Below are 46420 nucleotides of genomic sequence, written 5' to 3'. Positions count from 1 at the left end.
CAGTGGTGATCGCCGCTGTCAATGTTGTCTTACCGTGGTCAACGTGACCAATCGTACCAACGTTTACGTGTGGCTTGGTACGTTCAAATTTGCCTTTTGCCATGATGTTTTCCTTTATTGATACTGAATAATGCCAATAATGTTATTCACAAATGATGTGGCGCGGATGACTACACCCTGCACGCCACTACTTACCAAGCCCCATAATACTCACAGAGCAAAACTGGTGCCCATGGCGGGAATCGGACCCGCGACCTCTCCCTTACCAAGGGAGTGCTCTACCACTGAGCCACATGGGCGCTTTATGCCATTGTTATTGCTGGAGCGGGCGACGAGGTTCGAACTCGCGACATCTTGCTTGGAAGGCAAGTGCTCTACCAACTGAGCTACACCCGCACTATGCAGAACACCCAAGGAAGGCTCTCACCGTCCCGCTTTACACAACGCCTACAGGCAACTTAACTGGTGGAGGGGGCTGGATTCGAACCAGCGTACTCAGAGAGAACGGATTTACAGTCCGTCGCCTTTAACCACTCGGCCACCCCTCCAAAAAATCGACCGCGATTATGGCGGTAAATGCAGGTAGCGTCAATGCCAACTACATTTTAAATCGATGGTGCCGGGTATCGGAATCGAACTGATGACCTTCGCATTACAAGTGCGCTGCTCTACCAACTGAGCTAACCCGGCAATTCGGAAAGGCGCAACTATATCACTTTTTTTATGGATTTATCCAGTGCTTTTTAAGAATTTTTTTAATTTTCTGCAAAAAAGCAAGTGAGTCGAGTATCAAACTTTGAAGACGGGCAAACTCGCCCGATGCCAACCATTACTTAACCACTTTAAGATGTGATTTTTTGGCACCATCCACTACAGGTGCAGCAGTATCGATCTTGGGTTGCGAAATTTCAGGAGGTGCAGTGCCCTCGCTCACTTCAAAAAACATGCCTTGCCCGTTTTCTCTGGAAAAAATACCAGCCACTCGCCAGATCGGTACATATACATGCTGGGCAACGCCGTTAAACCTAGCTGAAAACACCACAGCATCATTATCGATGTGCAAGTCTTTAACTGCCGTGTAGTTAATATTAAGGACAATTTCCCCGTCCTTCACATATGCCATCGGCACACGCGTTGAGCCATCAACCTTAACAAGCAGATGCGGCGTCAACCCATTATCGACGCACCATTCATTAATTGCGCGTATCAAATACCCTGTTGTTGGAATTAACTGTGTCATATTGAGCCTTCCTAAAAAAACAGCGCGGTAATCAATTACCGCGCTGCATATTCAAGCCGTGATTTATTTACGCATCGCTTTTTCTGATGGCGTCATGGCCTCTGCATACATAGGCCGCGAAAACAGGCGCTCCGCATATTTGAGTAAAGGAGACGCCTGGTTAGGCAATTCAATGCCGTAATGTCCTAAACGCCAAAGCAGTGGTGCAATAGCCACATCCAGCATGGAGTACTCATCCCCCATCAAGTAGTTTTGCTTGCCAAAAATAGGCACCAGCTGCGTTAAATTATCACGAATGATTTTGCGTGACTGATCTGCTTGCACATCATCACCCGATTCAACACCTTTGATATGACTAAACAAGTCTTTTTCAAAATTGTATAAAAACAGGCGGGCACGGGCGCGCATCACTGGGTCAGCCGGCATCAATTGCGGATGGGGAAAGCGCTCATCAATATATTCATTGATAATATTGGCTTCTGACAATACCAAATCACGCTCAACCAGCACTGGCACTTCACCATAAGGATTCAGAATTGCCAGGTCCTCAGTCTTGTTGGTTAAGTCTACATCTATCACTTCAAAGTCCATGCCTTTTTCAAACAGCACGATACGGCAGCGGTGACTGTAAGGATCAACGGTACCCGAATACAATCTCATCATAATTAAGTTTCCCTATAAAAAAAGACACCAAGGCCGCAGGCCTTGGTGTCGGACCTGATTGCTGGTTAGTGAATATCTTTCCAGTATTCCGCTTTAATTTTCTTCACCAGAACAAACAGCACGGACAGGAACAGCAACACAGCCAAACCAATCCACATACGTGACTGCTTTGCAGGTTCCGCCATAAAAGCTAGATAGTTAGTCAAATCGCCTACAAACTGGTCGTATTCTTGCGGATTTAACTTACCCGCTTTTTCCACCTTGAGTGTATGCGTTTCATGATCCAGCACCTGAACACCTTGCAACTCATACAGCACATGCGGCATCGCAACTTTATCAAATACCAGGTTGTTCCAGCCGGTTGGACGGGTGTCATCCTTGTAGAAGCTACGCAGGTAGGCATACACCCAATCCGCGCCACGTGCACGCACCTCAACGCTCAAATCGGGTGGAGCAGCGCCAAACCATTTTTTAGCCTCTTTAGGATTCATGCTGATACGCATGGTCTCACCGACTTTTGCGCCTGCAAACAGCAAGTTATCCTTGATCTGCTTATCGGTAAGGCCAATGTCCTGCAAGCGGTTGTAGCGCATGTAGTTAGCACTATGACAGTTGAGGCAATAGTTAACGAATATCTTGGCACCGCGTTGCAATGAAGCCTTGTCACTCATGCTAATTGGCGCTTTTACGTCAATATGCACTTCATTGGCCAACACCGCACCTGAGACCAGCAATGTCAGGCTTGTAAACGCCTGAATAAACATTTTCTTAATCATTAGTGAGTCACCCTTTCTGGCACTGGCTTGGTTTGATCTTTTTTGGTATACCAAGGCATTAATGCAAAGAATGCAAAGTACACCACACTACAAATACGGGCAACGACTGTTGCGCGGTCTGCACGCCCCAACCATGAACCAAACTGCCCCCAGGCATCACCTGGGATTGTTCCCAGATAACCAAGCAGCACCCAGCTGATCACAAACGCTGCCAACCAGCGCTTATACAAAGCACCACGATAGCGAATCGACTTCACCGGACTCTTGTCCAGCCATGGCAGGAAAGCAAAAGCGACGACCGACAGACCCATGGCCACCACGCCTGGAAACTGTGAAATACCAATTGGCGGCACCGCACGCAGAATCGAGTAGTACGGCGTGAAATACCAGACTGGCGCAATATGTGCCGGCGTTTTCAATGGATCAGCCGGAACAAAGTTGTTGGCCTCCAGAAAGTACCCACCCATCTCAGGCATGAAAAACACAATGGCAAAAAACACCATTAAGAAAGCCACGACCCCCACCAAATCCTTCACACTGTAGTAAGGGTGAAAAGGTATGCCATCCAAAGGAATACCCGTCGATTTGTCCTTTTTCGCTTTAATCTCCACACCATCGGGATTATTAGATCCCACTTCGTGCAACGCCACAATATGCACTGCAACCAAGCCCAGCAGAACAAGGGGCAATGCAATCACATGGAAAGCAAAAAAGCGGTTTAATGTTGCATCAGAAACCAGGTAATCACCCCGCAACCACTCAGAAAGATCAGGTCCAATAAACGGCACGGTGGAGAACAGGTTAACAATGACTTGCGCACCCCAGTAAGACATCTGCCCCCATGGCAACAGATAGCCAAAAAAGGCCTCTCCCATCAGGACAAGAAAAATGCCTACACCAAACAACCAAATCAGCTCGCGCGGTGTGCGGTATGAGCCGTAGATGATGCCACGAAACATATGCAGGTAAACCACCACAAAAAACATGGAAGCGCCAGTAGAGTGCATATAGCGAATGATGTTGCCACCAAATACATCACGCATGATGTACTCAACAGATGCAAACGCCAGCTCGGCATCCGGCTTGTAGTTCATGGTCAAAAAGATGCCGGTCACAATTTGCAACACAAGCACCAATAACGCCAATGAACCGAAGAAATACCAGAAATTAAAATTTTTGGGCGCGTAATACTCTGTCAAATGCCCTTTGATTGTACTGGTGAGCGGAAATCTTGTATCAATCCACCCTAACAACCCTGTTGTTTCTACTTTTTTTGGAGCAGCCATGGATTACGCCTCCGCCTTTTTGTCATCACCAATCAAAATGGTTGTTTCTGTTAAATACTGATGCGGAGGAACCACCAGATTGGTCGGCGCTGGTGAGCCCTTTAGCACTCTTCCTGACAAATCAAATTTGGAGCCGTGACACGGACAGACAAAACCACCATCCCAATCCGCAGTGATTGCAAAATTATCGTTTGGTGAACAGCCCAGATGCGTACAAGTACCGAGCATGACAGCATATTCAGGCTTAATCGCACGCGCCTTGTTTTTGCAATATTCAGGCTGCTGAGGCACTTCAAGATTAGGATCAGACAATACATCATCGTGCTTTGCCAGCTTATCCAGCATTTCAGGAGTGCGACGCACAATCCAAACCGGCTGACCACGCCACTCCGCCGTCATTTTCTCACCCGGCTTCAGTTTGCTGATATCAACCTCTACCGGCGCACCTGCAGCTTTTGCACGTTCACTTGGCAACATGCTGCCAATAAATGGCACTGCAACCGCGGCTGCACCAACAGCCCCAGTTGCAGCTGTCGCTTTCACCAGAAAGTCGCGCTTTTGCAGATCCACTTCCGACGGCTGGCTGAACGACAGGCCGTTGTTGTCAATTTTGTTTTCTGACATTGGCTTCCTTAATCTGCCCTTGTGGGGCAACAGTTAGATCAAAACTTGAATCGCGATTATACATTTTTTGTATGAACAATCCAAATTATATTCGTTAAGTTATTGATAATATTGAATTAAATAGGGTTTTTTATCTCGAAATATTGATGCGAAATTCCATGCTTTTCAGCCAACCATCGCCCCAGAGCCTGCACTCCATAACGCTCTGTCGCATGATGTCCGGCGGCTATATATGCGGTGTTCGACTCGGTGACGGCATGATAGGTTTGCTCGGAGACCTCTCCACTGATAAATAAATCCACGCCAGCATCAATGGCCTGCTGTATATATTGTTGGGCGGCGCCCGTGCACCAGGCGACAGTGCGCACAGGCCGCGACAAATCACCCAGCACCAGTGGCTGGCGCTGCAAACATTGCGCAAGATGCTCCGAGACCACCTCCAAAGAATTGACTTGCGCCAGCTCCGTGACCGGCAACATATTCCGCTCATCCAGATAGTGGCTGACGGTCCAGCCCATTTGCAGCCCAAGTTGCACATTATTACCCACTACCGGATGTGCATCCAATGGTAAATGATAAGCCAGCAAGCTGATGTCGTAATTTAGCAGACTTTTCAACCGCTGCTTTTTCATCCCGGTTATTTCTGCCACTTCACCTCGCCAAAAATAACCGTGATGCACCAAAATAGCATCCACATTCATCTCAATAGCAGCATCAATCAAAGACTGGCTTGCAGTCACGCCAGATAAAATATGCTGTACATGTGGACGCCCTTCGACCTGCAAGCCATTCGGGCAATAGTCCTGAAATTTGCCAACTTGTAAAAAATTAGCCAATTCAGAGACAAGAAGCTTTAATTCCATAGGTCATATCCCATATACTAATCAATTGTTAAGATATTCTTTTTACTGGCTAAACATGCGACAACTCTGGTCTATATTTTCACAAGCAGTCACTGCCTGTTTAGGCATTTTGTTTGTAGTGAAGCTATTCTATCCCAACCTACTGACACAACCCAGCAATCAAACACTGGTAATCAAGGAATCAACCGCCAATGCAACTGCTATTGCAAAGTCAGGCTATCGATCTGCCGCCAGTAAAGCCATGCCATCAGTTGTCAACATTTTCACAACCGCCAAACTCAGCCAAGACCCGCATCGTGCATTAAAGAATGACCCTCTTTTCCGCCACTTCTTTGGGGAAGAGATGGAGGAAGAGGAAGATCAGCCCGAAAACAGCCTTGGCAGCGGTGTCATTGTCAGTGATGACGGGTTGATTCTTACAAATAACCATGTAATCAGCTCGGCTGACCGGATTGAAGTCGCATTGAGCGACGGCAGAAAGCTTTCTGCAACCGTTGTCGGCACAGATCCTGACACTGATTTAGCCGTGCTTAAAATCAATCAAAAAAAGCTACCAGCGATTACTTTTGCCAGCAGTGAGCAAATGAAAGTTGGTGATGTGGTATTGGCAATTGGCAACCCTTTCGGGGTTGGCCAAACTGTGACCCAGGGAATCATCAGTGCACTCGGTCGCAATCACCTTGGTATCAACACTTTTGAAAACTTCATTCAGACGGATGCTTCGATCAACCCCGGCAACTCTGGCGGTGCACTGATCGACAGTAACGGCAACCTGATTGGCATCAACAGCGCGATTTATTCTCGCAATGGTGGCAGCATGGGGATTGGCTTTGCTATTCCAGTCAGCATTGCTAAACAAGTGATGGAGCAGATCACTTTTAGCGGTTCGGTAACACGTGGCTGGATTGGCATTGAAGCCCAAGATGTCACCCCGGAACTTGCTGAGTCATTCAGCCTGAAAAGCAATAGCGGCTCCTTAATCGCGGGAGTCTTGCTCAACAGCCCGGCGGACCGTGCCGGCTTGCGCCCCGGCGACATATTGGTGGGCATTAACGACAAACCTGTGACAGACAGCCAATCCATGCTCAATATCATTGCTATGCTCAAACCTCAAGACAAAGCCATTTTATCAATCGTGCGCTCGGGTAAAACATCAGAAATTGAACTGACCGTTGGTAAACGACCACTTCCGGCAAAACCTCAGATTGCAGCTGACGACTAGCCTCTGGCAGTTGCTTGCTGTGGCATCCATCGCACCACTAGCAAGCCTGCCTCATACAATAACCATAAAGGCAGTGCGAGCATAAACTGAGAAACGATATCAGGGGGTGTAAAGATGGCCCCTAACACAAATGCCCCCACAACCACATAAGCCCTCGCCTCTCTCAACTGTGTCAAGTTAACCCACCCCATCAAAGCGATCAGCACCACTGCCACAGGCACCTCAAAGGCTAATCCAAACGCCATAAACATACCCATGACAAAATCCAGATATTCGGCAATATCAGTCATGACAGCAACGCCTTCCGGTGTACTGGCAACGATAAAACCAAATACAACAGGAAACACAGCAAAGTACGCAAAAGCCATTCCAATAAAAAACAAAACCAGCGCCGATATAAGTAAAGGCATTAACAACCGTTTTTCATGTGCATACAACCCAGGAGCAACAAATGCCCAACATTGATAAAGAATCCACGGCAAGGTAATTAAAAATGCAGCCAGCATGGTGACCTTCATCGGCACAAAAAATGGCGTAGTGACGGCAGTAGCAATCATCTGCGCACCTTGAGGCAACTTTGCCAGCAAAGGTGCGGCAAGCAGGCTGTACATTTTGTCGGCAAATGGGAATAGCGCAATAAATACCACTAGCAAACCGGCCACTGCTCGCAGCAAACGGTTTCTTAACTCAATCAGGTGGACGACAAAACTTTCAGTAGGGGTCATCGTGCGCAGTTTTTTATCTATGACTTTGTAGACGAAGTATTCATTGAAGTTTTTTTACGCCGAGGTAGCTTGCGTGTCACAACGCTTTCATCTACCGATTGTTCAGCCGCATGCCCTTCAAACAAATCCGGACTATTGGCGTGAGCGGCTGTTTTGGCTATAGCGGACTTATGAATACGCGCAGGTTTGGCTGTTGCACTACTATCGACACCAATATCACTGATCAACTGTCCACCAGCGCTCTTGGCCTCACGACGCTTGCGAGGCTTGCGCGCAACAACTTCAGTATCCGCAAAAGTAGATCCTTCCAGCAATGTCGGCGGCGCAATACTGCGACTGATAGCATCAACTTCTTGCTGCAAACTGGATTTCACCTCATCCTGTAAATTTTGCAGTTCCTCAAAACGCGCCTCACGATTCACTTCATCTTTAACTTGAGCAACAAAGCGTTGCATACGCCCAAAAAAAGCGCCCGCAGTGCGGGCAACTTTTGGCAGCTTTTCCGGACCGATCACAATCAGCGCGACTACGGCAATCACCATCAGTTCGGAAAATGAAATATCAAACACGGCGTAACAATTTAGTGTTTATTTTGGTCGGACAGTTCTTCAGGCTTGCTGCCATCTTTGCCTTCGTTCATGGCTTTTTTAAATTCGTTAACCGCGCCACCCACGTCCCCGCCAATATTGCGTAATTTTTTGGTACCAAACACCAGTACCACAATCAGCAATACAACCAACCAGTGCCACAAACTAAATGAACCCATGATGATGCTCCTTTAAATGTAAACTGCAGCGATCAGACAACAGGGCCGCCGCCAAACACATGCAAATGCAGGTGAAACACCTCTTGCCCACCTTCACGGCCGACATTGATTTGTGTTTTATATCCCACCAGGCCTTGCTCACTGGCCAATTGGGCTGCGAGCAACAGCATTTTACCGAGCAGCGCCTGATGTTCAGTCTGGCAGTCTTTCAAGGTTTCAATATGCTGCTTGGGCACGATTAAAAAATGCACTCTTGCCAGGGGACGAATGTCATGGAAAGCCATGACTTCATCATCCTCATAGAACTTCTTGGCAGGCACCGCATCAGTGGCAATTTTACAAAAAATGCACTCTGCGCTCATGATGTTCTGCTCGCCTTCTCTTCAATGCCAGACAGCCCTTCGCGTCTGGCCAACTCGTTCAGCACGTCTTGCGCACTTAATCCAGCATGACTCAGCATGACGAGCGTGTGAAACCATAAATCGGCAGTTTCATAAATAATTTCATCGTGATTGCCGCCCTTTGCTGCAATCACGGTCTCGGTGGCTTCTTCGCCAATTTTTTTCAGGATGCTGTCCATGCCTTTGGCATAGAGTTTAGCCACATAAGAACTGGCTGGATCCGCCGCTTTACGCTGCTCCAGCAGTTCGGACAAACGGGTTAATACATCACTCATGATAAATCGCTTTCGGGTCTTTGATCACGGGCTCTACAATCACCCAGTCATCCGCTTGCAGTTGCTGGAAAAAGCAGTTGTGCCGACCAGTATGACAAGCAATGCCGCCTTGTTGCTCGACAGTCACCAGTACTACATCGTTGTCGCAATCCAGTCGAATATCATGCACGATTTGCGAGTGCCCAGACTCTTCGCCCTTGTGCCAGAGCTTGTTGCGCGAGCGTGAAAAATACACGGCATGTCCTGTGTCACGCGTCAGTTGCAATGCCTCACGGTTCATCCATGCAAACATCAAAATTTTACCGGTGTCTTTTTCTTGGGCGATGACTGGCACCAGGCCATCCGCTGTCCACGCAACCTGATCGAGCCAGTTCATCGCACTTCTATCCCATGTTGACGCATATACGCTTTAGCCTGTTGCACGGTGAATTCACCATAATGAAAAATGCTTGCGGCAAGCACTGCATCCGCACCACCCAAGGTAACCCCTTCAACCAGGTGCTGCAGATTGCCTACACCGCCGGAAGCAATCAGTGGCACAGCGACGGCATCACTGATCGCCTTGTTCAGCGGATTATTAAATCCGATTTTAGTGCCATCCCGGTCCATGCTGGTGACCAGTAGTTCACCCGCTCCCAGACTCACCATTTTTTCTGCCCATTTAACGGCATCCAGCCCGGTAGGATTGCGACCACCATGCGTAAACACTTCCCACTCAAATGGCTGATTATCTACTTTTTTGGCATCAATGGCCACGACGATACATTGTGAGCCGAACCGGCTAGCGGCATCTTCAACCACTTGCGGATTAAGCACTGCGGTCGTATTGATACTGATTTTATCTGCGCCGGCATTGAGCAGACGACGGACATCCTCTACCTTGCGCACACCACCACCCACCGTGAGTGGTATGAACACCTGTTCGGCAACGCGCTCAATAATATGCAAAATCAGATCGCGGTTATCCGAACTGGCTGTAATATCAAGAAAGGTGAGCTCATCCGCGCCCTGCTCGTTATAACGCTGCGCAATTTCTACCGGATCACCGGCATCACGCAACTCCAGAAAGTTAACCCCTTTAACGACACGTCCATCAGTCACATCCAGGCACGGAATAATTCGTTTAGCGCAACCCATTATTGCCATCCGGTCATGATGTACTCAGTGCGTCCGCCAGTTGTTGTGCCGCTGAAAAATCGAGCGACCCCTCATAAATAGCGCGTCCGGTGATTGTGCCAATGATCCCTTCGGAAGCGACTGCACACAATCTGCGCACATCATCCAGATTGGTCACGCCACCACTGGCAATCACTGGGATGGTCAATGCCTGCGCAAGCGCTACGGTGGCTTCAATATTCACACCGGTCAACATGCCATCACGACCGATATCCGTATAGACAATACTTTCCACGCCATAATCTTCAAACTTTTTTGCCAAATCGATCACATCATGTCCTGTCAGTTTGGACCAGCCATCTACAGCCACTTTGCCGTCCTTGGCATCCAGCCCCACCATGATCTGTCCAGGAAACGCATAACAGGCCTCATGCAGAAAACCGGGGTTTTTGACTGCGGCTGTACCGATGATTACATAACTGATACCGTCATCAAGGTAACGCTCAATCGTATCCAGATCGCGAATACCTCCGCCCAACTGGATGGGGATATCTCCGCCCACTGCAGCGACGATCGATTTGATCGCGGCTTCATTCACAGGCTTGCCCGCAAAGGCTCCATTCAGGTCGACCAAATGCAAGCGCTTGCCGCCCTGATCGACCCAATGCCTGGCCATTGCGCCAGGATCCTCTGAGAATACGGTGGACTCTTCCATCAGCCCCTGCTTTAAACGTACACAGTGACCATCTTTTAAATCAATTGCAGGGATAATTAACATGCTGTTGTAGTATGAAAAATAACAAGTTTTGATAAAAAAACTGGCTACCCCGAGATCAGGGCTTCCAGTTTACAAAATTGCGTAAAAGTTGCAATCCGGCTTCGGCGCTCTTTTCCGGGTGAAACTGCACCGCAAACACATTATCGCGTGCAATCGCACAAGTATAGTCAAATGGATAGGCAGTTGTCGCAGCCGTAAGTGCGCCTTCAGTCGGAGCCACATAATAACTGTGCACATAATAAAATCGTGACTGATCAGGAATACCCGCCCACATCTCATGCGCGTGCGTTTGATGTACCTGACTCCAGCCCATGTGCGGCACCTTCATCTTGCCTCCCTGCGCATCAATCATACGATCAACGGGGAAACGCTTGACCTCTCCGGGATACACGCCCAACCCAGATACATCACCTTCTTCAGAATGCTCAAACAACATTTGCAAACCAATACAAATGCCTAAAAAAGGCTTGGTGCTGGTCGCAGCCATGACTGCCTGACGTAAATTGCGGGCATCCAGCTCGCGAATACAATCCGGCATGGCGCCTTGACCAGGAAACACGACACGCTCAGCATCAGCAATCACTGCCGGATCACTGGTCACGGCGATGGCAATGTCAGGCGCCACCGCTTTGAATGCGTTGGCAACCGACCTTAAATTACCCATGCCGTAATCAATGACGGCCACTTGGAGACGACTCATGCGCAGTCCATCAACCCTTATAAAGAGCCCTTGGTTGAAGGCATCATCCCTGCCATTCGGGGATCAAGCGTGGTCGCCATGCGTAACGCACGACCAAACGCCTTGAATATGGTTTCAGCCTGATGGTGCGCGTTATGCCCTTTAAGGTTATCGATATGCAAGGTCACCAGTGCATGATTCACAAATCCCTGAAAGAATTCATACGTCAAATCGACGTCGAACTCACCGATCATGGCACGTGTGAACCGACAATCAAAGGCCAGTCCCGGGCGGCCGGACAAATCCAGCACCACGCGACTCAACGCTTCATCAAGCGGCACATAGCTATGCCCATAGCGCGTTAAGCCCTTTTTATCACCCAGTGCTTTGGCAAATGCCTGGCCCAAGGTAATGCCGATATCTTCAACCGTGTGATGCCCATCGATATGCAAGTCACCTTTGGCATGCACAGTCAAATCCATCATACCATGACGTGCAATCTGATCGAGCATATGGTCCAGAAACCCAATGCCAGTGTTTAGATCTGAATGGCCTTGACCATCGAGATCAATCCTGACGGTGATTTGTGTTTCCAGTGTGTTGCGCGTGACTTCTGCTTGACGTGACATAAACGAGAAAGGAATTGCCGAGATTTATCGATAATGGATGCATTCTACCTTAAAGCCATCAACAGTAGCAAAAGCAAACGGTAAAAAACAAAAAAGCAGCCCACTCGGGGCTGCTTTTGCAAATCACAGCTGACGCTGAAATTTGATACTGATTATTGAGCCGCTGGTTCTGCTGGTGCAGCTTCTTCAGTCGCGGCTGGCGCTTCAGCAGCAGGTGCATCTTCAGCTGGTACAACTTCAGTTGCAGCAGGTGCTTCAGCGGCTGGCGCGGCAGCTTCTTCAGGCTTTTTACCCAACAGTGAGAACACCAAAACAGCAGCAACAGCAGCAATAATCCAGGGCAATAATTTGTTACCACCTTTAGATGCGGCAGCTGAACCGTGTGCAATTTTAGTAATTTCAGCAGCAGAAGCAGCAGGGTCAGCAGCACCGTAAATAGCAGCACCGGCCACAACAATGTCAGCACCTGCATCCACTACTTGTTTGGTGGTCGCTGCTTTAACGCCGCCAGCAACGGACACTTTAGCACCTGTTTTCAAGCCGGATACCAGACCCAGGTCTGCAAATGGTGTTTGACCAGCAGCTTGCTGATCTAAACCTGTGTGCACACCAATGATGTGCGCGCCCAATTTAACCACTTCAAGTGTACGTGCTTTTTTATCGTTTACGTTAATCAGGTCGATTTGCGCTTCTTTACCGTATTTGTTAGCTGCGTCAATCACACCTTTGATTGTACCAATGTCAGCAGTACCCAATACTGTACAAATGTCTGCACCTGCTTTGTAGAACGGCTCAGCTTCGTAGAAGCCAGCGTCCATGGTTTTCAGGTCAACCAAAATCTTGTTATTAGGGAATTTTGCGCGCAATGCTTTCAGCAATTCAATACCGTTGTGCTTGATACAAGGTGTACCAATTTCCAAGATATCTACGTGTGGCGCCACTTTGGCTGCCAATGCGATCGTTGCGTCAAAATCCAATGAATCCAATGCCATCTGGGTTTGTGCCATTTTTCTTCCTCCGAGTTTGCTCTATTTTAAATCCAAAAAAATGAACTTTTCACGCAGCAATGATACAAATGCACCCATTACTGCACAAAACGTACAATATGTCGCATCATAACCGCATTTCGAACAAAATGACAACATTGATGCATATTTTTTTGTAGCTTAAGCTGTCAAATTGAGAGTCATTAGCAGTCTAATTAAGACAATTGGCCGATTTTAGCAACATCCGGCTTAGATAATGCTCCGTATCGCTGTGATTAAGGCCTGATTTTGCATTTCATCACCTACGGTGATGCGCAAAAAGTCAGCAATTCGCGCTGGCTTTTTAAAGTGCCGGACGATGATGGCCTGTTCACGCAATCCTGAGGCCAATTGCTCACCGGCATGCGCCGGGTGCCGAGCGAAAATAAAGTTGGCGCCCGATGGCAGCACTTCAAACCCCATATCCTGCAACTCTGCAACCAGTATTGATCGCGTCGCGATGACTTGCTGGCGGGTTTGCTGAAAGTAGGCTTCATCTTCTAAAGCCGCAATCGCGCCCGCTTCGGCAAAACGGTCGATAGGATAAGAGTTGAAACTATCCTTCACACGCATCAGGGCTTCAATCAGAAGAGCATTACCTACCGCATACCCCACACGCAAACCAGCCAATGAGCGAGATTTAGAGTAAGTATGCGTAACCAGCAAGTGCGGGTACTGCGCAATCAAGGATACCGCCGATTCAGTCCCGAAGTCGACATAGGCCTCATCCACCACCACCACCGATTGTGTGTTGGCTTGCAACAAACGCTCAATCTCAGACAACGCTAACGGAATGCCGGTGGGTGCGTTCGGATTAGGGAAAATAATGCCGCCATTGGGTCGCAGGTAATCATCGATAGCGATTTCAAAGCTGGCATTGAGCGGCACTGTTTGATACTGAATACCGTACAAGCCGCAGTAAACCGGGTAGAAACTATACGTAATATCTGGGTAAAGCAATGGTAACTCATGCTTGAGCAAGGCTTGAAATACATGCGCAAGCACCTCATCGGAACCATTGCCAACAAATACCTGATTGGCCTGCAAGCCGTGATATTCAGCAATCGCGGCTTTCAGGTGACTGGAATTGGGGTCAGGGTACAGGCGCAGAGTGTCTGCCGCTTCACGCTGCAGGGCAGCAATCACTTTAGGGCTCGGCCCATAAGGATTTTCATTGGTATTTAACTTGACCAAGTTTTGCAACTTAGGCTGCTCGCCCGGTACGTAGGGTGTCAGCGTGTGAACCACCTGGCTCCAGAATTGACTCATGATCAAACCTTTATTTCAAGCGATATTCGGCACTGCGCGCATGTGCCTGCAAGCCTTCACCATAAGCAAGTGTCGCCGCAATTTTTCCCAGCGTTTGTGCCCCGGCTGACGACACCATAATCAAACTGGAGCGCTTCTGGAAGTCATACACACCCAGCGGCGAACTGAAGCGTGCCGTACGTGAAGTCGGTAGGACGTGGTTGGGGCCCGCACAATAATCTCCCAACGCTTCACAGGTATCACGACCCATGAATATGGCGCCAGCATGTTTGACTTTCTTGCTAAAAGCCAGGGCATCATCCATGGAGAGCTCCAAATGCTCGGGCGCAATGTAGTTGCAAATTGCTGCAGCCTCCTCCAGATCTTTCACCTGAATCAATGCACCCCGATTTTGCAGTGAAGTGCGGATAATTTCCTGGCGCGGCATTTCCACCACTTGTCGTGCAATACTGGCTTCAACCTGATCCAGAAATTCAGCACTTGGTGAAAGTAGAATCGCTTGTGCCAACTCATCATGCTCGGCCTGACTGAACAAGTCCATCGCCGTCCAGTCAGGATTGCTTTTGCCGTCGCTAATCACCAGAATTTCAGAAGGGCCTGCCACCATATCGATACCTACCACGCCAAACACACGACGCTTGGCGGCTGCGACGTAGGCGTTGCCCGGGCCAACGATCTTATCCACTTGTGGCACGGTCTCGGTACCATAAGCCAACGCACCCACCGCTTGCGCACCACCGATACAAAATACACGATCCACGCCACAAACAGCGGCAGCAGCCAGCACCAATGCATTTTTCTCACCATTGGGCGTCGGTACTACCATGATCAGCTCCTGCACACCGGCCACTTTAGCGGGAATTGCATTCATGAGCACTGAAGATGGATACGCTGCTTTGCCGCCCGGCACATACAAGCCGACCCTGTCCAGCGAAGTCACCTGCTGCCCTAACAGCGTGCCATCTGGTTCGGTATATTGCCAGGACTGCATGATCTGTTTTTCATGATAGCTACGCACACGGGCTGCTGCAGCTTGCAAAGCCTCGCGCTGCGCCACGGGCAAGCCTTCGAGCGCAGCTATTAAATCCGCCTGAGGAATTTCCAGGTCAGGCAACCGGCTAGCGTTGGTTTTATCGAAGCGATTGGTATATTCCAGCACGGCAGCATCACCACGGGTTTTGACATCTTTAAGGATATTGGCAACCACCAGATCAATATTGTCATCCTGCGCAGTCTCAAAAGCCAACAGTGCTTTTAACTGCTGATTGAAGTCTTTAGATTGGGTATTTAAACGTTTTATATTCATGCACTTATCAGTCCGGGTGAACAAAACACCCATTAATCATTACGGTGGATTAGTCGTGACGAATCGCACCCGCAAAACTGTCAATAATCGGCTGCAACAAGGGACGATTCACTTTATAAGAAGCTTGATTGACCACCAGTCGCGAACTGATGGCACCAATCTCTTCTACTGCTTTGAGCTTGTTGGCGCGTAAAGTTCCACCGGTGCTGACCAAATCAACAATGGCATCGGCCAGACCGACCAATGGCCCAAGCTCCATCGAACCATACAACTTAATTAAATCCACGTGCATGCCTTTGGCAGCAAAGTGTTCACGCGCTGTTTTGACATACTTGGTCACCACCTTGAGGCGCGCACCCTGACGGATACTGGCTTCATAGTCAAAATCCTCACGGACTGCCACCATCATCTTACAGCGTGCAATGTTTAAATCCAGCGGCTGATACAAGCCTTCACCGCCATGCTCATCCAGCACATCCTTACCGGCAATGCCGAGATCTGCTGCGCCATATTGAACATATGTCGGCACATCGGTAGCGCGCACAATAATAAGACGTACATCCTCACGGTTGGTCGGTAAAATCAGCTTACGCGATGCTTCTGGGTCTTCCAGCGCATGGATACCGGCAGCGCTTAACAACGGCGTAGTTTCGTCAAAAATCCGCCCCTTGCTCAATGCGATTGTGATCATGATTTCAGTGTGCTCTGCGCACTTTTGCGCCTAATTGATTAAGTTTTTCTTCGAGTCGTTCATAGCCACGATCAAGATGGTAGATGCGGTCGATCACCGTCTCACCTTCTGCGACCAGACCCGCCAACACCAACCCTGCCGATGCACGCAAGTCGGTGGCCATCACATTGGCGCCTTCAAGTGCGGCAACGCCTTTGACCAGCGCCGTATTGCCTTGCACTTCGATATTGGCGCCCATGCGCTGGAGCTCCTGCACATGCATGAACCGGTTTTCGAAGATGGTTTCAACCACTGTCGATACACCCTCTGCCATGGTATTCATCGCCATAAACTGTGCCTGCATATCCGTAGGAAATGCAGGATGTGGCGCGGTACGTACATTGACCGCTTTCAGTTTCCCCGAGCTTTTCACGGTGATACTGTGTGCCGTTGTACTGATCTGTGCCCCTGCTTCGCGCAGCTTTTCAATCACAGCCTCCAGCAAATCAGGGCGGGCATTTTTAAGGGTCACTTCGCCACCAGTCATAGCGACGGCAACCATATAGGTACCCGCTTCGATTCGGTCACATACAATAGGATGCTCCGCACCCGTCAGCCGCTCCACGCCTTCAATGGTGATAGTGTCAGTACCAGCCCCTTTGATTTTCGCGCCCATCTTATTCAGACATTCGGCCAAATCAACCACTTCGGGTTCTTTTGCTGCATTTTCCAACACCGTGATGCCTTGCGCCAGCGCAGCAGCCATCATCAGGTTTTCGGTGCCGGTAACGGTCACGATATCCATATAATACTTAGCGCCTTGCAATCGACGATTGGGCAAATGCAAGGTACTGGCCTGGATATAACCATGCGTAATGTGCATGGCTGCACCCATCGCTTGCAAACCTTTAATATGCAAATCTACCGGGCGCGAGCCAATCGCACAACCACCGGGCAATGAAACGCGTGCAGTCCCAAAGCGCGCAAGCAAAGGACCAAGCACCAAAATAGATGCACGCATGGTTTTCACCATTTCATACGTCGCTTCAAATGAAGCCACATCGCTGGCATCCAGCGTGACCATATCCCCTTGCTTGTTAACCTTGACGCCCATGGTGTCGAGCAGCTTGAGTGTAGAAGCAACATCGCGCAACTCAGGTACACGGGTCAGCTTCAATGGCGTTTCTGCCAGCAAACCTGCACATAAAATCGGCAAAGCCGCATTTTTGGCACCCGAGACAAGCACTTCGCCGTGTAATGAAACGCCGCCTTCAATAATCAGTTTATCCAAAATTACGCTTTCGCCAACAGGGTTTGAAGCTCCCCGCTTTGATACATGCTACGCATAATATCAGCGCCGCCAATAAACTCCCCGTCCACGTATAACTGCGGGATAGTCGGCCAATTGGCGTATTGCTTAATGCCCTCGCGGATGTCCATGTCTTGCAACACATCAATCGCTACAAATTTGGCACCACAGGCATCCAGTATTTGTGTCGCCACATTAGAAAACTTACACTGCGGAAACTTGGGGCTGCCTTTCATAAACAACACCACTCTGTTTGCGCTCACTGTTTCTTTAATTTTTGCTTGTACGTCCATATTTACTCCAGAAGAATCCTAAAAACTGCCTGTCAAGACTGCAATTGCTGCCATTGCGCCGGGGTGTATGTTTGCATAGAGAGGGCATGTATCTCCGCATGCATCCGGTCGCCAAGTGCGGCATAGACCAGTTGGTGCTGTTGCACCATGCGCTTGCCATCAAAAGCAGGGCTTACAATGACAGCATCAAAATGTGTACCATCATCTCCATTGACCTTGATATAGTCGCATTCCAGACCACTTTGGATATACGCTTCAACTTGTGCGGCTGTTAACACTCTATTGCTACCTTCTTTGAATTGATCGTATGCCATGTACTGAAAGCGCACATAGCCCTAACCACGTAATTTATAACCGGATTTTATCATCTTTAGGCAACCCCACGCCAATGCAAGCATAAAGGTCGCGACCACCGACAGACTCAGCCAGGGCGACACATCGCCTTGCCCAAAGAATCCGTATCTAAACCCGTCTATCATGTAGAAAAAAGGATTGAGCTGCGAGACAGCCTGCCAGAAGGGAGGCAATGAATGGATGGAATAAAACACACCGGACAAAAAGGTCAGCGGCATAATCACAAAATTCTGAAAAGCTGCCATCTGGTCAAACTTGTCTGCCCAGATGCCGGCAATGATGCCAAAGGTGCCGAGTAAAGCGCTACCAAGCACGGCAAAAGTAATAATCCACCAGGGGTGCACGGTAGGCACATCCACAAAGCACAAGGCCACCAGATAAATACTTAAACCCACCATTAATCCTCGGATCATGGAAGCAGCCAGAAATGCACAGAAAAACTCCAGTGTGTTCAGCGGTGTCAGCAATAAAAATACGATATTCCCCATAACTTTAGACTGGATCAGACTGGATGAACTGTTGGCGAACGCATTTTGCAAAAGCGACATCATCATCAATCCTGGCACCAGAAAAGCTGTGTAACTAACCTGATCATACACTTTGACATGCGCTTCCAGCACGTGTGAAAAAATCAGTAAATACAGGAGTGCAGTCAGAATAGGCGACGCAATTGTCTGAAACGCCACCCGCCAGAAGCGCATCAGTTCTTTTTTAAACAGGGTGTACATCCCGCGCCAACGTGCCGGGACAATGTCATCCAGCCAGTAAAACGGATTCAACCACTGCATCAGCACTTTCATCATCGCACTGACCCTCCGTGACTGCCAACCAGATTCATGAATACATCTTCCAGATCCATCTCTTGCAACTGCATATCCAGCACAGAGACCTGCGCCGCACGTAAACGGGCCAATACAGTTTCCACTTGCCATAAATCTGTGACATTCAGCACCACTTCATCACCTTGTTGCTGTTTCACCCAGGCCTGCAAGTCAATTGGCAAAGCGCCTGATAAACGCAAAGTAAGCTGCTTACCCGCGTGGTTTTTCAGCAGCGCGCGCGTGGTGTCCAGTGCCACAATTTTTCCGCTTTTCATCATCGCAACGCGTTCACATAAAGTCTCCGCCTCTTCGAGATAATGTGTGGTGAGAATAATTGTATGCCCCTGCTGGTTCAGTTTCTGAATAAAGCGCCACAACATCTGCCGCAACTCGACATCCACGCCAGCCGTTGGCTCATCAAGCACAATCACGTCCGGCTTGTGTGCCAACGCCTGCGCAATCAACGCCCGCCGCTTCATGCCGCCAGACAGTTTACGCATATTGCTATGCGCTTTGTCAGTTAATCCAAGCCCTTCAATGACCTCATCCACCCATGCATCATTTTCAGGACCACGACCAAAATAACCAGCCTGAAAGCGCAACATTTCGCGCACATTAAAAAAGGGATCAAACACCAGCTCCTGCGGGACAACGCCTAGTGCCATCCGCGCCTGTTGATAGTCGGACTGCACATCATGGCCCATGATACGAATACTGCCCGAGCTTGGCCGAAGCAACCCGGCAATCAGGTTAATCAGTGTTGATTTTCCTGCACCGTTGGGGCCCAGTAGCGCAAAAAACTCGCCTTGCGCAATCTGCAAATCTACCCCTCTCAGCGCTTCAAACTGACCAAATTTTTTGGTAATGCCTTGTATATCGACGGCTGCTACCACTGGGAACCTTTCACTATGCTTGAAAAAACGAAACCCCACCTCCGTTGAGAGCTGGGGTTGCCACACTAGATTGCCTGTTTAATTCAACAGGAAGCTGTCTACGCCGTATAACTTCATCAAACTATGCAGATTATCCGGCACCCCAACGATTTTAACGATAGGTGCGTCAGGATGCTGATGATGTATCTCTCGCTGAATTTCAAGTACCAAGCTGATTGCGGCGGTGTCTACCGACTGCACATGCGAAAAATCGAGCGTCAATGGAACACTCACCGTAAACGCACGCATATGTGCCAGCGTCTCACTGATATTTCCTATCAGCAAATTTCCACTAAAGTGCAATGTTCCATCTTGTTGCGTAACCTTGGCCACATCAGTTCCTTGTATATAAGCGATAGCAGACAAATACTACTTGCCAGTGGCTGCCTTGTTTTTTTCCGCAAGCTTTTTGTTCAGACTGTCCAGGCCATTCTGACGAATTTCCTGCGCAAACTGACTGCGATAGTTAGTCACCAGACTGACGCCCTCGATCACAATATCATACACTTTCCAGTCATCTGCTTTCTTACTCAAGGTGTAATCCACTGAGATAGGATCACCCCCAGATTGCTGAATAGCAGTTTTAACTGTTGCACTATCAGCATCGCTTTCCATTCGAAACGGCTTATATTCAATTGTCTGATTTTTGTATTTGGACAATGCAGTTGCATAGGTGCGCAACAGCAGTGTTTTAAACTCGGCCTGAAATGCTGACTTTTGTTCAGGGGTCGCTTTGGTCCAGTTTTTACCTAACACCATACGTGACACTTTTTCAAAATCAAAGTTAGGCAGAATCTTTTCTTCTGCAAGTGTGAAAATCTTTTGCTGGTTACCCGCCTGAATATCTTTGTCTGACTTAATCACTTCAATCACGTCATCCGCGGTTTTCTTTACCAACTGATCAGGCGCCATACCCGCCATCGCTAATCCGCTGAACAACCACATAGCACTCGCTAACCACCAATTTCTCATCACTTTCCCTTTAATTTATTCGGTTTCAAACTCTTACTTATGACTAATCTTGTCCAAAGGACTGGCATCTAACGAATCAGCATCTGTTTCGGTTGATGCTGATTTTTTCTCAGGCTGGTCATCACTCTCCGTTGCCTTGCTATACAAAAACTGACTAATCAGCTTTTCAAGTACCACAGCATCCTGAGTTTGTGTAATCTTGTCCCCATTTTTAAGTGGCTGCTCGTCGCCACCGGCTTCCAAACCAATATACTGCTCTCCCAACAAACCAGCAGTATAAATATTAGCAAAGGTGTCTTGGGGGAAACCGTAACGCTTGTCTATATTCAGACTCACAACCGCTTCATAAGTTTTCGGGTCAAAGCTAATTTCGCCAACACGCCCCACCACCACCCCTGCACTTTTGACCGGTGCACGCGGTTTCAAACCGCCAATATTTTCAAAATTCGCCGTCACATAATAGGTTTCACCAATGCTACTGGTGGTCAAGTTTCCGACTTTCATCGCCAAGCCCAGCAGCGCCGCCAGACCCAAGGCCACAAAAATACCAACCCATAAATCAATTGTTGTTCTATCCATTGCTTCTCCCAGCCTTTACTTTTTTGCGCTGACGTCATTCAGCGACTATTGACGTATCACACACTAATCATGAACGAAGTTAATATAAAATCGAGACCCAACACCGCCAATGAGGAAGTCACGACGGTTCTGGTCGTTGCACGACTGACGCCTTCAGCAGTGGGCGGCGCATCATAGCCTTCAAACAAGGCAATCATCGTACATGCCACACCGAACACTACGCTCTTGAATACACCGTTAAGAATGTCATGGCGCCAGTCCACATTCGCTTGCATTTGCGACCAAAAAGCTCCGGCGTCTACGCCAATCAAGGGTACAGCGACAAGATATCCACCCAGTATACCCACCATTGAGAACAGGGTTGCCAATATTGGCATCGCGATCACCCCTGCCCAAAACCGTGGTGCAATCACGCGGGCGATGGGGCTGACTGCCATCATCTCCATGGCTGATAGCTGCTCTGTTGCTTTCATCAGCCCGATTTCGGCGGTGATTGCCGTTCCCGCACGGCCGGCAAACAGCAATGCAGTGACTACTGGCCCCAACTCGCGCACCAGCGCCAATGCAACCAGTACGCCAATCGCTTCTGAGGAGCCATATTTCTGCAACGTTTGATAGCCTTGCAAGGCCAGTACCATTCCAACAAAAAATGCAGATACCAGAATAATGATGAGTGACATGACGCCAGTGAAGTACACTTCACGCACCGTCAACCTAAAGCGCCTAAAGCTCTCGCCTGACGAGATCAGGGTGAGCCAGAACAGGCGTGCACCGGCACCCAATCGCCAGACCTTGTTGACAAATCCAGCACCCAGACGTGACAACATACGTTTAATTTTATGCATCAACGGGCTCCTCGTAACAGGCTATGCTGATAATCCGGCGCAGCATAATGGAACGGGACGGGGCCATCTTTTTCTCCATAGACAAACTGGTGAACGAACGGCAACGATGACTGGCGCAAATCATCTGGCGTACCTTCGGCAGCAACCACACCATTTGCCACAAAATAGATGTAGTCGGCAAACTGGAATGTTTCTTCTACGTCATGCGTCACAATGATAGATGTTGCACCCAAGGCATCATTCAAACTGCGAATCAAATCGCAAATCACCGCCATTGAAATAGGGTCAAGTCCGGCAAAGGGTTCGTCGTACATAATGATGCTGGGGTCGAGCGCAATGGCACGCGCAAGCGACACACGGCGGGCCATGCCGCCTGACAATTCGGTAGGCATTAAGGCATGTGCGCCGCGCAGCCCGACTGCATTGAGTTTCATCAACACCAGATCGCGAATCATGCTTTCGGTCAAATCGGTGTGCTCGCGCATCGGGAAGGCGACATTTTCATATACAGATAAATCGGTAAATAGCGCCCCTTGCTGAAACAGCATGCCCATTTTCCGACGCAAGCGATAGATGCCATCACGGTTCTGTGTATGCACCACTTCACCGTCCACCAGCACACTGCCCTTGCTCGGCTTTAACTGGCCACCGATCAGTCGCAGTAAAGTTGTCTTTCCACTGCCACTGCCCCCCATAATCGCCACGACCTTACCTCTTGGAAAAGTCATGTTGATGCCTTGGTGCAGCAATCTGCCTTTATATCCAAAGGATAGATCTTTGATTTCTACTATTGCGTTTGCCATATATGGGTAAGGGTCGTAAAACGGCTACCATTCTAAAACAGATTGGACCCGGGAATGTCATGCGCCGGGCACATAAAACAAAAAGCCTGAAATAGCAGGCTTTTTGCGTCTTTTCTCTGTTGTATTTTACACTAAAAACTCATGCATACTAAATATGAACTTGCTGCCTGCGGACTGGCAATACCTCCACTCACCGTACCTTTTGTCAATAATCGCATCGCTCCCGTATTACCGACACCATCGTCCAGCATCGTATCAAGCTGAAGTGCATAACGTCCCGAAATACCGTCCGAGCACATGGCATGAACATTGTTAAAAGTACCAGCAGTTACCACTGCCGTATCTAGTGCCGAAACACTTGTCAATCCAATCTGTCCACCTTCACTATTCCTTGGCACATATTGCTGAGCATTTGTTATATCTGTGCTTCCCGTTGAAAAACCCGCCAAACGTAGATGTTGCCAGATAACATAAGACTCATCATTAGCATTTGTCGAACTCCAAGCGCCTTGAATCAAACCATCCTGCTCTTGACTCGTGCTTGCTGCATTTACCCCGCCAACATGCGCTAGAGCAGCATGATCATCCCCCGGCAACACCCTGAACCGATCCTGATAGCCATACAGATAAGTCGGGATATTTCTAAAATCTGCCGCCAATCCCTTCACTTTGGCGTTGGCAATCAATTCCTGCCCACGCATCACACCCGCCAGTAATAATCCGGCGATGACCAGTACAATCGCCAGTTCAATCAAACTAAACCCCTGTTGCTTGTTCATTTCAATCCTCCTCGTTGTTCATTCATTGAAAAAACACTGCATCACTTGTTTACGTTGTGCTCATAATCTGTGCCCAACAACAAAATATTAACATTAATTAATAAATACAAATATAAATTAATAATATATACGGGAGCAGAAAGATGAAAAACAAAGGGAGAAGCATGTGCTTCTCCCCAGTGAGATTGGAGTATCAAAAAACTTGTCAGGTTGATCAATACATGGTCACGGTTAAAAATCTATATCCATCAAGTTTACAAAGTCCCGTAAGAGTGCAACCCACTCAGGAACATATTGACGCCGAGAAATGCAAAGGTGGTGACCAGCAAACCAACCAGTGCCCACCAGGCAAGCATGGCGCCGCGCAACCCTTTCATGAGGCGCAAATGCAGCCATGCCGCATAATTCAACCAGACGATCAAAGCCCAGGTTTCTTTAGGATCCCAGGACCAGTACCCCCCCCAGGCTTCGGCTGCCCACATGGCGCCCAGAATAGTTGCGATGGTAAAAAAGGCAAATCCGACTGCGATCGCCTTGTACATTAAATCATCCAGCACATGCATCGCTGGTAAACGGCTGCTCAATATGCCGCGCTGCACCAGCAAATAAGCACCGGCCACCATGGCCGCCAATGAAAAAGCACCGTAGCCGATAAAATTGGCGGGTACATGAATCTTCATCCAGTAGCTTTGCAAGGCAGGCACCAGAGGCTGAATTTCATTCGCATGACGATCAAAGGTGTACCACAAAATAAAGCCGACTGCTGCGTTGATCACGATCAGCACAAAGCCACCCAACTGGCGGGTTTTAAACGTTTGCTCATAGTGCAAATAAAGCAGCGAAGTAATCAGGCAGAACAAAATAAACACTTCATACAGATTACTGATAGGAATATGGCCGATATCCGGGGCAATCAGATAGGATTCGTACCAGCGTACCATTAACCCGACAAAACCAAACAGGGTGGCCGCCCAGGTCAGTGCAGAAGCCACTTTGGCAGTAAACTCGGAGCGTTGAAACAGCGCCAGCCAATAAGTCAGCATCGCCAGCACAAACAGCACATTCATCCACATAATGGCCGACTGGCTGGCCAGTAAAAATTTAAGCAGGAATTGCTGGCTACTGCTTGCAAGATCACCGTGATAGCTCACCACCCCGAGCAAGCTCAGTACAGCCACTCCAAGCACCAGCCTGGCAATGGCATTCCATCGCCAGCCCAGATAACTGAACAAGGCAACCGCGCCAAACAGGAAGCTCACTTCATACACATCCATATAGCCCGCATACTGGTGATAGGAAAATACCCCTCCCGCCAGCAACAGTAGTGCATACACCCAGTCAAATTTGGTCAAGGTCTGCCAAAACGGTGTAGGTGCCATCATAGAAGTATTCATCATTTCCCTCGCTCTCAACGCGTAGACTACTCGGTATTATTGCAATAGCACGGCTATGTGTTGCCGCTTACTTTCAAAATCTGCGTCCAGGTCCATATTTTTACGATTGGAGGACATTGCCAGCACCACTTCCTGCTGTTGTGGTTTGATCAACAACCACAGCCTGCGTTCCCTGATATAAAACATGGCAAAAATACCTACAACCAGCATCACCGATCCCAGGTAGACCCAATTCTGACCTGGCGAACGGGTGAGCTGGAAACCACTGGCCTGTTTAAGCTCGTAATTGGTCAACTCAAAGTAGTAAGGCGTGCCATAAAAAAACAAATCGTTCATGGCATTCAGGCTATCCTGAATAAAAACAGCCGTCACCTGACCGTCATCGGCTTTACCTAAATGCCGCGCCTCCCGGCTCAGATTATAGGCTTCCAGCGCTGCCGCGTTGAGCAGTTTGAGGTACATTTGTGCAGCTTGTTCGCGCTGGTTTTTCGGCACAGCCGTTTCTATCACCTGCGACAAGGCGCTGTAGCCACCTTTTTTAAACGTGCGCAATAGTTGCAGCAGGCTTTGTTCAAACTGCGCCTTAAGGGCGGGCTTATCGCCTGGCGCCTGTTGCGCCAACCGACTGGCAACCTGCTGCATCATCTGCTCATCGCGCATGGCCTGACGCAAGGCCATGAAGCCAGTAATTTCCAGCGCATCATCCGCAGGAATACGCAAATACTTGAATTCTTCCTGCACTGTTTCGCGCATGCCTGAGACAAAGTAGCTGCGACCATCCAACTGCAAAGGCTGCATGTAATTGACATACTCCCGCGCCTGACCGCTGGCATTTCGCAACTTGTAAGTGGTATTGGGCCCGACATTGCGTGGCTTGCCTTTTCCGTCCGATGACAGATTAAGGATATTAAACTGGCGGAACTCGTTAAATTCAACAGTTAGCTTGGCATCGCCCTCGCCCAGGAAACCCTTGCGCAGTACAACCCCGTCAATATCGTTGCTATTCAGGTTATTGGCTGCAAGGTTCCATAATCGGAAACGCAACTTGGAGCCACCATCCTGAAAGTCTGACTGATAAATCGCAATACCCTTGTAAATGAAAGGGTGGTTGACACGTATGGTAGTTTCAATCGGTTTTGCCAGATCCGAATCAGTGATGACAATGTCACTCTCAAACGATTTGGGCATGCCCGTGGGATAATGCTCAATGCGAAAGTCCTTGAGGGTGACAGTAAACGGCAAATCCTGCACCAGATAGCCATCCCGCACGCGCACAAACGCAATGTTATCGCGCTCACCTTCAGGCAAAGTCATATTCGCCCTAAAGGACAGGTTATTCACACCCAGACGGCTGACTTCCGGCACTTTACTGGCCGGAATATCCAGCGTTTCCACCTTCTTCAAACCCAGCAGCTCCTGTACCTTGAACGGCAGATTACCATCCAGCAAACCACCAAAACAGATTACGACAATGGCGGCGTGCGTAAAAATATACCCCAGGCGCTGATGGGTTCCTGACTTGGCGGCCACCAACACATCGCCACTTTCCAATGGCTTGCGCTTGTAAGTATAGCCTTGGCCAGTGAGGTATTCGGTCAGGTGGGCCTCAACCTGCGCCAACGGTTGGGGGGTATTGAAACTGCGATAGTGACTAAACAGGCGTAATGATTTCTCGGTAGCATGCTCTTTGTAGGCTTTCCACTCTTTAATCATGACTGGCGTATTGCGCAGCACGCACAGAGAAGTTGAAATCACCAGAAACAGCAGAATCATCAAAAACCATGCCGCATGGTACACATCCAGCAAGCCGAGCAACTCAAACAACTCAAACCAGAACTGCCCAAACTTAATGATATAGTTTTGATAAGGCTCGTTTTGCTTGAGCACAGTACCAATAATCGAAGCGATACCTAGTAAGGTCAGCAAGCTCACCGCAAAACGCATGGAGCTGAGCAATTCGTAAACACGCTGTTGTAATGAAGCAGGGGATTTCAAAATACTCTCTTAAAATGGACAGTGATCAGCAAACAGTCAATCGACGATGCAATAACGCAACTTGCGGAATATGGACGACACATGTGCGCAAAAGGTTGCACTCACAAGGGACACCCATAGCAAAAAAGGTGGCCGCAGCCACCTTTGCCATCACGTGCAGAATTAACGCAGCCCTTGAATATAATCAGCAACCGCCTGCATTTCGGCGTCACTCATTTTGGCAGCAATGGTCATCATCATTGGTGCATTGGCGCGCTCACCTGTTCGGAATGTGCGCAACTGTTGCACAGTGTAATCGCTGTGTTGTCCAGCCAGACGTGGAAACTGTTTAGGCAATCCTGCACCTGTTGCACCATGACAGGCTGCACAGGCAGGCACCTGAGTTGCCGCGATGCCACCGCGGTAAATTTTTTCACCCAGCGATCCTTTACCGTTGCTCTTGGCTTTAGCCAGCTTGATACTTTGGCTGGAGAAGTACTTGGCCAGCCCTTCCATATCTTCTGCACTCAGGGCAGCCGCCATGCCAGACATCACAGCATTGGCTCGAGTGCCTTCTTTAAAGTTGGTTAACTGCTTCACCAGGTATTCCGGGTGCTGGCCAGCCAGCTTGGGGTTTGTCGTAATTACGCTGTTACCATCCGCACCGTGACAGGCCGCACAGACATTCTGTACAATTTTTTCCGGACCATTGACGGCGGGCACAGCCTCCGCTGGCGTAGCCTCTTCCGCCCATACGGGTTGCAAACTCAGGGCCAACCCCAGAAACAATCCTGCTTTCAAGCTTTTCAACATATCTCAATAGTCCTAACGTTTTTGTTCATCGACATTTTATCAAACAAACCCTGTTCGTGATAGCATGCAAGGCTGATAGTCAATCATCTTTTGTACGTTCAAGCCATCATGCCCATTTTTCAGAATGCCCGTTTTCACGTATCGGCACATCATTTACGCGATTTACCCCCTGCAAGCGGGGTAGAAGTTGCATTTGCCGGACGCTCGAATGCGGGCAAATCCAGCGCACTCAATACACTGGCAAACCATAACCGGCTCGCTTTTGTCAGCAAACAGCCAGGCCGTACCCAGCTCATCAATTTTTTCACGCTGGGCGATGACAAACACCTGGTAGACTTACCCGGCTACGGCTATGCCAAAGTGCCGGAAGCCCTGCGTGCGCACTGGCAAAACGTACTCTCCCGCTACCTGAGTGAACGCACCAGCCTCGCTGGCCTAGTGCTGGTGATGGACAGCCGCCACCCGCTCACCCCTCTAGACCGCCAAATGCTGGATTGGTTTACGCCCAGCGGCAATCCCGTACATGTGTTACTGACCAAAAGCGATAAACTGTCTCGCAGCGAGTCTACCATTACCCTCAATAAAGTGCGCAAAGAACTGCAAACACAGTGGGGCAAGCATATTTCCGTGCAATTGTTTTCAAGCCTGAAAAAACAAGGCGTGGAAGAAGCTGAAAAAGTACTGGCGCAATGGCTGTTCACTGAACCAGAAGAAACGCCCACCGAGCAGCCACAGGCAGAATAAGCTGCCAAACAACGTCCGCACCCAAATAATCCCCTAGACCCGCCGAAACACCAGGTCCCATACACCGTGGCCTAACTTCAAGCCGCGATTTTCAAACTTGGTGAGCGGTCGGTATGCAGGCTTCTCGGCATAGTCAGCCGCCGTATTTTCCAGCTCCGGCTCTGCACGCAATACTTCCAACACCCACTCGGCATATTCCTGCCAGTCTGTGGCCACATGGATGTAAGCGCCTGCTTTCAGTTTAGCGCACAACAGCTTTACAAATTCCGCCTGAATTAACCGGCGTTTGTGGTGCCGCTTTTTATGCCAGGGATCAGGAAAGAAAATATGCACGCCATCCAGTGACGCATCCGCCAGCATATCCTGCAACACCTCGACAGCATCGTGCTGGATAATCCGGATATTCTGAACATCCTCTTCCTGCATCAGCTTGAGCAAACTGCCTACACCCGGCGTATGCACTTCCACGGCCAGAAAGTCACACGCAGGCAAGGTCTGTGCAATTTTGGCCGTGGCATCGCCCATACCAAAGCCGATTTCAAGAATTTTCTTACCCTCTGTGCGACCAAATGCCCGATTCAAATCCAGCGGTTGCGCGGCATATTCAATCCCGAATTGCGGCCAACCAGTCTGCAAGGCGCGCTCCTGACCTTTGGTCAGGCGTCCCTGCCGCAGTACAAAACTGCGGATACGGCGCTGGTATGGGGCTTCATCGGCTGGGAGATTTTGGTCTATTTCATTCATGGGGCGCATTATACTAGAGCGGGATGGTTTTGATTGATACGTGCGTACATCAGCCCAAAAAGAGTGTCATCAATAGTCTTTAATTAAAACTGGTCAAAATTGGACTGTTATTTAAGATGATTGAGCAATCAGACTCTTGGGGTTGTTTGAGGCGTTGCTTTTCGCCTTTCGGCGCCCCTTCTTTCTTATGCTTGTCCTGTATAGACCGGGGACATGGTTGACAGGTGTACGAGGACATAGTTGACACTTTCGCATTGCATTAAATGCGGAGAACACTATGCCTTGGGAGACAAAAGACATCATGAGTCTGCGTGAAGAATTCATACACCTCGCCACACAAGAAGGAGCAAATCGACGTGAGCTATGCAGGCGATTTGGTATCAGCCCGCAAACGGCCTATAAATGGTTGCGTAGATTTCATACACATGGGCTGGCGGGTTTAATTGACCAAAGTCGAAGGCCGCTACACAGCCCTACACTCACATCAGAGGCGCTGCAGTCAGAGATTGTTCAGCTGAGGCAGCGGCATCCAGCGTGGGGTGGCCGCAAGATCAGCCGCCGGTTAGATGACTTAGGCTTAGGCGCTGTGGCACCAAGCACTGTGAGTAAGGTCTTGCATCGGCACGGCCTGATTGAGGTGGGCGTGGAATACCGGCAAGCTTGGCAGCGATTTGAGCATGAGCTGCCCAATGCATTATGGCAGGCCGACTTCAAAGGTCACTTTGAAACGCTCTCAGGACGTTGCATGCCACTGACGGTGATTGATGACCACTCCCGGTTTAACCTGGTTCTGCATGCTTGTGACAATGCCAGGGCTGAGACCGTCAGGGATTGTTTGGAGACCGCATTCAGGCGGTATGGCTTGCCGGTTCGCATGAACTTTGATAATGGTGCGCCCTGGGGCTGCCCTAACCAGCCGGGGCAAGTGACTAGCCTTGAGCTATGGCTGGTCCGCTTAGGCATACGCATTAGCCATAGCCGCCCCTATCACCCACAGACCAATGGCAAAGATGAACGCTTCCATCGCACCCTCAAAGCAGAAGTACTCAATGGCCGCAGCTTTAACTCACTCAATCAGGTTCAAACCGCATTTGATGATTGGCGTGGCGTATATAACCACGAGGGCCCCCATGAGGCGATTGCACTGGATACCCCCATCAGTCGTTATCGCCCCAGCCCGAGAGCGTTTCCGTCCAGGCTACCTGAGATTGAATATGGGCCCGATGATGAGGTGGTCACAGTGAAATGGAATGGTGAGTTGAGATACAACGGAAAGAGATTCAAGGTATCCAGTGCCTTACACAGGCATGAAGTGGCGATTCGACCGCGTCATGACGAGGATGGCGTTTATGATGTCTTTTATGCGCACCATCATTGCGAAACTATCCGCTTTGCACAAACATGAAAATCACAGTAATGTGTCAACCATGTCTTCGTACATGTGTCACCTATGTCTCCGGTCTATACAGCTTGTCCATAAGAAAGAATGCAAAGAACAAGACACCCCAGCATCCGCCTTTTCTCTGCCTTGCTCGGATCAGGACTTCCGTCCGTTGCTTTGCCGGACTTGGGCATAAGCGCTCGCGAAATTGGCTACACCACTACCCTTAACATCGCTACGCGAGTTAGCCTAACACCGCAACACTACGTTAGTTGACATCCTAGCGGGCTGCACACACCGCAGCCCATCGCGGGATAAAAGAGGAAGCTGGAGTGCACTTTCTTTTGGTAACTTGTTCTGTGTGCAAGCAAAGAACAAGTGGCTCGCCTAGGGGCGAAAAGGGAAATTTCCTTAAGTACACTAAAACACCAAAGCGCACCAAGCTAATTACACCAAGCTAATTTAAGTAACGATCTACAAAAATAGCCAAGAATCTGATTCTTCCGCATCCCCCCAAAAACAACCACGTGGGATATATACCCACCCAACGACCAACTTAAAGCTGATGCCGCTTATCGCCCTGCACAAACCCCAGCAACGGCAACTGCACGCCTTTGCTCAATGCCAGCACTTTAAACAACTCCCCCATCTCGGCCGGAGACAGCAATTTTTGCACTGCGGCCACCTGCGGCAGATAGCGTGCACTGTCTTCAGGATTAATCTGTTGCAACAATTGCAGGATACCGCAGTTGATTAAAAACTGCGCCTGACTAGCATAACCCGCACAATCCAGCCCATGGGCGACGGCCACTTCAGCCATGGCAGTAAAATCTACATGCGCGGTGATGTCTTGCAGGCCGGGATAGAGTAACGGGTTGTCGTGGGCGTAATGCTGGTAATGGCACATCAGTGTGCCTTGCGTGCGTTGCGGGTGGTAATACTCACGGAAACTAAAGCCGTAATCCGGCAGCAGAATCAGGCCTCGTTGCAGCATGACTGCGAGACTGGCAATCAATCCTTGAGCGGCAGGATTGACTTCGGTGATGTAGCCCTCGGGCAAGGCGCTGACCTCGATATGTGCGGCTATCGCTGGATCGCTCAGCGGACGGGATTGCCAAACCAGGCCATCTTCATCGGCAATCCCGCGCTCGAGCCATGTACCATTTTGCCATTGCAGGACATGCAGCGGAATCGCGTCCAGCACTTCGTTGCCGATTACCACACCTTGAAATGATTCTGGCAGCGTATCCAGCCATTCGATGCGCGCAAACACTTCTGCAGGCAGTTTGGATTGCAAGGTTTCTTGCTGGCGGGCGCGCAAGTTGGCGCTCACCTCCAGAATGCGGTAATGCGCGGGTAAATGCCCGATTTCGTACAAGCGCGTGAGCAAGCCCAAAGCCAGCTTGCCGGTCCCGGCCCCGAGCTCCAGCACATCCCCCTGCGTTTCAGCCAATACTGGCAGCACCTGATGAGCGAGCGCCTGTGCAAACAGCGGTGAAATTTCCGGGGCAGTGACAAAATCGCCGCCTAGGCCGAACTTATTGGCGCCACCGCTGTAATACCCAAGGTGCGGAAAATATAAGGCCATCTGCATGTAAGCCGAAAATGAAATCCAGCCACCCTGCGCGTGTATTGCCTGCTGTATTTTTTCGAGCAATCCATGGCTGTGGGCCTGTGCCGCAGCATTCGGCAGCGGCAATGGTGAAGAAATCCGTTGATCAGTCATTCAACCATTATAATGTGAGCAGTCAAGAAAAGAGTACACCGTGCATTCCACTCCATCCAGCAAAGTCATCCTGATCACCGGCGGTGCCAAACGTGTTGGTGCTGCCATCACGCGCGCGCTGCATCGCCAGCATGCGCAAGTGATGATTCACTATCACACTAGCAAGGCCGAGGCCCTCGCATTGGTCGCAGAGCTGAATGCACTGCGCGCTGACAGTGCGGCACCGGTACAAGCCGACCTGCTGCACACTGCGGAACTGCCAAAACTGGTTGAAGCAACCTTACAACGCTTTGGCAGACTGGATGCATTGATCAACAATGCCTCAGCTTATTACTCGACAGAGCTCGGTCATATTGACGAGCAACAATGGCAGGATCTCATGGGCAGCAACCTCAAAGCACCGCTCTTTTTAAGTCAGGCAGCGGCCCCCGCATTAATCGACACTCAGGGCTGCATCGTCAACATCACCGACATGCATATCGAGCGCCCGAAAAAGCATTACATTGTTTACAGCATTGCCAAAGCGGGGCTGGCCACACTGACAAAATCACTCGCGCAGGAACTCAGCCCGCACGTACGGGTGAATGCCGTTGCACCGGGGCCAGTGTTATGGCCTGATGAAAACCTCGAGTTTGATGCTGTTTATCGACAACAAGTGATTGCACAAACCCTGCTCAAACGCAGCGGCGAACCGGATGACATTGCCAAAGCAGTGAAGTTTTTAGTCTATGACGCGCCGTTTGTCACTGGCCATGTGCTGGCGGTCGATGGTGGACGCCATTTAAGTCTCTAGCCCATGAAAGAAGGCTGGCAAACCATCACTATCCACGCACAGGCGCCAGCCAAGCCGCCCACTGGAGAGGTATGCAATGGCTGCGGCGTATGCTGTGCTGCAGAACCCTGTCCGGTGAGCCTTGCACTGCTCTGGCCTCACCAAATGCCCTGCCGTGCATTAATCTGGAGCGATACTGAGCTGCGCTATTTTTGTGGCATGGTCACCCGTCCGGCTCAGTTTTTACGCTGGCTACCCCAAGGCTGGAATGCAGTGGCCAGCCGTCTGTTTAAAAGATGGATTGCTGCGGATACACGGTGTGACGCAGACGTTGAGGCGGCATGATTGCAATTCAATTAGCATAATCAAACACTTAGCGTGACAACAGCGCTCTTTCCGCTATAATGCGCGCCTATGAAGATCAAACATTACCCAGACGACGTTAGCCAAAACTTTTTAAAATTGCGCAACCAGTTGATTAGCGCCACGGGCAAAGCCATTGGCGATTACAACATGATTGAAGAGGGTGACACCGTGCTGGTATGCATGAGCGGCGGCAAAGACAGCCATGCCATGCTGATGATTTTGCTGGCCTTGCAGGAACGCGCACCCATCAACTTCAAGTTGATTGCGATGAATCTGGACCAGAAGCAGCCTGGTTTTCCGGCAGATATTTTACCAGCCTACTTTGAAAAGTTGGGTGTGGAGTACCGCATTGTCGAAGCGGATACGTATTCGATTGTAAAAGAGAAAATTCCTGAGGGAAAAACCACCTGCAGCCTGTGTTCACGCTTGCGTCGCGGCATTATTTACACCACGGCACAGCAACTGGGCGCGACTAAAATTGCACTGGGTCACCACCGCGATGATATTGTGCAGACCTTGTTCCTCAATATGTTCTACGGCGCCAAGATGAAGGCGATGCCCCCCAAGCTTGCGACCAACCGCGGCGAATTCATGGTGATCCGCCCGCTGGCCTATTGTGCTGAAAAAGACATTGCAGCTTATGCGCGTGGTATGCAGTTCCCGATTATTCCGTGTGATTTATGCGGCAGCCAGGAAAACCTGCAACGGCAAAAAATCAAGGACATGCTAAACACCTGGGAGCGCGAGCAGCCCGGTCGCATCAATAATATTTTCCGCGCCATTGGCAATGTCGAGCCTTCACACCTGGCTGACTTTGACCTGTATGACTTCAAGCATCTGAGTCAGGCGAAGGAAGAAGATGAAGACCCCATGTTTGATCACGAGAAGTTTTCGACAAACGACATGGCATTGACCATCACCACGCAAGACGAAAAACGGATTGAATTTGCACGCAAGCCTTTTCCGGTGACCATCAGCATTGAAGAATAAACAACGTTTACGCCCCGACTGGCATTTAAATCTGCACTTTCTGATATGAGTTGTTGTCTAGTCGCTGAAACGCTTGCTATTATCTAGCCAACCTTACATACAGACCACGCAATGTCCAAACTGCTGATTGTTGAATCCCCTTCCAAAGCCAAGACCCTCAAAAAATATTTGGGGAGTGACTTTGAAGTATTGGCCTCTTACGGCCATGTGCGTGATTTGATTCCGAAAAACGGCGCGGTCGATCCGACCCGGCAATTTGCCATGAAGTACGACATCATTGATCGCAACAGCAAGCACGTGGATGCGATTGCCAAGGCCGTCAAAAATGCTGACAGCATTTATCTGGCGACCGACCCGGACCGAGAAGGGGAAGCGATTTCCTGGCACATTGCCGAAATTCTGACTGAAAAAAAACTGATTAAAAATAAATTGCTCAAGCGCGTTGAATTCAACGAGATTACGCAAACAGCAGTCAAATACGCCATCGACCATCCGCGTGATATTTCGATGGATCTGGTCAATGCCCAGCAGGCACGACGTGCGCTGGATTATCTGGTGGGCTTTAATCTCTCGCCCTTGTTATGGAAAAAAATCCGCCGCGGACTGTCGGCTGGCCGGGTACAAAGCCCTGCCTTGCGCCTGATTGTCGAACGCGAGCTGGAAATTGAAGCCTTTACCAGTCAGGAATACTGGAGCATCCATATGGGGGCGCTCAAGCACTCGCATGGCTTTGGTGCCAAGCTGATACAACTCAATGGCGCCAAGGTTGAGCAGTTTACCGTCACCAATCACGATCAGCAGGCCGAGATTGTAGGCAAGCTGCTGCTCGCCTCGGCGGGTAAAACCACGGTCACCCGTGTTGAGAAAAAACAACGCAGCCGCAGCCCGGCGGCGCCATTCACCACCTCCACCCTGCAACAGGAAGCGGTGCGTAAACTCGGCTTTACCACCAGCCGTGCCATGCGGGTGGCGCAGCAACTGTATGAAGGTATTGATGTAGGCAGTGGCACCGTCGGCTTGATCACCTATATGCGTACCGACTCATTCAGCCTGGCCGCCGAAGCCGTGATGCAGATTCGCGACTATGTGAAAAAGCATTTTGATGCAGACTACCTGCCCAAAGCGCCCATCATGTACAAAACCAAGGCCAAAAACGCGCAAGAAGCGCATGAGGCCATCCGCCCGACCGACATTACCCGGTCACCAGCCAGCGTCCGCCAGTATTTGAATGACGAACAATTCAAACTGTATGAAATGATCTGGAAGCGCACCCTGGCCTGCCAGATGACACAAGCGAAATTTGATGCCGTGAGTGTGGATCTGGCGGTGGGTACAGAAGCCAACCTGTTCCGCGCCAGTGGTCAGACCCTGATCTTTCCTGGCTTTATGGCCGTGTATATGGAAGGTCGGGACGATGCTGGTGACGATGAAGATGCAGAAGCCAAATTGCCGCACCTGGAAACCGGCGAAGTATTGTCCGTGGAAAAAATCTACGGCGAACAACATTTTACCGAACCACCACCACGCTACTCTGAAGCGAGCCTGGTAAAAGCACTCGAAGAACATGGCATTGGCCGCCCTTCCACCTATGCCAGCATTATTTCAACGCTGCAAGACCGCGAATATGTGCTGCTGGATAAAAAGCGCTTTACGCCGACGGACGTGGGCCGTGTGGTCAACAAGTTTCTCACCGAGCATTTTACGCAGTATGTGGATTATGACTTTACGGCCAAGCTGGAAAACGAGCTGGATGAAATTGCCGAAGGCAATCTGGACTGGGTGCCAGTCATGGAAAAATTCTGGCAAGGCTTCAACCAGCAGATTCTGGTCAAGGCCGATGTGGATCGACCAGGTAACGAACTGATCGACGAGCAATGTCCGAAATGTGGCAAGCAATTACAAAAACAGCTGAGCCGTTATGGCAGCTTTATCGGCTGTACTGGCTATAACGATACCCCCAAGTGCGACTACAAGCGCAATCTTGACGGGGAAGCCAATATCGCCAGCGAGCCGGTCGTGATTGGCCAGGATGCAGAAGCACAAAAAGACATTTTGCTGATGAATGGTCCTTATGGTCCGTATTTGCAAGTGGGTCTTCCGGTCGAGGGCGAAAAGAAAAAGCCCAAGCGTGTCAGCATCCCCAAAGAAATCCCGCTGAGCCAGGTGAATATCGATACAGCGCACATGCTGCTGAGCTTGCCGCGTGATTTGGGTCAACACCCGGAAACCGGCAAGAAGATTGTCGCCAATATTGGCCGCTTTGGGCCCTATGTAAACCACGACGGCAAGTTCAAGTCTATTCCTAAAACCGAAAGCGTATTCAGTATTGATCTGACTGGCGCCGTTGCGCTGCTGGCTGCGGCCGGAGGCCCGGCACCGTTGGCAGACCTCGGTGCACACCCGTCAGGCGAGGGGCGCATTGAAGTGTTTTCTGGTCGTTTTGGGCCTTATGTGCAGCATGCAGGCATTCGTGCCACGCTGCCGAAGAGTGTCACACCTGAAGAGCTGACCGTGGAACAGGCGCTGGAGTTGTTGGCTGAAAAAGCAGCCAAAGAAAGCGGAAGCGCTAAAGGCAAAGCCAAGAAAGCCGCACCTAAAAAAGCGGCTGCGAAAACAACGACGACAGCCAAACGCAGCAAGAAAACAGCGGAAAAATAACCCCTGCTGCACGCAGCGTTCCAGGGGTGGCCATACCACCTTCAGCATCAGGTGGTATGGTTAGCTATTCATCCATAAATGGTCAATATTCTGGACACCCCAGGTCGCGGCTGTTTCATGCCCAGCAATCTCATCCATGCCTTTGGACAGATCAAGATCTACGACTGGAATATGTATTTTGGATTTGGTGGAAAAGAACGCCTTGACCACAGGTTTTAACAGACTGGAAGGCGACTGACGCACGACGACAGCCAGCCTGCCTGATTTCAGAATCACAACCGTCCCTATTGGATAAATGCCCAGACTCTTGACGAATGCTTTAAAAATGACCGGGTCAAAATGCCCCGCCCAACCCGCCATCCGTTTGAGTGCCAGACCGGGTTCCCATGCTGGCTTATAGGCGCGGGTTGAGGTGACGGCATCATACACATCACAAATCGCACCCATTTTTGCAAATACGCTGATGTGCTCGCCATTCAAGCGATTCGGATAGCCAGAGCCATCCACTTTTTCGTGATGATGCAAACAGACATCCAGTGTCACCGGATCTTGAATATTGGACTTGATTAGCATGTCATGTCCCAGTTGCGGGTGCTGACGAATCACCTCAAACTCAACGTCGGAAAGCGCGCCAGGCTTGTTGAGGATTTCAAGCGGAATAAATGCTTTACCCATGTCATGCATTAATCCAGCCAGACCTGCCTGCCTGACTTCCTCAGGCGACAGTTTGAGTTCCAAGGCAAGTGCAGTCATTAAGGCACAGACGGCAACCGAATGCATATAGGTATAGTCATCGGTTGTTTTCAAGCGGACAAGACTGATCAGCGCATGTGCGTTACGTGCGACCGAGTCTGAAATCTCGTCCACCAGCGGCATGACTTGCTCAACTTCAACGGCTTTTCCCAGGCGGATGTCTTTAAACATAGACGTCACCGCTTCGCGGGAAGATTGCATGATTTTTTTGGCCTGATCCCGCTCTGCATCAAGACTGACTGACAATGCTCTTGCGCGCGGTTTAGCAGGTGTTGCCGATGGCTCACCCTCAGGGTGCACCAGCTCCAGCATGGCCACCTCTTTATCTGTCGGGGCGGGTCCGTCTATCTCAAATAGAGTGTCCAGGCTTTGCGAGGTATCTATTACCACCTCTTTGATGACACTACTTCGGAGCTTGTCTAGGTCGGAAGGATCCTCCAAGACAAATTTCGATTTCCAAAAAGGATGGTCTATCCACTGCCCTTTTAGTTCGTGAATATACATCCCCATCCGCACATCTTTAACCGGTATTGTTTTTAACATGGCCGTACCCCCCTCACAACACTCACCAAGTTATCACACTGCGACAATCATTCATGCAAAAAAAAGGGGGCAATTGCCCCCTTTTACATATTTTTTAAAATTGATGACAACAGCCTACAACCCTGCTGCAGCCTTTAATGCCGCTGCTTTATCAGTGGCCTCCCAGCTAAACTCAGGCTCGTCACGGCCAAAGTGGCCATAGGCAGCGGTTTTAGCGTAAATCGGGCGCAATAAATCCAGCATTTTGACGATGCCTTTGGGACGCAAATCAAAATGCTCGCGCACCAGCTGTGTCAATTTTTCGTCAGAAATTTTGCCGGTGCCATAGGTTTCGACCATGATCGAAGTCGGTTGTGCCACCCCAATCGCATAACTCACCTGTACCAGGCATTTGTCAGCCAGACCAGCAGCAACAATGTTTTTGGCTACGTAGCGGCCAGCATAGGCTGCAGAACGGTCTACTTTAGAAGGATCCTTGCCGGAGAAAGCACCACCACCGTGGGGTGCAGCGCCGCCGTAAGTATCCACAATAATTTTGCGGCCAGTCAGACCACAATCGCCTTGCGGGCCACCAATCACAAAACGGCCCGTCGGGTTGACCAGGTATTTGATTTCACCCTTGATCAGCTCGGCAGGCAGTGTCGGTTTGATGATTTCTTCAATCACTGCTTCACGGATGGCTTCCAGCATCATCTCAGGTGCATGCTGGGTTGAAACCAGCACGGTATCAATGCTGTGTGGTTTGCCATCGACATAACGGATGGTCACTTGTGATTTGGCATCCGGACGCAACCATGGCAAACGGCCATCTTTACGCAACTGTGACTGACGCTCCATCACGCGGTGGCTCAGCCAGATTGGCAAGGGCATCAATTGCGGTGTTTCATTCACGGCATAACCGAACATCAGGCCCTGGTCCCCGGCGCCCTGATCCAGCGGATCATCATTGGCGTTATCTACGCCCTGGGCAATGTCTGGAGACTGTTTGTCGTAAGCCACCAGTACTGCGCAGCCTTTGTAATCAATGCCATAGTCGGTATTGTCATAGCCGATACGCTTGACTGCATCACGCGCCACCTTGATGTAATCTACATTGGCCGTGGTAGTTATTTCACCGGCCAATACGATCAAACCGGTATTTGCCAATGTTTCAGCGGCCACGCGTGCGGTGGGATCCTGCGCTAAAATCGCATCCAGAATGCTGTCAGAAACCTGATCAGCCAGTTTGTCGGGATGGCCTTCGGAGACGGATTCCGAAGTAAAAAGATATTCACTCATTATTGACGCCTTGGAAATGTATAAAGTTAATCAAAAGCACTGACTAAAGGCTGAAGCCAGCACCGGAAAGATGAAGACAGCATTCTACCCGAGATTGTTCAGTTTATCGAATCAGCGCGCTTCTTCCTCTGCCATTCAACGACACGATAGAGTATCATCTTGAGCTATGAAACTCCGATTTACCAAAATGCAAGGCGCAGGCAATGATTTTGTGGTCATTGATGCCACGCGTGCGCCCGTTCACCTGACCCAAGCGCAGATTCAACACATTGCCAATCGCTATTTTGGCGTCGGCTGTGACCAGTTATTGATGGTAGAAAACACTGACACCCCGAACGTCGACTTCCGCTACCGCATTTTCAATGCCGATGGCGGCGAGGTCGAGCAATGTGGCAATGGCGCGCGCTGCTTTGTGCGTTTTGTGGTCGAAAAAGGCCTGACCAACAAACGCGAAATCAAGGTGGAAACCGCCAGCGGCGTGATTAGCTTAAGTCTGCAAGACGACGGACAGGTGACAGTCAACATGGGCGCGCCGCGTTTTGTACCGGCCCAAATCCCTTTTGAAGCAGCCGAGCAATCCACCGCGTATGCACTGCCTTTGCAGAAAGAAACCGTGACGGTCAGCGCGGTGTCCATGGGCAATCCGCATGCGGTGATGCTGGTAGACAATGTGCATACCGCAGATGTCGGTGGGCTTGGGCCACAAATAGAATCGCACCCGCGCTTTCCGCAGCGGGTGAATGCAGGCTTTATGCAAATCCTCAACACGCACGAAATCAACCTGCGCGTATATGAACGTGGCAGCGGCGAAACTCTGGCGTGCGGCACTGGCGCGTGCGCGGCTGCCGTCAGTGGCATGCAACTGGGGGTATTGCAGACCCCGGTGAAAGTACATACCCGCGGCGGCATACTGACCATTACCTGGCAGGGCGACCAAGCACCGGTGATGATGACCGGCCCGGCAGACATCGTCTTTGAAGGCGAAATTCAACTCTAACCCCGAAACAAAACACATGGAAAACAGCATTAACGAAAGCGACATCAAGCATTATTTGAAGTCGCACCCCGACTTTTTTGAGCGCAATGCGCACTTACTGACCGAGATTTTTTTGCCCAGCCCACATGGCAAAGGCACTATTTCACTGGCTGAACGCCAGCAAATCGCCCAACGCGACAAAATCCGCGTGATGGAATCCAAATTTACCGAACTGATTTTAACCGCCGAAGAAAATGAGGCAACGGCAGCTAAAGTGCATGAACTGTCCCTGGGTTTGCTGTTTGCCAAAAGCATCCCGGCGCTGCAACAGCATCTGGTCGAATTTCTGGCTGAGCAGTTTCAACTCCCGCATACCCAATTAAAACTGTGGGTAAACGAGAGTCATCCTGCTGACAATGTGTTTATTCAGGCCGAGGACTCGCTCAAAAACTGGGCAAAAGACTTGAGCCAACCGTATTGTGGCACATTGCCCACCATGGACATCGCTGGCTGGTTTAGCGAATCTCCCGCCTCACTGGCTGTGATTCCGATGCGCTATCAAGAAGTGACCTTCGGCTTGCTGGCGATCCCCAGTCAGCAACGCAGCCGCTTTTATGCCGGCATGGGCACCCTGTTCCTCAACCGTATCGGAGAACTGGTCAGCGCGTCGCTGGCCAAACACATCATATGAAAGCCCCCGCTGAGGTTTCCGCCAAGAGGTATTTATCTGCGGCGTCAATTGTCAGCGTAACTCTCTCCAGCCAAACACCCTAAGCTGCCATGCTCGATCTGCTCAACCAATATCTGGACTTTTTGCACTTCGAGCGCGGCCTGAGCGAGCATACCCGCAACAACTACCAGCGTGATATTGCCCTGCTGCTGCAACAGCATGGGCAAGACCTCAAAAGCCTGACAGCGCTGCAACTGCGCCGCAGTATTGGCGCCTTGCACGGGCAAGGCCTCAGTGGTCGCAGCATTGCCCGCATCCTCTCCAGCTGGCGCGGATTTTTTCACTATCTGGTCTTGCACCATCAGTTTCCGGCGAATCCGGTCATCGGCTTACGTGCGCCCAAATCGCCCAAAGCGCTGCCGCATGCCTTGTCGATAGAACAAACCAGCAAGCTGGTAGAGCTTGAAGGTCACACGCCGATTATCCTGCGTGACAAAGCCATGCTTGAATTGTTTTACTCTTCTGGCCTGCGCCTGAGTGAGCTGGTGGGCCTTAATCTGGACCGGCTGGATTTGCAGGAAGGCATGGTCACCGTGATTGGTAAAGGCAATAAAACCCGCATGGTGCCTCTAGGCAGCAAAGCAATGAGCGCGCTACGCGACTGGCTGACCGTACGCCCGCAATGGCTCACCCGCAAGCCGGAAGAAGTCGCCGTGTTTATCAGCCAGCTTGGGCGCCGCATCCATGGCCGCACCGTGCAAATGCGCCTCAATGGCTGGGCACTCAAACAAGGCCTGCATAACAAAGTCCACCCGCACATGCTACGCCACAGCTTTGCCAGCCATGTGCTGCAAAGCAGCGGCGACCTGCGTGCCGTGCAAGAAATGCTGGGGCATGCCAACATCAGCACCACACAGGTCTATACCCATCTCGACTACCAGCACCTCAGCAAAATCTATGATGCCGCGCATCCTAGAGCGCGCAAAAAATAGCGCATGCAAAACATGATGCGTGATCTCGCGAGATAAGCAATTGGCAGCAAACTTAAGCCTTTCTCCCCTGTAACCACTTTTCAAACTGGAGGCGCGGCATAGGCCTGGCAATCCAGTATCCCTGCCCGTCATCACATCCCAGATCTCTAAGCGTTTTGTAAACCGCCTCAGATTCAATCCCTTCAGCGATGACCCTGAATCCAAACTCCCTGGCCATTGCAATCAGTGACTTAACGATAATGATGTTTCTTGGATCAAACTGCAGATCACGGATGAAAGATTGGTCAATCTTTAATGCTGTTGCCGGAAGCATTTTAAAAAAGTAGAGATTGTTATAACCCGTTCCAAAATCATCGATAGACAGGCTGATGCCCATATGGCGCAGCACCTGTAAGCGTTGTAATGTCGCCATCGGGTTAGCAATGAGCGCACTTTCGGTAAACTCAATCTCAATACCGCTTGGATTTAAATGGTATGCCTCGATCAAGCCTTGTATTCTGGCCAGAAACTGGTCTGAATCAAGGTCCACAGCTGACACATTGAGTGCCATTGAGAACGTATGCCCTTGCGCCTGCCATTCCGCCGCCTGTTTGAGACCTTGGTCCAATACCCAGGATGTGATGCGCCGCATTAATGCCGTTTTTTCAGCCAGCGGAATAAACAGATTAGGTGCAATACACCCCATCAGAGGATGCTGCCATCGTAGTAATGCCTCCACCCCAACCAAGGCACCGCTGATGAGGTCCACCTTGGGTTGATAGTGCAAACTCAGCTCATTGCAGGAAGTCAGCGCATTGGGAATCGCCATCAGGATATTAAAGGCATGCCGGGGAGCATCTTCAAGCGATTTTTCATAAGGTAAAAATTCAAGATTGTGATGACGCGCCAGATCAACAGTCGTGACAAGCGCCCTGACAACATCTTTAGGATCCTGGCATTGCTCTGGCAATACCGAAGAAATGGTCATATCAAAACGATAAGGAATGCTTTGATGCTCTACAGGATGCGCAAAGGTCTTGATCACCTCTTGCACAACCACTGCAGCCTTGCTCGCCTCAACATTGACCGCAAACAACGTGGTCGAAATTCGATAAAGCGTGTAAGGGCTTAATGTTTTTTTGAGCTTTTCCTTGGCGGCAATCAGCATGGTCTCGGCATATTCCCAGCCCAAGGCCTTGGTCACGCCCCTGAAATACTCTTCACCGCACACATCAACCGCAATGCTCATCAGTGGTTCAGCACCCATCGGACGATGTAATAAAGCCTCAACATCATCGATAAAGCGCGTGCGATTGGGCAACTGTGTCAATGCATCAAAATAGCCCACGGTAGAGAGTAACTTGATACGCTCTCTGACCATTGAGCAAAGCTCGACCAGGAGTTGCGTTTCTTCCGGGCTAAATGCCTGGCGAGGAATACTGTCAATAATGCAAAGCGTTCCAATACACTTATCCTCCTCAATCACAATCGGAACGCCCACATAAAACCGGATATTGGGCGCCGACTTGACCAGAGGATTGTTCACAAAGCGGGGATCTTCAATTGCGTTCAATACCACCATCGGTGCCTGCCCATGAATGGCATAGGCACAAAAAGCCTGGTCACGCGGGGTTTCATTGACGGCGAGCCCATACTTGGATTTAAACCACTGCCGATGATCATCGATCAATGAAATCAGCGCAATGGGAACATTGAATACGGTGGCACATACTTTCGTGATGGAATCGAGAATGCTGTCTGCCGGGGTATCTAGCAGGCAGAGCTCTCTCAGCAGATTGAGTCTCTCATCTTCATTGAATGTCACTTGCGGCCCGTCACTCATAGCGCTTACCCACCCAAGTATTTTTTAGTACAAGATGGAACAAACTGCACTGCCCATCCTGACTTTAATGGCATCTGATCACTATAAATTAATCGTGAAATGATTGACTCGCAATTAACCCTGGAAAGTATAACTAAAAAACAATACTAAGCAATTGATTTAAAGCAACATATCGTTCCATCGCCCCCTTTTCTATTACACCATTCATCAATCCACTGCTCCACTTCTGTGCTAAAGCCCAAGATACCGGATCAATCGGGCCAGATCAAAAGATTGATGCAAAATAATCTAAACCAAAAGGACGGTTTTTAAGTCGTATAAATTATGGCAAAATAACCCTAGTAAATTGGTAAACAATTTGCCAGATAATTGTGACTACCGCGTCACGTCTTGCATGCTTTTAGCAATCGCATGATAACAACCAAGCAATAAAGGAAAAATCCATGGAACACACACTACCACCCTTGCCTTTTGCCAAAAATGCGCTGGCACCGCATATGTCTGAAGAGACCTTCGAATACCACTATGGCAAGCACCATCAAGCCTACGTCACCAACCTGAACAACCTGATCAAAGGCACCGAGTTCGAAAATGCCAGCCTGGAAGACATCGTGAAAAAATCTTCCGGCGGTGTTTACAACAACTCAGCCCAAATCTGGAACCACACCTTTTTCTGGAACTGCCTGTCACCAAACGGTGGCGGTGAGCCAACCGGCGCGCTGGCTGCTTCCATCAACGCCAAATGGGGCTCTTATGAAGACTTCAAAAAAGCCTTCCAGGCCTCTGCTGTGGGCAACTTCGGCTCCGGCTGGACTTGGTTGGTGAAAAAAGCAGATGGCTCAGTGGATATCGTCAACATGGGCGCAGCAGGCACTCCATTGACCACTGGCGACAAGGCTTTGCTGACCATCGACGTTTGGGAGCATGCTTACTACATTGATCACCGCAATGCGCGTCCTAAGTTTGTAGAGACTTTCCTCAACCACTTGGTGAACTGGGAATTTGCAGCAGCTAATTTTGCATAACGATTGATTGATATATTTTGCGTTAATTAATACGTAACTTTGAAGCCCCAGAAAATCTGGGGCTTTATTTTTTATGCTTGATAATTCTGGTATTGATCTTAAGACAGCGCCCATTCAAATCAGCCCGAACCTCAATTGCTTTTCAACATAAAAACACTTCGGCTCACTGCCTTGGTTAAAAGCTGTCATGTATAAAACAGATATGGGAATACTTTTAACATCTTTGGAACTAAAAACTCCATGTCTTAATGCGCAACATAATGAAATCTTCTCGTGCATTAGATTATCAATAAAATACTGAATCTCTTCGTACACAGTTAATTTATCAACTTCACTGTATAGGTCATGACACTCACCATACTCTTTCAAGTAATCCATCAATTCAGCAAGATGGGTCTCAGCTTGCCCTTCGACATATGCTTCGCAAGTGAATAAATTTGCATTCATTTGAGCTGCTAAAGATGCGAGATATCTACCAGAGGTGACTATTTCAACTTTTACGCTCAGATATTTAGAGTCAATCTCTTTTTGAACACTCTCTATTTCCTCTGGAGTTGGAATTTTCGTTGGTTTATCAAACTGATCTATATCTTCGCAACCGAACGCGGATGCAAGTGCACGTTTAGTTTCTGTGCTAGCGGGTTCACCACCCTCAATACGCTGGATGGTTCTAACACTTAGGTAGAGGTGGCCCCGTTTAGTTGGACAGAATCTTTGAAGTTTTAAGTGAAATATCTTGCGATTCTGTTTAAGCTGCCTTGGGTGTTGCGGGCAGGTGTTTAAAGTAAAACTCATCCGG

General features: G+C 49.7%; 52 protein-coding genes, 4 tRNA genes and 1 pseudogene. 11 read left to right on the top strand and 46 right to left on the bottom strand.

Features of this window, described 5'->3' with window-relative positions; all coding sequences use genetic code 11:
• The 11 genes from Q9291_RS13425 to Q9291_RS13375 form a co-directional block, all read right to left on the bottom strand.
• On the bottom strand, positions 1–103 hold a 103-nt coding region (locus tag Q9291_RS13425), incomplete at its 3' end, for a GTP-binding protein (RefSeq protein ID WP_033456734.1).
• A gap of 121 nt (positions 104–224) precedes the next feature.
• Positions 225–299: transfer RNA gene (locus Q9291_RS13420), tRNA-Thr, on the bottom strand.
• Positions 300–320: 21 nt separating this feature from the next.
• Positions 321–396: transfer RNA gene (locus Q9291_RS13415), tRNA-Gly, on the bottom strand.
• Between the two features lie 67 nt (positions 397–463).
• Positions 464–548 (bottom strand) — tRNA-Tyr (locus tag Q9291_RS13410).
• Between the two features lie 66 nt (positions 549–614).
• Positions 615–690, bottom strand: a tRNA-Thr gene (locus Q9291_RS13405).
• 139 nt (positions 691–829) lie between these two features.
• A complete protein-coding gene (locus tag Q9291_RS13400; protein ID WP_306390623.1) occupies positions 830–1240 on the bottom strand; it encodes a ClpXP protease specificity-enhancing factor in 411 nt (136 codons plus the stop codon).
• 63 nt (positions 1241–1303) lie between these two features.
• Positions 1304–1903 (bottom strand): glutathione S-transferase N-terminal domain-containing protein, encoded by a 600-nt coding sequence (locus tag Q9291_RS13395; RefSeq protein WP_306390622.1) that lies wholly within the window; start codon positions 1901–1903, stop codon positions 1304–1306.
• Positions 1904–1968: 65 nt separating this feature from the next.
• The gene (locus Q9291_RS13390) at positions 1969–2679 is read right to left on the bottom strand and encodes a cytochrome c1 (RefSeq protein ID WP_370530763.1); all 711 of its coding nucleotides are present in this window, start codon (positions 2677–2679) and stop codon (positions 1969–1971) included.
• The gene (locus Q9291_RS13385; protein WP_306390621.1) at positions 2679–3965 is read right to left on the bottom strand and encodes a cytochrome b; all 1287 of its coding nucleotides are present in this window, start codon (positions 3963–3965) and stop codon (positions 2679–2681) included. The genes Q9291_RS13390 and Q9291_RS13385 overlap by 1 nt, the downstream gene beginning before the upstream one ends.
• A 3-nt stretch (positions 3966–3968) precedes the next feature.
• Positions 3969–4589: a ubiquinol-cytochrome c reductase iron-sulfur subunit gene (gene petA / locus Q9291_RS13380; RefSeq protein ID WP_306390620.1), complete on the bottom strand. Its 621-nt coding sequence runs from the start codon at positions 4587–4589 to the stop codon at positions 3969–3971.
• Positions 4590–4705: 116 nt separating this feature from the next.
• Positions 4706–5452, bottom strand: coding sequence for a Nif3-like dinuclear metal center hexameric protein (locus Q9291_RS13375; RefSeq protein WP_306390619.1), 747 nt, complete (start codon positions 5450–5452; stop codon positions 4706–4708).
• A gap of 55 nt (positions 5453–5507) precedes the next feature.
• Here Q9291_RS13375 and Q9291_RS13370 point away from each other — a divergent pair, with 55 nt between their 5' ends.
• A complete protein-coding gene (locus tag Q9291_RS13370) occupies positions 5508–6674 on the top strand; it encodes a S1C family serine protease (RefSeq protein ID WP_306390618.1) in 1167 nt (388 codons plus the stop codon).
• Here Q9291_RS13370 and tatC read toward each other — a convergent pair.
• The 29 genes and pseudogenes from tatC to Q9291_RS13230 form a co-directional block, all read right to left on the bottom strand.
• Positions 6671–7399, bottom strand: a complete 729-nt coding sequence (tatC, locus tag Q9291_RS13365; RefSeq protein ID WP_306390616.1) for a twin-arginine translocase subunit TatC — start codon at positions 7397–7399, stop codon at positions 6671–6673. The two genes, Q9291_RS13370 and tatC, sit on opposite strands and share 4 nt — an antisense overlap.
• Positions 7400–7416: 17 nt before the next feature.
• Positions 7417–7968 (bottom strand): Sec-independent protein translocase protein TatB, encoded by a 552-nt coding sequence (tatB, locus tag Q9291_RS13360; protein WP_306390615.1) that lies wholly within the window; start codon positions 7966–7968, stop codon positions 7417–7419.
• A gap of 11 nt (positions 7969–7979) precedes the next feature.
• Entirely contained in the window at positions 7980–8165 is a 186-nt protein-coding gene (tatA, locus tag Q9291_RS13355) for a Sec-independent protein translocase subunit TatA (RefSeq protein ID WP_306390613.1), read from the bottom strand.
• Between the two features lie 32 nt (positions 8166–8197).
• On the bottom strand, positions 8198–8527 hold the full coding sequence (locus tag Q9291_RS13350) for a histidine triad nucleotide-binding protein (protein ID WP_306390611.1): 330 nt from the start codon (positions 8525–8527) through the stop codon (positions 8198–8200).
• Positions 8524–8841 (bottom strand): phosphoribosyl-ATP diphosphatase, encoded by a 318-nt coding sequence (locus Q9291_RS13345; protein WP_306390610.1) that lies wholly within the window; start codon positions 8839–8841, stop codon positions 8524–8526. The genes Q9291_RS13350 and Q9291_RS13345 overlap by 4 nt, the downstream gene beginning before the upstream one ends.
• Positions 8834–9217: a phosphoribosyl-AMP cyclohydrolase gene (hisI, locus tag Q9291_RS13340; protein WP_306390609.1), complete on the bottom strand. Its 384-nt coding sequence runs from the start codon at positions 9215–9217 to the stop codon at positions 8834–8836. Before hisI ends, Q9291_RS13345 begins: the two co-directional genes overlap by 8 nt.
• Complete coding sequence (gene hisF, locus Q9291_RS13335; protein ID WP_306390607.1) at positions 9214–9978, bottom strand: imidazole glycerol phosphate synthase subunit HisF; 765 nt, start codon at positions 9976–9978, stop codon at positions 9214–9216. Before hisF ends, hisI begins: the two co-directional genes overlap by 4 nt.
• Before the next feature lie 13 nt (positions 9979–9991).
• Positions 9992–10735 (bottom strand): 1-(5-phosphoribosyl)-5-[(5-phosphoribosylamino)methylideneamino]imidazole-4-carboxamide isomerase, encoded by a 744-nt coding sequence (gene hisA, locus Q9291_RS13330; RefSeq protein ID WP_306390606.1) that lies wholly within the window; start codon positions 10733–10735, stop codon positions 9992–9994.
• Positions 10736–10790: 55 nt separating this feature from the next.
• The gene (gene hisH / locus Q9291_RS13325; RefSeq protein WP_306390604.1) at positions 10791–11435 is read right to left on the bottom strand and encodes an imidazole glycerol phosphate synthase subunit HisH; all 645 of its coding nucleotides are present in this window, start codon (positions 11433–11435) and stop codon (positions 10791–10793) included.
• A gap of 17 nt (positions 11436–11452) precedes the next feature.
• Entirely contained in the window at positions 11453–12043 is a 591-nt protein-coding gene (gene hisB / locus Q9291_RS13320; protein ID WP_306390602.1) for an imidazoleglycerol-phosphate dehydratase HisB, read from the bottom strand.
• A 152-nt stretch (positions 12044–12195) separates the two neighbouring features.
• Positions 12196–13050, bottom strand: coding sequence for a 3-hexulose-6-phosphate synthase (gene hxlA, locus Q9291_RS13315; protein WP_306390600.1), 855 nt, complete (start codon positions 13048–13050; stop codon positions 12196–12198).
• A gap of 228 nt (positions 13051–13278) precedes the next feature.
• Positions 13279–14337, bottom strand: a complete 1059-nt coding sequence (gene hisC / locus Q9291_RS13310) for a histidinol-phosphate transaminase (RefSeq protein ID WP_306390599.1) — start codon at positions 14335–14337, stop codon at positions 13279–13281.
• 10 nt (positions 14338–14347) lie between these two features.
• Positions 14348–15643: a histidinol dehydrogenase gene (gene hisD, locus Q9291_RS13305; RefSeq protein ID WP_306390598.1), complete on the bottom strand. Its 1296-nt coding sequence runs from the start codon at positions 15641–15643 to the stop codon at positions 14348–14350.
• 49 nt (positions 15644–15692) lie between these two features.
• Positions 15693–16334 (bottom strand): ATP phosphoribosyltransferase, encoded by a 642-nt coding sequence (gene hisG / locus Q9291_RS13300; RefSeq protein WP_306390596.1) that lies wholly within the window; start codon positions 16332–16334, stop codon positions 15693–15695.
• 4 nt (positions 16335–16338) lie between these two features.
• Positions 16339–17604 (bottom strand): UDP-N-acetylglucosamine 1-carboxyvinyltransferase, encoded by a 1266-nt coding sequence (gene murA, locus Q9291_RS13295; protein ID WP_306390595.1) that lies wholly within the window; start codon positions 17602–17604, stop codon positions 16339–16341.
• A gap of 2 nt (positions 17605–17606) precedes the next feature.
• Positions 17607–17915 (bottom strand): Grx4 family monothiol glutaredoxin, encoded by a 309-nt coding sequence (gene grxD, locus Q9291_RS13290; RefSeq protein ID WP_306390593.1) that lies wholly within the window; start codon positions 17913–17915, stop codon positions 17607–17609.
• 32 nt (positions 17916–17947) lie between these two features.
• Positions 17948–18193: a BolA family protein gene (locus Q9291_RS13285; protein ID WP_306390628.1), complete on the bottom strand. Its 246-nt coding sequence runs from the start codon at positions 18191–18193 to the stop codon at positions 17948–17950.
• A 57-nt stretch (positions 18194–18250) separates the two neighbouring features.
• Positions 18251–19057 carry an ABC transporter permease gene (locus Q9291_RS13280; RefSeq protein ID WP_306390627.1) on the bottom strand — a complete coding sequence of 269 codons (807 nt, stop codon included), beginning with the start codon at positions 19055–19057 and terminating at the stop codon, positions 18251–18253.
• 11 nt (positions 19058–19068) lie between these two features.
• Complete coding sequence (locus tag Q9291_RS14175) at positions 19069–19569, bottom strand: ATP-binding cassette domain-containing protein (protein ID WP_370530764.1); 501 nt, start codon at positions 19567–19569, stop codon at positions 19069–19071.
• Positions 19555–19896: pseudogene (locus Q9291_RS14170) on the bottom strand (ATP-binding cassette domain-containing protein); the annotation flags it as partial. The pseudogene Q9291_RS14170 and the gene Q9291_RS14175, both read right to left, overlap by 15 nt.
• 165 nt (positions 19897–20061) lie before the next feature.
• Complete coding sequence (locus Q9291_RS13270; RefSeq protein WP_306390591.1) at positions 20062–20355, bottom strand: STAS domain-containing protein; 294 nt, start codon at positions 20353–20355, stop codon at positions 20062–20064.
• 36 nt (positions 20356–20391) lie between these two features.
• Positions 20392–20994 carry an MlaC/ttg2D family ABC transporter substrate-binding protein gene (locus Q9291_RS13265; protein WP_306390590.1) on the bottom strand — a complete coding sequence of 201 codons (603 nt, stop codon included), beginning with the start codon at positions 20992–20994 and terminating at the stop codon, positions 20392–20394.
• Positions 20995–21027: 33 nt separating this feature from the next.
• Entirely contained in the window at positions 21028–21573 is a 546-nt protein-coding gene (gene mlaD / locus Q9291_RS13260; protein WP_306390589.1) for an outer membrane lipid asymmetry maintenance protein MlaD, read from the bottom strand.
• Between the two features lie 56 nt (positions 21574–21629).
• Positions 21630–22418, bottom strand: a complete 789-nt coding sequence (gene mlaE / locus Q9291_RS13255) for a lipid asymmetry maintenance ABC transporter permease subunit MlaE (protein ID WP_306390588.1) — start codon at positions 22416–22418, stop codon at positions 21630–21632.
• The gene (locus tag Q9291_RS13250; RefSeq protein ID WP_306390587.1) at positions 22418–23221 is read right to left on the bottom strand and encodes an ABC transporter ATP-binding protein; all 804 of its coding nucleotides are present in this window, start codon (positions 23219–23221) and stop codon (positions 22418–22420) included. Before Q9291_RS13250 ends, mlaE begins: the two co-directional genes overlap by 1 nt.
• A 131-nt stretch (positions 23222–23352) precedes the next feature.
• Positions 23353–24000 (bottom strand): type II secretion system protein, encoded by a 648-nt coding sequence (locus tag Q9291_RS13245; protein ID WP_306390586.1) that lies wholly within the window; start codon positions 23998–24000, stop codon positions 23353–23355.
• 254 nt (positions 24001–24254) lie between these two features.
• The gene (gene ccsB / locus Q9291_RS13240; RefSeq protein ID WP_306390626.1) at positions 24255–25394 is read right to left on the bottom strand and encodes a c-type cytochrome biogenesis protein CcsB; all 1140 of its coding nucleotides are present in this window, start codon (positions 25392–25394) and stop codon (positions 24255–24257) included.
• A gap of 36 nt (positions 25395–25430) precedes the next feature.
• Positions 25431–27338, bottom strand: a complete 1908-nt coding sequence (locus Q9291_RS13235) for a cytochrome c biogenesis protein ResB (RefSeq protein WP_306390625.1) — start codon at positions 27336–27338, stop codon at positions 25431–25433.
• A gap of 213 nt (positions 27339–27551) precedes the next feature.
• Positions 27552–28181 (bottom strand): c-type cytochrome, encoded by a 630-nt coding sequence (locus Q9291_RS13230; RefSeq protein WP_306390584.1) that lies wholly within the window; start codon positions 28179–28181, stop codon positions 27552–27554.
• Positions 28182–28289: 108 nt separating this feature from the next.
• Between Q9291_RS13230 and yihA the strand changes: the two genes are divergently transcribed.
• Complete coding sequence (gene yihA, locus Q9291_RS13225; RefSeq protein ID WP_306390582.1) at positions 28290–28925, top strand: ribosome biogenesis GTP-binding protein YihA/YsxC; 636 nt, start codon at positions 28290–28292, stop codon at positions 28923–28925.
• 33 nt (positions 28926–28958) lie between these two features.
• Here yihA and trmB read toward each other — a convergent pair whose 3' ends face one another.
• The gene (trmB, locus tag Q9291_RS13220) at positions 28959–29669 is read right to left on the bottom strand and encodes a tRNA (guanosine(46)-N7)-methyltransferase TrmB (RefSeq protein WP_370530762.1); all 711 of its coding nucleotides are present in this window, start codon (positions 29667–29669) and stop codon (positions 28959–28961) included.
• A 277-nt stretch (positions 29670–29946) separates the two neighbouring features.
• Between trmB and Q9291_RS13215 the strand changes: the two genes are divergently transcribed.
• Positions 29947–31074: an IS481 family transposase gene (locus tag Q9291_RS13215; RefSeq protein ID WP_306390580.1), complete on the top strand. Its 1128-nt coding sequence runs from the start codon at positions 29947–29949 to the stop codon at positions 31072–31074.
• 532 nt (positions 31075–31606) lie between these two features.
• On the opposite strand, the gene Q9291_RS13210 is transcribed toward Q9291_RS13215, so the two are convergent.
• Positions 31607–32776, bottom strand: a complete 1170-nt coding sequence (locus tag Q9291_RS13210; protein WP_306390578.1) for a class I SAM-dependent methyltransferase — start codon at positions 32774–32776, stop codon at positions 31607–31609.
• A 40-nt stretch (positions 32777–32816) separates the two neighbouring features.
• Here Q9291_RS13210 and Q9291_RS13205 point away from each other — a divergent pair, with 40 nt between their 5' ends.
• The 4 genes from Q9291_RS13205 (at position 32817) to topA (ending at position 37562) form a co-directional block, all read left to right on the top strand.
• Complete coding sequence (locus Q9291_RS13205; RefSeq protein WP_306390577.1) at positions 32817–33569, top strand: pteridine reductase; 753 nt, start codon at positions 32817–32819, stop codon at positions 33567–33569.
• A 3-nt stretch (positions 33570–33572) separates the two neighbouring features.
• A complete protein-coding gene (locus Q9291_RS13200) occupies positions 33573–33893 on the top strand; it encodes a hypothetical protein (protein ID WP_306390575.1) in 321 nt (106 codons plus the stop codon).
• Positions 33894–33962: 69 nt separating this feature from the next.
• On the top strand, positions 33963–34904 hold the full coding sequence (gene ttcA / locus Q9291_RS13195; protein WP_306390574.1) for a tRNA 2-thiocytidine(32) synthetase TtcA: 942 nt from the start codon (positions 33963–33965) through the stop codon (positions 34902–34904).
• A 111-nt stretch (positions 34905–35015) separates the two neighbouring features.
• Positions 35016–37562, top strand: coding sequence for a type I DNA topoisomerase (gene topA, locus Q9291_RS13190; RefSeq protein ID WP_306390573.1), 2547 nt, complete (start codon positions 35016–35018; stop codon positions 37560–37562).
• Between the two features lie 60 nt (positions 37563–37622).
• On the opposite strand, the gene Q9291_RS13185 is transcribed toward topA, so the two are convergent.
• Together Q9291_RS13185 and metK are read right to left on the bottom strand one after the other, a co-directional pair.
• Positions 37623–38858 (bottom strand): HD-GYP domain-containing protein, encoded by a 1236-nt coding sequence (locus Q9291_RS13185; protein WP_306390572.1) that lies wholly within the window; start codon positions 38856–38858, stop codon positions 37623–37625.
• 114 nt (positions 38859–38972) lie between these two features.
• Positions 38973–40136, bottom strand: coding sequence for a methionine adenosyltransferase (gene metK / locus Q9291_RS13180; RefSeq protein WP_306390571.1), 1164 nt, complete (start codon positions 40134–40136; stop codon positions 38973–38975).
• A 166-nt stretch (positions 40137–40302) separates the two neighbouring features.
• Here metK and dapF point away from each other — a divergent pair, with 166 nt between their 5' ends.
• The 3 genes from dapF (at position 40303) to xerC (ending at position 42774) form a co-directional block, all read left to right on the top strand.
• Positions 40303–41133, top strand: a complete 831-nt coding sequence (gene dapF, locus Q9291_RS13175; protein ID WP_306390570.1) for a diaminopimelate epimerase — start codon at positions 40303–40305, stop codon at positions 41131–41133.
• Positions 41134–41149: 16 nt separating this feature from the next.
• Complete coding sequence (locus Q9291_RS13170) at positions 41150–41803, top strand: DUF484 family protein (protein WP_306390568.1); 654 nt, start codon at positions 41150–41152, stop codon at positions 41801–41803.
• Positions 41804–41892: 89 nt separating this feature from the next.
• Positions 41893–42774 carry a tyrosine recombinase XerC gene (gene xerC / locus Q9291_RS13165; protein WP_306390566.1) on the top strand — a complete coding sequence of 294 codons (882 nt, stop codon included), beginning with the start codon at positions 41893–41895 and terminating at the stop codon, positions 42772–42774.
• Positions 42775–42826: 52 nt separating this feature from the next.
• Here the strand turns inward: xerC and Q9291_RS13160 are convergent, their stop codons facing one another.
• Positions 42827–44596: a sensor domain-containing phosphodiesterase gene (locus tag Q9291_RS13160; RefSeq protein ID WP_306390565.1), complete on the bottom strand. Its 1770-nt coding sequence runs from the start codon at positions 44594–44596 to the stop codon at positions 42827–42829.
• A 443-nt stretch (positions 44597–45039) separates the two neighbouring features.
• Between Q9291_RS13160 and Q9291_RS13155 the strand changes: the two genes are divergently transcribed.
• A complete protein-coding gene (locus Q9291_RS13155; protein ID WP_306390563.1) occupies positions 45040–45621 on the top strand; it encodes a superoxide dismutase in 582 nt (193 codons plus the stop codon).
• Positions 45622–45735: 114 nt separating this feature from the next.
• On the opposite strand, the gene Q9291_RS13150 is transcribed toward Q9291_RS13155, so the two are convergent.
• Positions 45736–46420 (bottom strand): hypothetical protein (locus tag Q9291_RS13150; RefSeq protein WP_306390562.1); only part of this gene is annotated, 685 nt, incomplete at its 5' end.

The sequence above is a fragment of the Methylophilus aquaticus genome, from assembly GCF_030769565.1.
Classification (GTDB): Bacteria; Pseudomonadota; Gammaproteobacteria; order Burkholderiales; family Methylophilaceae; genus Methylophilus; species Methylophilus aquaticus.
The sequence above is the reverse complement of the archived record's forward strand: the minus strand, read 5'-3'. Positions and strand labels throughout refer to the sequence as shown.

What these genes read in the sequence shown, in the direction of transcription:
- Q9291_RS13400 (WP_306390623.1), bottom strand. Translation starts at nt 1,240, where the DNA reads ATGACACAGTTAATTCCAACAACAGGGTATTTGATACGCGCAATTAAT.
- Q9291_RS13395 (WP_306390622.1), bottom strand. Translation starts at nt 1,903, where the DNA reads ATGATGAGATTGTATTCGGGTACCGTTGATCCTTACAGTCACCGCTGC.
- Q9291_RS13390 (WP_370530763.1), bottom strand. Translation starts at nt 2,679, where the DNA reads ATGATTAAGAAAATGTTTATTCAGGCGTTTACAAGCCTGACATTGCTG.
- Q9291_RS13385 (WP_306390621.1), bottom strand. Translation starts at nt 3,965, where the DNA reads ATGGCTGCTCCAAAAAAAGTAGAAACAACAGGGTTGTTAGGGTGGATT.
- petA (WP_306390620.1), bottom strand. Translation starts at nt 4,589, where the DNA reads ATGTCAGAAAACAAAATTGACAACAACGGCCTGTCGTTCAGCCAGCCG.
- Q9291_RS13375 (WP_306390619.1), bottom strand. Translation starts at nt 5,452, where the DNA reads ATGGAATTAAAGCTTCTTGTCTCTGAATTGGCTAATTTTTTACAAGTT.
- Q9291_RS13370 (WP_306390618.1), top strand. Translation starts at nt 5,508, where the DNA reads ATGCGACAACTCTGGTCTATATTTTCACAAGCAGTCACTGCCTGTTTA.
- tatC (WP_306390616.1), bottom strand. Translation starts at nt 7,399, where the DNA reads ATGACCCCTACTGAAAGTTTTGTCGTCCACCTGATTGAGTTAAGAAAC.
- tatA (WP_306390613.1), bottom strand. Translation starts at nt 8,165, where the DNA reads ATGGGTTCATTTAGTTTGTGGCACTGGTTGGTTGTATTGCTGATTGTG.
- Q9291_RS13350 (WP_306390611.1), bottom strand. Translation starts at nt 8,527, where the DNA reads ATGAGCGCAGAGTGCATTTTTTGTAAAATTGCCACTGATGCGGTGCCT.
- Q9291_RS13345 (WP_306390610.1), bottom strand. Translation starts at nt 8,841, where the DNA reads ATGAGTGATGTATTAACCCGTTTGTCCGAACTGCTGGAGCAGCGTAAA.
- hisI (WP_306390609.1), bottom strand. Translation starts at nt 9,217, where the DNA reads ATGAACTGGCTCGATCAGGTTGCGTGGACAGCGGATGGCCTGGTGCCA.
- hisF (WP_306390607.1), bottom strand. Translation starts at nt 9,978, where the DNA reads ATGGGTTGCGCTAAACGAATTATTCCGTGCCTGGATGTGACTGATGGA.
- hisA (WP_306390606.1), bottom strand. Translation starts at nt 10,735, where the DNA reads ATGTTAATTATCCCTGCAATTGATTTAAAAGATGGTCACTGTGTACGT.
- hisH (WP_306390604.1), bottom strand. Translation starts at nt 11,435, where the DNA reads ATGAGTCGTCTCCAAGTGGCCGTCATTGATTACGGCATGGGTAATTTA.
- hisB (WP_306390602.1), bottom strand. Translation starts at nt 12,043, where the DNA reads ATGTCACGTCAAGCAGAAGTCACGCGCAACACACTGGAAACACAAATC.
- hxlA (WP_306390600.1), bottom strand. Translation starts at nt 13,050, where the DNA reads ATGGCACAAACCCAGATGGCATTGGATTCATTGGATTTTGACGCAACG.
- hisC (WP_306390599.1), bottom strand. Translation starts at nt 14,337, where the DNA reads ATGAGTCAATTCTGGAGCCAGGTGGTTCACACGCTGACACCCTACGTA.
- hisD (WP_306390598.1), bottom strand. Translation starts at nt 15,643, where the DNA reads ATGAATATAAAACGTTTAAATACCCAATCTAAAGACTTCAATCAGCAG.
- hisG (WP_306390596.1), bottom strand. Translation starts at nt 16,334, where the DNA reads ATGATCACAATCGCATTGAGCAAGGGGCGGATTTTTGACGAAACTACG.
- grxD (WP_306390593.1), bottom strand. Translation starts at nt 17,915, where the DNA reads ATGGACGTACAAGCAAAAATTAAAGAAACAGTGAGCGCAAACAGAGTG.
- Q9291_RS13280 (WP_306390627.1), bottom strand. Translation starts at nt 19,057, where the DNA reads ATGCAGTGGTTGAATCCGTTTTACTGGCTGGATGACATTGTCCCGGCA.
- Q9291_RS14175 (WP_370530764.1), bottom strand. Translation starts at nt 19,569, where the DNA reads ATGAAGCGGCGGGCGTTGATTGCGCAGGCGTTGGCACACAAGCCGGAC.
- Q9291_RS13265 (WP_306390590.1), bottom strand. Translation starts at nt 20,994, where the DNA reads ATGAGAAATTGGTGGTTAGCGAGTGCTATGTGGTTGTTCAGCGGATTA.
- mlaD (WP_306390589.1), bottom strand. Translation starts at nt 21,573, where the DNA reads ATGGATAGAACAACAATTGATTTATGGGTTGGTATTTTTGTGGCCTTG.
- mlaE (WP_306390588.1), bottom strand. Translation starts at nt 22,418, where the DNA reads ATGCATAAAATTAAACGTATGTTGTCACGTCTGGGTGCTGGATTTGTC.
- Q9291_RS13250 (WP_306390587.1), bottom strand. Translation starts at nt 23,221, where the DNA reads ATGGCAAACGCAATAGTAGAAATCAAAGATCTATCCTTTGGATATAAA.
- Q9291_RS13245 (WP_306390586.1), bottom strand. Translation starts at nt 24,000, where the DNA reads ATGAACAAGCAACAGGGGTTTAGTTTGATTGAACTGGCGATTGTACTG.
- ccsB (WP_306390626.1), bottom strand. Translation starts at nt 25,394, where the DNA reads ATGAATACTTCTATGATGGCACCTACACCGTTTTGGCAGACCTTGACC.
- Q9291_RS13235 (WP_306390625.1), bottom strand. Translation starts at nt 27,338, where the DNA reads ATGCGTTTTGCGGTGAGCTTGCTGACCTTACTAGGTATCGCTTCGATT.
- Q9291_RS13230 (WP_306390584.1), bottom strand. Translation starts at nt 28,181, where the DNA reads ATGTTGAAAAGCTTGAAAGCAGGATTGTTTCTGGGGTTGGCCCTGAGT.
- yihA (WP_306390582.1), top strand. Translation starts at nt 28,290, where the DNA reads ATGCCCATTTTTCAGAATGCCCGTTTTCACGTATCGGCACATCATTTA.
- trmB (WP_370530762.1), bottom strand. Translation starts at nt 29,669, where the DNA reads ATGAATGAAATAGACCAAAATCTCCCAGCCGATGAAGCCCCATACCAG.
- Q9291_RS13215 (WP_306390580.1), top strand. Translation starts at nt 29,947, where the DNA reads ATGCCTTGGGAGACAAAAGACATCATGAGTCTGCGTGAAGAATTCATA.
- Q9291_RS13210 (WP_306390578.1), bottom strand. Translation starts at nt 32,776, where the DNA reads ATGACTGATCAACGGATTTCTTCACCATTGCCGCTGCCGAATGCTGCG.
- Q9291_RS13200 (WP_306390575.1), top strand. Translation starts at nt 33,573, where the DNA reads ATGAAAGAAGGCTGGCAAACCATCACTATCCACGCACAGGCGCCAGCC.
- ttcA (WP_306390574.1), top strand. Translation starts at nt 33,963, where the DNA reads ATGAAGATCAAACATTACCCAGACGACGTTAGCCAAAACTTTTTAAAA.
- topA (WP_306390573.1), top strand. Translation starts at nt 35,016, where the DNA reads ATGTCCAAACTGCTGATTGTTGAATCCCCTTCCAAAGCCAAGACCCTC.
- Q9291_RS13185 (WP_306390572.1), bottom strand. Translation starts at nt 38,858, where the DNA reads ATGTTAAAAACAATACCGGTTAAAGATGTGCGGATGGGGATGTATATT.
- metK (WP_306390571.1), bottom strand. Translation starts at nt 40,136, where the DNA reads ATGAGTGAATATCTTTTTACTTCGGAATCCGTCTCCGAAGGCCATCCC.
- dapF (WP_306390570.1), top strand. Translation starts at nt 40,303, where the DNA reads ATGAAACTCCGATTTACCAAAATGCAAGGCGCAGGCAATGATTTTGTG.
- Q9291_RS13170 (WP_306390568.1), top strand. Translation starts at nt 41,150, where the DNA reads ATGGAAAACAGCATTAACGAAAGCGACATCAAGCATTATTTGAAGTCG.
- xerC (WP_306390566.1), top strand. Translation starts at nt 41,893, where the DNA reads ATGCTCGATCTGCTCAACCAATATCTGGACTTTTTGCACTTCGAGCGC.
- Q9291_RS13160 (WP_306390565.1), bottom strand. Translation starts at nt 44,596, where the DNA reads ATGAGTGACGGGCCGCAAGTGACATTCAATGAAGATGAGAGACTCAAT.
- Q9291_RS13155 (WP_306390563.1), top strand. Translation starts at nt 45,040, where the DNA reads ATGGAACACACACTACCACCCTTGCCTTTTGCCAAAAATGCGCTGGCA.